Here is a 49,325-nt window from a genome sequence, read left to right on the forward strand (position 1 = left end):
GTGCGGCATGATGATCAATCGCGCTTTGGCGGCAGCACAGTGTTCAGCGCGGGCGCGGTCTATACACCGAACGAAGGCCGCACCGTGCTGCGCGCCAGCTATGACGAAGGGTTCAAGGCCCCTTCACTCTATCAGCTTTTCAGCATCTATGGCTCGACCGTATTGCAGCCTGAAAAGGCCAAGGGCTGGTCGGTGGGAGCTGAGCAGGCGCTGGGCGAGATGTTCCACGTTTCTGCGACATGGTTCGAGCGCGATACCGAAAATCTGATCGATTTCGCATTTTGCCCGACCAGCGGCACGCTTCCCGCAGCCTGCTTCATCCCCGGCACCACCACGAGCCGCTTTGGCTATTACGCCAACGTGCGCAAGGCCCACGCCAAAGGACTGGAACTGGCCGCGCGGGCGCAAGTCGGCGTGTTGTTCGCATCGGGCAACTATAGCTGGATCGCGGCCGAAGATCGTTCTCCCGGCAGCGCCGATCTGGGACGACAGCTAGCCCGCGTACCGCGCCATCTTGCCAATATCGAAGGCGGGATCGATCTTCCGCAAGGCCTGCGTGCCAGTGCCGCTGCACGTTATGCCGGGCGGACCTTCGACCGAGCGGGCAGCGCCACGGTTCTACCCGACTACTGGTTGGTAGACCTTCGCGCGCAATGGCGCGTTGCCGAAGAGCTGACGTTCAACGCCCGCGTGGAAAACGTTGCCGACAAGCAATACGAAACCGCAGGCGGATACGGAGCGCTGGGCCGGACGGTCTATCTCGGCATCAGGAGCCGGTTCTGATGCTGCGGCAGGTGGAACCAGGACCGGCGGTGGTGGTCTGTTCCACCTGCCGCCTGTCCGCAGAACAGCGTGAAGACGATCAGGGTCGGCGCGGTGGCGCATTGCTGGCCGATACACTTCGCTCGGTTCAACAAGCCGAACCGGCTCTGGCAGGCGTAGAGGTGCAGGAAATGGCCTGCCTCTTTGCGTGCCAGCGCCATTGCGCGGTACACGTCCGGGCACCGGGCAAGATTGGCTATGTCCTTGGCGGGTTCACCCCTGCCGAGGATCAGGCGCGCGCAATCCTTGAATATGCCGCACGCCATGCACAGAGTGCCCAAGGCGTGGTGCCTTATGGAGAATGGCCGCAACAGGTGAAAGGCCACTTCATCACCCGCACGCCGCCAGAAGGGTTCGTCGTCACATGATCCGGTTCGACGATGAACGCGCTTTTGCGCAGGCACTGGACGCTTTGCCACAGCCCGACGATGTAGCAGTTGCCGCAGCGGCGGCTCGGCAGACGGAACTGACAAAACCCGCCGGATCGCTGGGACGGCTGGAGGAGATCGCGCTGTTCATGGCAGGCTGGCAGGGCAGCGCCCGCCCTGCCCTGCATAAGGCGAACATCGCGGTCTTTGCCGGAAACCACGGCGTTGCCGCGCGCGGGGTCAGTGCTTTCCCAGTGGAAGTGACCGAACAGATGGTTGGGAACTTTCGCGTCGGCGGTGCCGCGATCAACCAGCTTGCCACTGCCTGCGGTGCAGAATTGACGGTGGTGCCGCTCGACCTTGACCGACCGACAGGCGATATCGCGCGCGAACCTGCGATGACAGCAGACGAATGCCTTGCCGCGCTGAACGCAGGCGCCGCAGTGGTCACGCCCGACACCGATCTGTTGCTAGTGGGCGAGATGGGGATTGGCAACACGACCCCTGCAGCCGCGCTGTGCTTACAGGCCTATGGCGGCAGCGCCGAGGACTGGTGCGGGCTCGGCAGTGGCGTGGACGCAGGCGGCGTGGCGCGGAAAATCGCGGCGGTGGAAAGCGCCATTGCGGTGCATGGGCCGCACTGCATCAACCCGTTTGAAACCTTGCGCCGCCTTGGCGGGCGAGAGATTGCAGCAATGGCAGGCGCTATCATGGCCGCGCGGATGCTGCGTGTGCCGGTCCTGCTCGATGGCTTCATTTGCTGCGCAGCAATCGCGCCACTGGTTGCGGCACAACCAGGTTTTTCCGCGCATTGCCTTGCCGGACATTGCTCTGCCGAACAGGCGCACGCACAGCTGCTGGACCAGTTTGGTATGGAACCTTTGCTGCGTCTGGGAATGCGGCTGGGCGAAGGATCAGGCGCGGCAGTGGCCGTTCCGCTGGTTCGGGCGGCGCTGGCCACGCACAATGGCATGGCGACCTTTGTCGAAGCTGCCGTGGCGGCGGGACTGTGAAGGCGAAGATTATCCATCTGCTGCGGCATGGCCCGCCGCGCCGCATGGGCCTGATGTTGGGCCATACGGACGAGCCGCCGTGCGATCCGGCAGGCGGGTTGCGCGGCGCGGTGCCGGACGGGCTTACCATCAGTCAGGTCGTGAGTTCAGACCTGCTGCGCGCGCTGGCCGGGGCTGAAATACAGGCAGCGATGCGCGGGCTTCATCTCGCCGTTGATCCACGATGGCGAGAGCTTGATTTCGGGGCTTGGGACGGATTGCCCACCGAGGCGATCGCACGCGATGATCTGGCGCGTTTCTGGAATGATCCCGATGCTTTCCCGCCACCTCATGGAGAGCGCTGGTTTGACCTTTGCGAGCGTGTGAGGCCAGCACTGGCTGACCTTGGCGACGCGGCGCTTGTGGTGACGCACGCCGGTGCGATGCGGGCTGCTGTTTCCGTGCTGACGGGGCTTGATCACCGTGCCGTATGGTCTTTCGACCTGCCTTATGGGGCGCTGTTATCGCTGCATATCTGGCCGGACAATGCGGCTTCGGGACAGATCGTGGGCCTGCGCGCGGGATTGCCGGGATGAAACCGTTGGTCGTCGCGCTGCAGTTCATGACGCGCCTGCCTCTGCCGGAGGTTGCGGCAGGAGAAAAGGATTTCGGCAGGGCGATACGATGGTTTCCGGTGGCAGGGGCTGTCGTCGGCGCGGTGGTTTGGGCAGCAGCGATGGCAGGAGCCACGCGCGATCCTGCGCTGGGCGCATTGCTGGCACTGGTGGCGTGGGTCGGGTTCACCGGGGCGCTGCACCTTGATGGGTTGGGTGACATGGCCGATGTGGCGGGTGCGACTCATGCGGACCACGCGCGCGTTTCAGCAGTGCTGGCCGATCCGCATATCGGCAGCTTTGGCGTGGTGGCCATCGCCCTGCAACTGCTGGCAAAATTCGTTTTGCTGCAATGCCTGCTCGAAAATGGGAGTGCGCACTGGCTTCTGCTGATCCCGGTGCTTGCACGCACTGGTCCGCTCGCGTGGACGCTGCTGCTGCCGCCGCTGCATGACGGCCTTGGCACCATGTTTCAGCAGGGCGCGCGTTGGTCGGTGCTGGTGTTATGGCTGGTCACATGGAGCGGCGCGGCCGCAATGATGTGTCCACCGCTGATCCTTGCCTTGGTTGCGCTGCCACTGTGGGCGCTGTGGCTGCGCAAGCGTATCGGCGGAATATCGGGCGATGGGCATGGTGCAGGTATCGAACTTGTCGAGACGACTGGTTTGCTCGTGCTGGTACTGGCGCGATGAACGCCGGGTTCCGCTATCACGGTGGCCGTCTGACCGAGGCCTGTGCACGCTATGGCGGTGAGGCTGCAGACTGGATGGATCTTTCGACCGGCATCAACCCCAACGCTTGGAACGCGCCCGCCGGGCTGGCGGTGGATTGGCGTGCGCTGCCTAATCCGCTGGCGCTACACGCGCTGGAGCTGACTGCGGCGCAGTACTTCGGCTGCGCCCTGCCGCTATGCGCAGCCGTGCCCGGTAGTGAGACGGGCATTCGCCAGATCGCGAGGGTGCTGAACCTGCCAGGCCTCTACCAGCCGCTGTCCTACGGCACCTATAGCCGAGCCTTTGCGCAGGCAGATGCAATTGCGGACCTCTCCACCCTGCCCCGGCGCCCGACCGCTCTGGTGATTGGCAATCCCAACAATCCCGATGGCCGCGTGCTGCCACGAGCCAGACTGCTTGAACTGCTCGACCATCAGGAACAGCATGGTGGCTGGCTGATCGTGGACGAGGCTTTTGCTGATTGCGCGCCCGACTGGAGCATTTCCAGTGAAGTGACAGAAGAGCGGCGGCTGATCGTGATGCGATCTTTCGGAAAGTTCTTCGGGCTTGCTGGCCTGCGCCTTGGTTTTGCCATCGCGCCTCAGCGAGTGCTTGGGGCGTTGCGCGAAGCGTTCGGCGACTGGCCGGTTCATGCAGCGGCAATTGCTTATGGCGCGGCGGCCTATGCCGATGCGGGCTGGATCGCGGAAACAAGGCGGAGGCTTGTGACACAGGCGGCGGCGGTTGATGCCGTGGTGCGGCGGCATGGCCTTGACGTTTCCGGCGACTGTCCGTTGTTCCGGCTGGTGGTCGTATCGGATGCCGCAGGGTTGTTCGAAAGGCTAGCGCAGCAGCACATCCTGACGCGCCCGTTCGAGGATCGCTCCGACCTTCTGCGCATCGGCCTGCCACCTGATAACGCGGGGCTACAGCGGCTGGATGCGGCGTTAGGCGATGGCTGAGCCAGTAGCGCTTATGGCGCTGGCGCTGGATGCAGCGCTAGGTTGGCCTGCGCGGATTCATTCGCTGGTGGGCCATCCGGTGGGAGCCTTCGCCCGGCTGATCGCATGGTGCGATCGGGGCTGGAACAGACCTGACCGCAGCCGTCGTGCGCGCAGGATGGGCGGTGTGGCGACAGTGCTGATCCTGATCGCGGTTACAGGGGTTGGCGGGCTGGCTCTGGCTTGGGGTGCCAGCAAGCTGGGCAGCGCCGGATGGTTGGCGGCGGCGCTGCTGGCATGGCCTGCACTGGCGCAGCGCAGTCTGGATCAGCATGTCGTCCCGGTGATCAAAGCGCTGAGGGCGGACGATATCGTAGCGGCACGGGCAGCGGTCGGGATGATCGTGGGCCGCGATACGGCAGGGATGGATAGGGCGGACGTGGCGCGGGCGGGTATCGAAAGCCTTGCGGAAAGCTTCTGCGATGGCGTGATCGCCCCGCTGTTCTGGCTGCTTGTCGGAGGCCTGCCGGGCATATGGGTGTTGAAAGCGGTCAACACGGCAGACAGCCTGATCGGCCACAAGGAGGAACCCTATCGGGACTTTGGCTGGGCGGCGGCGCGATTGGACGATGCGATGAATTTTATCCCCGCCCGGCTTTCGGCGCTGCTGATATGCGTTGCCGGATCTGGCGGATGGGCAATCGGCTGGCGCTATCGCCGCGCCCACGCTTCGCCCAACGCGGGCTGGCCGGAAGCGGCGATGGCGGGCGTGCTCAAAGTAAGGCTGGCTGGCCCCGCCAGCTACGATGGAGAAGTCATGGACAAGCCGTGGATCGGTGAAGGAAACGAAGCCGGATTGCCAGACCTGATTCGGGCACGGCACGTCTATCATCGAGCCTGCGCACTGTGCTGGGTCGTTGCAGGGGGGATTGCATGGCTGGCCTGATGTTGCAGGGTACCGGATCGGATGTCGGCAAATCTGTTCTGGTCGCAGGCTTGTGTCGCGCGCTTTCCAACCGGGGGTTGCGCGTGCTGCCATTCAAGCCGCAAAACATGTCGAACAATGCCGCCGTGACCATCGATGGCGGCGAGATTGGCCGTGCCCAAGCGCTTCAGGCCCTTGCCGCGCGGGCCGAACCGCATACCGACATGAACCCGGTGCTGCTCAAGCCTCAGGCCGATCACACATCGCAACTGGTCGTGCACGGCCGGGTGCGCGGCACGCTGGGCGCAGCCAACTTCCGCGAGGGCAGACGCACCCTGCTGCCTGAAGTGCTGGAAAGCTGGCACCGGCTGGAGAGTCAGTGCGATATCGTTGTGGTCGAAGGCGCAGGCTCTCCTGCCGAAATAAACCTGCGCGCGGGCGATATCGCCAACATGGGTTTTGCGCGCGCGGCAAATGTGCCCGTGGTGCTGGTGGGCGATATCGACCGGGGCGGCGTCATTGCATCCCTCGTCGGCACCCGCACTGTCATCGATTCCGCCGATGCAGCGATGATCCACGGCTTCATCGTCAACAAGTTTCGCGGCGATCCGACGCTGTTCGAAGATGGTTATGGCGCGATCGAGCGCCTTTCGGGCTGGCGCGGCTTTGGTCTTGTGCCCTGGCTGCCTTGCATCACCGCATTGCCGAGCGAAGATGCGGTCATGCTGGAGCGCCCTGCCCGGCGCACCGGCAGACGCAAGCTGGTGGCCTGCCCCATGCTGCCCCGCATCGCCAACTTCGACGATCTTGATCCGCTGCGACAGGAACCGGACATCGAACTGGCGATGATCCCGCCGGGTTCTGTAATCCCGGCAGAGGCCGATCTCATTGTGCTGCCCGGAACGAAAGCCACCATCGCCGATCTGGCGTTTATGCGCGAGCAGGGCTGGGACATCGACATTCTTGCGCATCACCGGAAAGGTGGGATGATCCTGGGGCTTTGCGGCGGCTATCAGATGCTTGGCCGCACAATTGCCGATCCCCTTGGCATCGAAGGCCCAGCGGGGAAGATCGATGGCCTCGGCCTGCTTGACGTGACGACCGAACTAAAGCCGCGCAAGGCGCTGAGGCGCGTTTCCGGCCATGCGCTAGGTGCTGCCTTCGACGGTTTCGAAATGCACATGGGCGAAACGGCCGGGCCGGATGATGTTCGGCCCTTCGCCATGTTTCAGGGCGAAAGGCGGGACGGTGCGATCAGTGCCGACGGGCGCGTCATGGGCACCTACTGCCACGGATTGCTGGAACGCCCCGCCTTGCGGAAGGCAATGCTGGCCCGCATCGGCGTGGAAAGTTCCGGGCAAGATCATGGGGTGCTGGTCGATGCCGCGCTGAATAATCTGGCCAGCGCGCTGGAACAGCATCTGGATATCGATGGCCTGCTGGCGCTGGCACAAGGTACGGCTCGATGAACCGGTTGCTGGTTCTGGGCGGCGCACGTTCGGGCAAAAGTCGCTATGCACAGAGGCGCATGGAAACGCGCGAAGGCCGCCTTGCCTATATCGCCACCGCAGAAGCAGGCGATGCGGAAATGGTCGACCGCATTGCACGACACCGGCAGGACCGAGGCCCGCGCTGGCACACGGTGGAGGCTCCCATCACCCTACCCTCCGCCATCGATGAGGCCTCTACACACGCGGAAGCGATCCTTGTGGACTGCCTTACGCTATGGCTATCGAACCTGATGCTGGGCGATCACGATGTGATCGAGGCTGGCAACGCGCTGGTACGTTCGGTTCGGCAGTGCAGCGTTCCGATTGCGCTGATCGCCAACGAAGTGGGCTTGAGCATAGTGCCCGAAAACGCTTTGGCGCGCCGCTTCCGCGACGAGGCCGGTTGGCTGAACCAGAAGATCGCCGAAGCAGCGGACGAAGTTGTGTTCGTCGCAGCCGGTTTGCCGCTGCGGCTGAAATGACGGTAGCGCGATCACGGGGGCAGCAGTTACTCCCATGATCGCGACCGTTTCGTTGCTTCAGCCGAACAACGCATCCTGAGCCAGCTTCTGCGCAGCCATTGCATCCTGCCGGTCTTGCGCTTCCTGCATTTCGGCAAAGTCGAGCCGGTCCAGCGCGCGATCGATGCGCTTCAGGAAGTCAATGGCCATGTTCGCAGCTTCCACGCAATCTTCGCGGAAGGGGAACTGGTCGAGCTGCCACACGCCTTCCCAGTTGTTCTTGCGCAGGGTGTAGAAGAATTCGAACAGTTCGATGGGGTGAACGGTGCCGGCCACCAGATCGTCATCCCATGACCGCATGTTGTCGTTCACGTCCATGCCGAACAGGCGGCCATGATCGATGGCAAGCTGCGCCGAATCCGCAGGCGACTCCCCGCCGTAAAGCGCGTGACCGAAATCGAGCAGCACGCCGACATTGGACACGCCCATCTTTTCGATCCCCAACAGCGTGCGCGCCATCGAACAATAGCTCATGTGCACGCGCGGTTCGCGCGGCTTGTATTCTATCACGAACTTCAGATCGGGGTTCTGGCTGGCAAGTTCGGCAATGCCTTCAACCGACATCTGCCACAGCTTGCGATGGTCAACCTGGAACGGATAATCCCATCCATCCTGCCCCGGCCACAGCTTGACATAGCTGGCACCGAAACGGCGGACCAGATCGGCCGCCTGATTGCACACTTCATTGGCACGGCGGCGCACGCCCGCATCGGTATTGGTGAAGGCGCCCTTGGAAAATTCGCGGTTATAGATTTCGGGCGTGATGCCAATGACCGACAGGTTGTTGCGGGCGAGCGCCGCTTCAACCTGTTCAACAGAAATGTCGGCACTCCACGGAAAGTTGATATCGACCACGGACAAGTCGCGCACCTGCCCGGCCAGATCGATCATTTCAATCAACGACTTGGGAGCACCATAACCGTCAGTGGCGTAACGATCCACATATGTCGCAAAGTGCCAGATGCCTGCGCCGAAGGTGAGCTTGCTCATCGGAATACCTCGTTCGTGTTCAATAGGTTATATCAGCGCGCTGCACTTTGCAGGGCGAAATTGTTAAGACGCGGCGCTTCCTGCCGGGTGATCAGGATGCAATCCATAAGCTGCTTTTCGCTCTGCCCGGTCTTGCCGTTTTTCAGCAGGCGATCCGCCAGTTCCACCGCGTATTGCGCCTGCCGGAATGCCGGTTGCAGCACCGTGGCATGCATCGCCCCTGCGGCAATCGCATCGCGCGCGTCGTTCGATCCGTCAAAGCCCACCACGACCACATCGCTGCGCCCTGCACCTTTCAGTGCCGCGACCGCGCCCATGGCCATGGTGTCGTTCCCGGCGATGATCCCGCGCACTTCGGGGTGGGCCTGAAGGATCGACTGGACTTTGGTGAAAGCCTCGCTCTGGCTCCAGTTCGCGCTTTGGCGGGCGATCATCTTAAGGTCGGGATACTGGTCCAGAACCTCGTGATAGCCCTTGGACCGGATGGCCGCGTTGGTATCGGATTCCTTGCCGACCAGTTCGGCGTAGGCACCGGCCTCGCCCATCGCCTTGGCAAAGGACTGCGCACCCAGCATCGCACCTTGATAGTTGTTCGACACGATCTGCGCCGCTGCAATGCCGCGCGCGGAAATCTCACGGTCGATCAGAAACACGGGAATACCGGCGGTCTTTGCCTTCTGCACCGAAGCCACGCTGGCCTCTGCCCCGGCATTGTCGAGGATGATGGCAGCGGCATTGCGGGCAATCGCGGTGTCGATCAGCTCGCTCTGCTTGTAGGCATCATCGCCGTGCGAGAATTTGAGCGTTTCATAGCCCAGTTCACGCGCCCGCGCTTCCGCGCCCAAGGCCTCCTGCCCGAAGAACGGATTGTCCAGCGACGGGGTGATGATGACGATCAAGTTGGATTGTCCGCGCGTTGCCTGCCCCGCCAGGCCGAAGCCGATCAGCGCCACGATGGCAGCCAGCGCCAGCCAGACCTTGCCCGAAATGTTGTGAAGTTTCGTCATGTTCATGCCACCTCAGCGCGCCTGCCCGAACCGTTCCTGAAGCCGGTCCAGAACCACGGCGGCGACAATGACCGAACCCTTGATGACCATCTGCCAGAACTCGCTGACGCCAACCATGACCATGCCATCGCCCAGAACGCTGATCACGCAGGCCCCGATGATCGTGCCGCCAATCGTGCCGCGCCCGCCCGAAAGCGAGGCCCCGCCCAGCACCACCGCCGCAATCGCGCTCAGTTCAAACGTCTCGCCCGATGCGGGATGCGCGGCGACCAGATCGGACGCGACCAGCGTGCCCACCAGTGCGGCGGCACAGCCCGAAATGGCATAGACCGCGCACTTGATCCGGTCTGTCCGCACGCCTGACAGCAGGGCCGCGCGTTCATTACCGCCCACCGCATAGACGCGGCGGCCAAACGTGGTCGATCCTGCGGCAAAGGCCGCGGCGGCGGCGATCAGCACCAGCAGCCACACCGGCACCGGAATGCCTAGCACCAGCCCGGCCCCCAACCAGCCAAAGCCTTCGTTGCCATAGTCCGGGCTGCCCACCAGATTGCCGAACGTCGCGCCATCCGACATCAGCAGTGCCGCGCCGCGCGCGACATAAAGCATACCCAGCGTGGCGATGAACGGCGTCACGCCAAGGCGGGTGACCAGCAGCCCGTTGACCAGCCCCAGAGCCGCGCCCAGCACAAGGACGATGCCAATCGTCGCGGCAACCGATGGGTAGATCACCACGCCCAGCGGTGCGAGGACGATGCCGTTCAGCAGCAACGCACCTGCCACCATGCCGCCCAGCCCGGCGATGGAGCCGACCGAAAGGTCGATCCCGCCGGTCAGGATCACAAAGGTCATGCCAATGGCCAGAATCGCCACAATGGCGATGTGCTTGAACATGATCAGGAAGTTGGCGACCGACAGGAAGTTGGGCGCAACCGCCGCAAAGAACAGCGTCACCACCAGCAGCGCCAGCACCGTGCGGAAGCGCAACAGCAGCGCGATCACCGGTGATGCACCACCATCTGCGGGCGTAAATTCAGAAGTCTGGGTCATGGTTGTCATACCTTGGCCACCGCCGCTTGCGACGATGCATTTGCGGCAGCGATAAGCATTTGTTCGCTGGCGTCGCGCGCCAGCACGTTAAGCGTTACGCGCCCGCCGGACATGACGATGATCCTGTCGGCAATCGCCAGCGCTTCCAGCACATCGGATGATGTGAAGATCACCGCCAGCCCGTCTGCCGCCAAAGCGCGGATGGTGCGAAACACCTCGGCGCGCGCGCCAACGTCAATGCCCCGGCTGGGTTCATCCAGCAGCAGCGCGGCGGGGCCGGGCATCAAGGCGCGTCCAATCAGCACCTTCTGCTGGTTGCCACCCGAAAGCGAACCGATGGAAGCCTCTGCCGAAGCGGTTTTGACGCCAAGGCGCGAAATCATGCCCGCAATCGCACCGCGTTCACGCACAGGGGACAGCACGCCGCGCGCGGCAAAGCGCGCCAGATCGCTCAGCCCCATGTTCGCGCCGACCGAGAAATTGGCGAAAATGCCCTGCGCCTTGCGGTCTTCCGAAACGAACAGTAGCCCGCGCTTCACCCGCTGCGCAATCGACAGCGCAGTGATGTCCTCGCCCTTCAGGCGCACCGCACCGGACCCAGGCTGGCGCGCACCAAAGGCCACTTCCATCGCTTCGGTCCGGCCCGATCCCAGCAGGCCATAGATGGCAACCACCGCGCCCGCGCCAAATTCCATATCCACGCCGCACAGCGCCGCGCCGCCCGATGAGCGCGGCAGGGTCACGCCTTCAACCGACAGCACGGCGGGGCCTTCGGTGAAGTCGAAGTCCGCCCGCTCCAGCTTGCCCGCGCTGCCCAGCATCTGCTCAACAATCCACGCCACGCTGGCCCCGTCGGCATCGGCCCGCGCCACCACTTCGCCATCGCGCAGGATGGTGATGGTGTCGCCCACCCGCAGCAGTTCTTCCAGCTTGTGCGAGATATAGACGATGCCCACGCCCGACCGTTTCAGGTCACCAATCACGCGGAACAGCACTTCGACTTCGGCATCGCTCAACGCTGAAGTCGGCTCATCAAAGATCAGTACGCGGCAATCTTCGGCCAGCGCCTTGGCAATCTCGACGATCTGCTGTTCACCCACGCTCAGCAGGCCCACGGTGCGCGCTGGGTCGATGTCCTGCCCCAGACGTTGCAGCAATTTCGCCGCCGCGGCCTGTTCGGCGGCACGGTCCAGCAGCACATCGCCGCCGCCCGGCCCGCGCAGCAGAAAGATGTTTTCAGCAACCGACAGATTGGGGCACAGGTTCAGTTCCTGATGCACCATGCCGATGCCATGTCGCGCCGCTTCGCGCACCGATGGCAATTGCACCGGCGCACCATCGATCAGCAATTCGCCCCGCGTCGGCTGCTCCACCCCCGCAAGAATGCGCATTAGCGTGGATTTACCCGCGCCGTTCTCACCAATCAGGACGTTGACCTTGCCCACCTCGACCGCGAAATCGACGCCTTTCAGCGCCTTGGTCGCGCCATAGGTCTTGACGATGGATCGGGCCTGCATCAGCACCGTCATGTCAGCCACCCTGCGCCGCCGCGCCCAGCGCCACGGGCACGATCACGGCGGCCTGCCCCGGCTCGCCCATGTGCATCACGCCCACGAACGACACTTCGGCACCTTCCCGCAAAAGCGCGCGATTACGGGTTGCCGATTCAAGCGCCTTTGCATTCAAGGCCTTGTTAACGGCGGCAAAAGCCATCTGATCTGGAAAATCATCGAAACGAAGCGAAGGAATTGCATCGCGGACTGCGGTTGAAACCAGTACCGGCCCAGTCTGGATTGCCACGTCGCCCACGCCCGGCACGGCCAGCCTGACCGCGCCCGAACGCGACGTATCATCCACCGAAACCACGCGCCCCTGCCCCTTCACCACGAAAGTCCAGTTCGCCCCTTCGGATGCCTGACGGCCATGCGCCGCCCCCGCCGCCGCTGGATCGCGAGCGATGGCAGGCCAGATTTCGGCAAGATTCACCGCGCTTTTCGTAAGTTCAGGCAACAAACGCCCCTGCCAGTCCCGCGCCACCACGGCACCGGCATCGATCTTGCCACTACGTCGTTCACGCATGGCGCGATCTTCATCGATAGAGACGATCTTGCAGGCGCTCGTCAGCACCAGCAATGTAGCCGCCACCGCGAATCGCGCCTTTCCGGCAATGCCGAAACTCATAGTGCATCCTCTTGGTAGGCGACGCTGTTTTCGCGTCGCCCGATGCACTGATCGCTAGGGCAAGGAGGCTGGCGTTTCAAGCGGATTGATGAAGGTCGAAGGTTAAAACGAAAATTTTCGTAAGTTCATAGCTTGCGCTTTCGCATTCCGTCGCTTAGTTCCCGGCCAACGATACGAGAGGCCCGAAAGATGCCAGTTGCGTCCAAGACCACCATTTCCACACTGGAAGACCGCGCCGCCCATGTGCGCGAAATGGCGCGTCAGGTGCGCATACGTAGCCTTCGGATGGTGTTCGAGGCTCGTCAGGGCCATCCCGGCGGCGACATGTCGATTACCGATGTTCTGGCCGCGCTCTATTTCGATGCCATGCGCTATAACCCGGCAAATCCTGTCGACCCGGCGCGCGACCGCTTCATTCTGAGCAAAGGCCACTGCACTGGCGCGCTGTATAGCACGCTGGCCAAGGCGGGCTTCTTTCCTGAGGAAGAACTGTCGACCTACATGCAGCCGCTGTCACGGTTGAACGGCCATCCCAATCGCAACAAGACGCCGGGTGTCGAAACCAACACCGGTCCGCTGGGCCACGGGTTGCCGGTGGCGGTGGGCATCGCCATTGCCGGGCAGATCGACAAGGCCGACTATCGCGTGTTCGTGGCCACTGGCGACGGTGAATTGCAGGAAGGCAGCAACTGGGAAGCGGCGATGACCGCAGGCCACCGCAAGCTTTCCAACCTGACCCTGATCGTCGACCGAAACCGCCTGCAACAGGGCGCGCGCACCGAAGATACCGTGGGGCTTGAACCGCTGGGCGACAAATGGCGCGCCTTTGGCTGGGACGTGGCCGAAGTGGACGGGCACGATCACGCCGCGCTGCTGCCGCTGCTGGACGGATCGCAAACGCGCGAAAAGCCACTGTGCATCATTGCCAACACGATCAAGGGCAAGGGCGTTTCGTTCATGGAAGATCAGGCAAGCTGGCACCACGGTGTGCCCAATGCCGAACAATTTGCCCAGGCCATGAAGGAGCTGGAAGCGTGAGCGCCCCTGTTGCCGCCAATTCGAAGCTTTTTGATTGCCGCGACGCCTATGTCGCCACGCTGGAAAGCCTTGCCGCCGAAGACAACCGCATTGTCGCGGTGGTCAACGATTCCGTCGGTTCCAGCAAACTTGGCGGATTCCGCACCAAGTTCCCCGAACGCCTGATCAACGTCGGCATTGCCGAACAGAACATGGTGGGCGTCGGCGCGGGCCTTGCCAATGGCGGCAAAGTGGCGTTCGTTGCGGGCGCGGCCTGCTTCCTTACCGCGCGGTCGCTGGAACAGGTAAAGGCGGATGTTGCCTATTCCAACACCAACGTAAAGCTGTGCGGTATTTCCAGCGGCGTTGCTTATGGCGAACTCGGCCCGACGCACCATTCCATTGAAGACGTGGCATGGCTGCGCACGATGGGCGACATCACGGTTATCGTCCCCGCAGACCCGTGGGAAACCGAACAGGCCATCCGCGCCGCAGCCGCTCACGAAGGCCCGATGTTCATCCGCATCAGCCGCATGGGCGTGCCCGCGCTGGACCGCCCCGAAGGCGCAACCTTCACCATCGGCAAGGCCGAAACGCTTCATGCGGGTGACGATGCCGCAATCATCGCCAGCGGCACCATGGTTTGCCGCGCGGTTGAAGCGGCGCAGGCGCTGGCCGCGCAGGGCATTGCCGCCCGCGTGATCAACATGTCGTCCATCTCTCCGCTGGACGAAGCGGCAATTCTGTCCGCTGCGGCAACCGGCGCCATCGTGACAGTGGAAGAAGGCTGCGTGCGCGGCGGCCTTGGCGGTGCGGTGGCCGAAGTGGTTGCCACACACGCGCCTTGCCGCATCAAGATTTTGGGCTTCCCCGGCTTCCTGCCCACCGGGTCCGCCGAATTCCTGATGGAACACTTCGGCCTGACTGCCGACAACATCGCCGCCTCTGTGCGCGAACTGCTGGGCCGCTGACCTGAACCATGCCTACACCCGCCATCCTTGCCATCGATCAGGGCACGACCAACACCAAGGCGTTGCTGATCACCTTGGATGGCCAGTTGGCAGCCGCGGGATCGGTGCCAACGGGTGTGCAATATCCGCGCCCCGGCTGGGCAGAACAATCAGGCGAAGCGATCCGCGCCAGCACAGCGACAGCCATCGCCGCCGCGCTGGGCAACGCCCGCGACATCCAGATTGCCGCCATTGCGATTTCCAACCAGCGCGAAACGGTGCTGGCATGGGACGCGCAAACCAGCGATCCGGTTGGCCCGGCGGTGATCTGGCAGTGCCGCCGGTCAAGCGAACTTTGCACGACCTTGCGTGAAGCGGGGCATGAAGACCTGATCCACCGGACAAGCGGTTTGGGTCTGGACCCGCTGTTTTCCGCCGGAAAGCTGCGCTGGCTGCTCGATAATGCCCCCGGCGCGCGGGATTTGCATCGCGCCGGCAATTTGCGCATGGGCACAGTCGATTCCTGGCTGCTGTGGAACCTGACCGGCGGCGCCGTCCATGCCACAGACGCCAGCAACGCATCGCGCACGCAATTGCTGGCACTGGATGGCGCGGCATGGTCGCCCGAATTGCTGGCGCTGTTCGGCGTTCCGGCTGATGTTCTGCCGCAGGTTCTGCCTTCGGACAGCCGCTTTGGCGAAACGCGCGGTGGATTTGCCGGATTGCCTGACGGCATCCCCATTCACGCGATGATGGGGGATTCCCACGCGTCCATGTTCGGCCACGGCATCAGCGCGCCGGGCATGGTCAAAGTGACGCTGGGTACCGGATCATCGCTGATGTGCCCCACCGGCACGCGCCGCACATCAACGCACGGCCTTTCGGAAACCATTGCATGGGCCACCGGCGCAGGCGGCGTGGTTCATGCGCTGGAAGGCAACATCACCGTGTCGGGCCATGCCGCCGCCTTCGCCAGCGAAATGCTGGGCCTTGCCGGACCACAGGCACTGACCGAACTTGCCATGTCGGTCGATGATAGCGACGGCGTGGTGTTCCTGCCCGCGATGGCCGGACTTGGCGCGCCGCATTGGAACGAGAAAGCGCGCGGGTTGGTCTGCGGCCTGTCACTATCGAGCAAACCGGCGCACATCGCCCGCGCCGCGCTGGAAGGTATTGCGCACCAGATTTGCGACGTTGTGGCCGCATTTGAGGCCGACCTTGGCGCGCCGCTCACCTCCATTTCGGTCGATGGCAGCGCTGCTCGCAGCGACTTTCTGGTGCAGTTGATTGCCGATCTTTCAGGCCGCAAAGTGGAGCGCCCGTCGCAGACCGAACTCAGCGCCATCGGCACGGCGATGATGGCGGCCAATGCATTAGGCCGCCCGATTGTGCCATCGATCATCAGCAGCGATCGCATTTTCATGCCTGCGCTGAACGATGACCGCCGCGATGCCATGCGCGGGCAATGGCGCACGGCCATCGCAAGGGCCAAGCTTAGCTGATCTGGGCCTAATCAGGCAACGATAACGACAATCCCCAAATCCTCAAACGCGCGGCGGTCTTCATCCGAAATGCCGTCGTCGGTGATCAATGTGTGTACCTGGTCGATCGCCCCCAGCGATGAGAACGACGTTTTGCCGATCTTGCTGGAATCCGCCACGAGATAGACTTGCGCGGCAGATTCAATCATCGCGCGCTTCACCGCAATGTCGCCAATGGCCGGATAAGTAAGCCCCGCGTCGAACGACACGGCGGCCGTTGCCAGAAACAGCTTCTGCGCGAAAAGGCCCTTGAAGTAATCCGCTGATCGTTCACCCGAAAGCGAAAGCGTGGGCGGTTTGAACTGACCGCCGGGCATGTGGATGGTGCAAGTCGGCATCGCACCCAGCATCAAGGTGATGTTCAGCGCATTGGTGATGACCGTCAGGTGCTCCTTGGCGGCAAGGTTCGCCGCAATTTCCGTGGTAGTCGACCCGGAATCGAGAATGATGGTTTCGCCATCGTTGACCAGCGCCGCCGCCGCCGCGCCAATGCGGCGCTTGGCATCGATGTTGATCATGTGGTGCAACGCCAGATCGCGCACCTGTTGCGGCACCGATTTCAGATAGGCCCCGCCATGTTCGCGCACGATATGGCCTTCGGCTTCAAGCCGTTCCAGATCCTGCCGCACGGTCACTTCCGAAACGCCGAACACTTCAGCCAGATCGCGCACCCGCGCGCTGCCTTCTTCCTGCAACCAGTCCAGAATCTTCAGGCGGCGCGCTTTGCCCAGCAGCGACGCTCCCTGCCGCGCGGCTGAAGGCTTGGCACGCCGGGCCGCTTTCGGTTCGACATCGGCAAGCGTTTCGATTTCCGATTTTCTTGTGCTGCGCCGACCCGCCATCTGTTCACTCATGCTGTGCCGCGCCTTGCGGCTGTCATTCATCGACTAACACGATCAACGCCCTTGGGGCAGTCCTTTTGATCGATTTCCGCCCGATAACGCTCAACAATTCGTCACAGCAGGCCTTACGCTGAAATCATTTGAAAATACTGCGCCATAAAACACAAAAATTCGAAGATATCATACTTGTTATACCATAAAATCCGCATTAGCCTGCGAGGCATAATGAGACACGGGCCAGCCTTCACCACCCCCACGGAAGGCTGCCTTATCGCTGATTAGAAATGGGAACCGGCTTCAACCGGCATAGCCATCGATGCGTATGGCCCCTGCAAGTTCCGATAAGAAAATCGAAAGAGGATGTTCGCGATATGAATGAACTGCACTTGTCCAGACCGTGGATAATGGGCCTTGCCGGTGCCGCCGCCCTGCTGACCAGCGGATGCGCCGCCAGCACCCCGCCCGCAAGCGCAGCAGCCAGCACCGAACTTCCGCGATACGCCCTGACCCCGCCGTGGCAGAAGCCACGCGTGGTCATCACCGCCGACCCGGAACTGGATGATTCAAATTCGCTGGTGCGCTATCTGCTTTATAGCCCGGATTACCGCACCGAAGGTCTGGTTTACGCCAGCAGCCAGTTCCACTGGAAGGGCGATGGCAAGGGCACCACGCTTTCCGTGCCGGGCCGTGAATATAATCGCTTTGGCCAGAACCTGTGCCCCTGCACATCATGGCGCTGGGCACCGGATGAACGCTTTATCGACGATGCCGTGGACGCCTATGAAAAGGCCTGGCCCAACTTGCGCGTGCACGATGCCGGATACCCTTCACCACAGGAACTGCGGTCGAAAATCCGCTGGGGCAATGTCGAATTTGACGGCGAGATGGAGCGCGACACCGACGGGTCCAACCTGATCAAATCGCTGCTGCTGGATGCAGAAGAAACCCCGATCTATCTGCACGCATGGGGCGGACAAAGCACCATCGCCCGCGCGCTGAAATCGATCGAAGAACAGTACAAAGGTACCGCCGATTGGAACCGCATCCGCGCCAAGGTTGTGCGCAAGGCCGTCATCCATCCTTCGGGCGATCAGGACGATACTTACGAGAAATACATCAAGCCCAACTGGCCCGACATCCGCTACCGCGAACAGGAAGGCTCGGCCCCGTTCAGCTACAATGTCGAATATACCACATCACTGGCGGATTCCCAGTATTTCACCAAGGAATGGACACAGGCCAACGTGTCGTCGCGCGGCCCACTTGGCGCATTCTATCGCGTGTGGGGCGATGGGCGGCAGATGGTAAAGGGCGACAAGTTCGACTACTTCTGGATCGCTGGAAAAACCGCAGCCCAGCTTCGCGCCGAAGGCTATGTGGTGTGGACGCCCGTGCACGAAAAGGGATCGTTCCTTGGCGAAGGCGACACCGGCACATTCGTCAACCTGATCGACAACGGGCTGGACGGCTATCGCGATGACAGCTTTGGCGGATGGGGCGGCTATTTCCGCCGTGGCCCGCGTATGACCGGCGCAACCATGTTCGCCATTCCCGCCGATGCGCTGAAGGCCGTGGACAATCCGCCCCGCAATACGACCAAGGAAGATCACCCCTTCCTTGCCGCTGCGCAACGTGACTTCGCTGCGCGCTTCGTATGGGCAACCACGCCGGATCGCGCCAAGGCGAACCACCCACCGGTACTGCGGGCACAGGGCGCAAAGCTGATTTCGGCCAAGGCGGGTGAGACTATCCGGCTTGCGGTCAGCGCCAGCGACCCCGACGACAACACTGTGGCAATGCGCTGGTGGCATTGGGCAAAGGCAGGGACGTTCGAGGGAACGATCGGGCTTTCACAAGAATCGGGCAACAACACCAGCTTGGTGATTCCTGCATCGGCCCGCCCCGGCGAGACGATCCAGATCGTGGCCGAAGGCACCGACAACGGAACACCCGCGCTGACGCGCTACGCCAAGTTCGTGATTACAGTGGCAAATTGACCTTGCGACGGCGGGGTGTTGCACTGCACCCCGCGGAAAACACTACAATGTGATCCCGCTTGACTGCCGGCACATCAATGTGCAACAAAATGTCTCATGGCACAGGACATTGTAGCGCGTGCGCGCAAGCTCATCGAAGATCGGGTCATTTCACGGGCAGCCCTTGCCCGCGCGGCCGGATTGCATCCCAACACCTTGCGCGATGCGCTGTTGCCCGATTGGAATCCCACGGTCGACACCCTGACCAAGCTGGAACGGGCGATGGACGATAGCGAAGACGATGATTTCGCTCTAGCATCGGTCGAAGAGATCATCGCAGAAGTGCGCAATGGCCGCATGGTCATTCTGGTGGACGATGAAGATCGCGAAAACGAAGGTGACCTGCTGATCCCGGCGCAGATGGCCACTCCTGAAGCCATCAACTTCATGGCCACTCACGGTCGCGGGCTGATCTGCCTTTGCCTGACCGCTGACCGCTGCAACCAGCTTGGCCTTGAACTGATGAGCCGCAACAACGGCACCCGCCACGGCACGGCCTTCACAGTATCCATCGAAGCACGCGAAGGCGTGGACACCGGCATTTCCGCTGCTGATCGGGCGCGCACCGTCGCCGTTGCAGTCGATGCCACAAAGACCCGCGACGATATCGTCACCCCCGGCCATGTCTTCCCGCTGATCGCACGTGATGGCGGCGTGCTGGTGCGCGCGGGCCATACCGAAGCCGCCATCGACCTTCCCCGCCTTGCCGGCCTGAACCCTTCGGGCGTCATCTGCGAAGTGATGAACGACGATGGCACGATGGCGCGCCTTGACGATCTGATCCCCTTCGCGCGCAAGCATGGGTTGAAGATCGGGACGATCCGTGACCTGATCGAATATCGCCGCCGTAACGATCATCTCGTTGAATGTGTCAATCAGGCGCCGTTTCACACCGATTATGGTGGCGAATGGACGCTCAAGACCTATCGCAACAAGATCGATGGGTCGGCCCACCTCGTCTTGCAAAAGGGTGCGATTGTTAAGGGCGAGCCGACCTTAGTGCGTATGCACTCGATCTCCGTCCTGTCCGACGTGCTGGGCCAACCCGGCCCGCGCAAGCGCATCCTGCAACGCGCGATGGGCGAGATGGGTGAGGCTGGCGCGGGGGTGATCGTGCTGCTGATGCCGACCGATCCCGAACAGCTTATCCGTGAGGTCGGCGGCACCTCCGGTCACGACATGGAACTGCGTAGCTATGGTATTGGCGCACAGATCCTCGCCGATCTTGGCGTGCATGACATGGTGCTGCTGACCAATTCGCACCACAATCTTGTGGCGCTGGAAGGCTATGGCCTGAACATCACTGGCGAACGGGCGATCCCCGCCGCCTGACAGGTCCGGTCTGAATTATCGAAGCGCGGGTCGGCATCAAACCGGCCCGCGCTTTTGCTTCATGCAGCCGGTTTTACCCGCACGATGACCCGGCGATAGGATGTCAGTGCGGGCGCGCCATCGTCTTTCACCTCAAGGATCAGGTGCAGCGTCCGTTCGGCTTTGACGGATGGCAGTGTAACCGTGCAGTCAGCGCTTTCGGCATCGGCAATCTTCAGTTTGGGCGAAGGATCGCCCGGCACATCGCTCGGCTCGGCATACTGCCACCAGCGATAGGACAGCGCATTGCCATCCGGGTCGGTGGTGCCCTTGGCCGAAATCTTCAGCGCCGCGCCCGCCACGCCCTCAACCGTCACCGGCGCCAGTCCGGCAACCCCATTGACGATAGCGCGCGGGTTGTGATTGGCCTTCTTGCGATCCGGCGTCAGCGTCCAGTTGATACGCGCGGCAAAATCGTTCTGGAACGCCTCGCGCCAGCGAAAGATCGTGGCCTGATTGGTGCGCCATGTACGCCCGGTTGGGTCGGTAAAGGCATCCGGCGCATCGCCATAATGCGCCGCGCCTTCGTAAACCGGGGTATAGCGCCCGCCCCATCCGCCCCAATCCGGCCGGTCGGGGAAGTTCAGACCGTTGGGAATTGTGCCCAGAAACGCGGGCGTATCGCCTTCCATGATGAACATGTGCGGCGGATACATCTCCCCCAGCGGTCCCTTGCGAATGTTCTCTTTCAGCCAGGCATTGGTGACCATTTCACCGGCAGGCCATTTATCCTTGCCGAACAGATCACCCGAAATGCCGGTCCATGCCGCCTGTCCATACTGGCCCCAGCCATGCACACTGGCCACCCATTGCAGATCGGGGAAGTTGCGGCGCGCCCACGGCCCTGCATCGTCCTGATCCGAAATCGAATAGACCCGCAGGCGCGCTGTGAACGCCGCCACCTGCTCCGGCGTGCGGGTCTTGCGCACAGTCCACAACGCCTGCGCCAGATCGATGGCCCCGCCCCAGACCGACAGATAGATCGGGCGCTTGTCGTCCTTGTCCACCGCCGCAATAATCCGGCGCGATCCGTCGGTATCGCGGCCATCGCCCACGCAGGCCATGCCATAGCACGACGCCCCCACGCTAATCGCGTTCAGCAGCGTAGCGGGTTCGGGATAGCCATCGGCGTGCTTGCGCAGATTAGGCAGCACTTTGGCATAGGCCGCCACCCGTTCGCGCAGCAGATCGGGCTGGTTCTTGGTACGCTGCCAGGTGCTGGTAGTGGCAACAATGCCTTCGATATCGAACGTGTTGGAATAGAGCAGGAACCGCACGAACGATTCGGAATCGTCAGGTTCGTTGCCGATATCGGTCAGCACCAGCACGCGCCGCCGCGCCTCGGCATCGCCACCATCCGCGGCAACGGCAGGACTGGCGACCAGCGCCGCCATCGAACATGCAAGCAACGCAATACGACGGAATTTCATCGAAAACCTCGTGTCAATACAGAAGCCGGAAATGCGACAGGCCCCGCGAGCAATCAAGTCGCGAGGCCTGTCGTTACAGTTCACAAGAGCGGAACGATCAGAGCTTGGTGCGCAGACCCAGCGCCACCATGCGGCCCAGCGTGGAGCCATTGGCAAAACCGTTGCCGGTGTTGCGGAACGGCGGGTCCTTATCGGCCACGTTATCGATGTTCAGCGTCAGCGAAGTTTCCTTGAACATGCCGATCTTGCCCAGATCATAGGCGAAGTAGAGATCGACCGTGTCATAACCCTTCACGCGGGTCTGAACCGGATCACCGATGATCGGAAAGCTGCCGCGATGGGTCAGCGTCGCACGGGCAGTGACCGCACCGATATCAGCACCCAGCGTAGCCACGTAGTTCAGGCGGTTGAAGCCGTTCTTCAGACGATCAACAAAGGCCGCCGTCGGCGTTTCACGCGTGTTGCGGTTAAGCACGTAAGTGCCTGCAAAGCTGGCGTTGATCGAACCGAAGCCGGTCTTCTGGTTGACGCTGACCGTGAAGTCGAGGCCATCCTGCTTCAACTGACCACGGTTATAACGACGAAGGTCATAGATCGCGGTCGGGCTGTTGCTGGCAAAGAACGAAGCCAGCGACGAGAAGTTGTCGGCCCGCGCCCCGTTCGAGAACGCCACCGCCTGTGCCAGCGTGGGGTTCAGGATATAGAACGGCGCGTTGGTGGGATCGGCATAATAGGCCGCGCCCTGCAGGAAGTTGCCAGCGTTCACCGAAATGACATTGGTGAAGTCAACGTTATAATAGGTCAGGCTGATGTTCAGCGCGTCCCATACCGGCGGCTTGATATCCATGCCCAGTGACCAGGTTTTGGCCTTTTCCGGCTGCAGCGTTGGGCTGCCGCCCGAAATGAACAGGATCGGGCGGAAGAAGTCCGCAGGCGAAGAACCGGGCGCAAGGTTGGTCGAAACCGGGATCGAAGTGACGCGCGCATCGACCGCACCAGTGGTGTCGGCAAGGCTGGGCGCGTGGAACGACGTGCCGTAGTTACCACGGAAGGTCATCCATTCGACCGGGCGATAGTTGAAGCCAACCTTGGGGTTGGTGGTGCCGCCCACATCGTCATAGCTGTCGTAACGCACCGAACCGGTCAGATCGAGGCCTGCCAGCCCCGGCTGCGCATTGTCCGCACCAAACACCGGCACGAACAGTTCGCCATAGACCGACTTCACCCGGCGCGATGCCACGGCACGATTGCGCTTGGGCGTTGCGGTGGGACCGAATGCGATGCTCGCATCCATCTTTTCCCAGTGATATTCGGCGCCAATGGCCACCCGCGCATCGCCACCCGGCAGGCTGGCGAACGGACCGTCCAGCACGATACGGGCCTCACCCAGATCCTGCTTGGACTGCGAATAGTTCTGATAATCGGCAATCCCTGCCAACACAGCCGGATTGGTCTGCGACAGGTTATAGGGGTTCAGCGCGGTGGCAGTGGTGGTTCCTGCCAGCGCCGCGTTGGCGGCATCGGCGTTGATCGCACGTTCGGTGGTGGCGTTGAAGCTGTGGCCATAGTTGCCCATCAGCAGCACATTCCAGCCACTGCCGATATCGATGTTGAACGTGGGCGTAATGCCCATCGAATCAAAGCGTGCCGGGTTCGTCACACCATCGTTGCCGAAGACCGACGTGTAATCGAACAGCACGCCCTGCGACGTTTCGCTGCCAATGGGCTGGAAGAACGGATTGGTTGAACGGATCGTGCTGTTGGTGGCCAGCGGCGCGGTGCGGGTCAGCGTGTCACGCCGCGAATAATACGCCTGCATGTTGAAGTTGACCGTGTCGCTCATGTCGTTGTCGAGCACGGCATAGACCGAATGGCGGCGTTCGCGCGGATAGATATCGGCGTAATCGGTGCTGTCGCACTTGTTCTGCGTGCCCGCAACGCGGCCCGGCATGGCATAGCTTACGCCCGCAACCGTGATGTTGGTCAGCGCGCAAGTGGCCACACGGCGATCGGTGCCACCCTGTGCGCGGCTGTCCTGCGTCACATAATCGCGCTCAAGCCCTTGGATATTGTTGTGCCAGGCATAGTTATAGCCGACCATGAGCGAGCCGGTGCCCCAGTCCTTGCCCACCAGCAGGTTGGCATCGACCGTGCGATAGCCGTCGGCGAAACCGACACGGCCGCTGGCTTCAACGCCCGACGCGCGCTTGCGCGTGATGAAGTTGATAACGCCACCGATGGCATCCGAACCATAGATCGAAGAACCGCCATCGGGGATCACTTCGACGCGCTCGATCATACCCGGCGGAATGATGGTGGGGTCAGCATAAGTCTGCAGAATGCCCGAACCGACCAGACGGTGGCCGTTCACCAGAAGCAGCGTGGTGGTGCCGCCCGAAGCGCCAAGGCCGCGCAGGTTGGTGGCCGCAATCGGCTGGCCGAAACCGGCGGTGCCCGAAACGAACTGGTTGAAGTTGCTGATCTGCGGAATGGTCGACATCAGATCGTTGGTCGATGCGGCCCCTGTTGCCACCACATCTTCGGTGGTCACGGCAACAACATTGGTGCCAACTGGCGCGATCCCACGGATCAGCGTGCCGGTGACGATGATTTCCTTGTCGCTGGGGGGGGGGGTCGAATCCTCCCTCGATTCGTCCTGACCCGCTTCCTGCGCCATAACTGGCTTTGCGAGCGCGGCCAGCAGCGCAACCGCGCTGGCGTAATAAAACGCGACTCGACGGATTTCAGGCATTTTCACAACCGTTCCCCTTCCCCGTGTATGGCTTGGCATCGCGTCCAACCTCCTGTCGGACACATTGCAAGCTCTCTCTGGGGCTGCGGTCTATGGTATGAGATTGCGAATTGCAATTGACGTTTTACGCTTTTTTTCTATTTTTTGAATCGAAGCTGCATTTGCTTTCGAATTGAATGAATCGCAGGCAGCCGATCTTTATGGGAGAGACGATCTTGCTGAAATCCCCGGAAATCTCGCGTCGGCAACTGCTGGCATCATCGGCGGCGGCCAGCCTTCTGGCCACGCCGGTCCTTGCCGCCACAACCAAAAAGACGCGCACACCGGTTGTTTCGACCACCAATGGCCCGGTGCGGGGCTTGGTCGAAGACGGCGGCATCCATGTATTCCGTGGACTTCGCTATGCCGCACCGCCGGTCGGCAAGCTGCGCTTCCGTGCGCCGCAGCCTGCCGCCAAGTGGACGAAAATTTTCGAAGCACAATCGTTTGCAAACGCAGCCGTGCAAGACCCTGTTCAGGGCGATATGCCCAAGGATGAGACGCATGGCGAGGACTGCCTGTTCCTGAACGTCTGGGCACCTGCCCCTGCCAAGGCGAAGAAGCCAGTCATGGTCTGGCTGCACGGCGGCGGCTTTTCCAGCGGCGCGTCCAGCCGCCCGACCTATTGGGGCGATCATTTCGCCCGCGATGGCGTGGTAATGGTGGGCGTCAATCACCGCCTCAACGTGTTCGGCTTCACCCAGTTGCCCGATAGCTGGGGGCCTGATTATGCCTCGTCCGGTGTGGCCGGGCTGCTCGATATCGTCGCCGCGCTGCGCTGGGTGCGCGACAACATCGCCAAATTCGGCGGCGATCCTGAAAACGTCACCATCTTTGGCGAAAGCGGCGGCGGGGCAAAGGTTTCGTTGCTGCTGTCGATGCCGTCGGCCAAGGGCCTGTTCAAGAAGGCGGTCATCCAGTCCGGTGCCGCGCTTCAGGCCACCCCGCGCACTTATGCCACCGGCCTTGGCCAGAGCCTAGCCGAAGTGCTCGGTGTTGCCCCCGGCGATGTTGCCGCGCTTGCCGCCGTCGACACCCAACGCATTTTCGATGCGCAGAAGGCTGCAGTCGAAAAGGTAAAGTCGACCGAAACCAAGGGCTTCCTGATCACCGGCTTCGGCCCCAGCATCGATGGCAAGGAGCTGCCGGACAACCCGTTCTCGCCGCAGGCATCCCCGCTTGCCGCCGATATCCCGCTGATCATCGGGTCCAACAAGGACGAGGCGACGATGTTCATGATGGACCCCGCCCTGCCCAAGACCACCGATGAGGCCTTCGAACAACACGTTGCCGCGGCCTATCCCAACGACGCGGCTGAAATGGCCAGCGCCCTGCGCGAAGCCTTCCCCGGATATTCGCCGGGCGACCTGATCGTCGCGCTGGGCGGCTTGCAGATGTTCTGGATCAATTCAGTGATCCTGGCCGAACGCAAAGTGCAGCAGAACGCGCCCGTGTGGATGTATCGCATGGATCACGAACTGCCGACCTTTGGCGGCAGGCTGAAAGCGGGCCACGCCACCGAACTTTCATATGTCTTCGGCACTTACGAAAATATCCGCCACTTCGTCGGCCCCGGCGATCCGCCCGCGCGCATGACCATGCAGATGCACCCGGCGTGGGTCGCATTTGCCAAAACGGGCAATCCGCAAACCCGGTTCATTCCTGAATGGCCCAAGTATGATGCCACTTCACGCACCACGATGATCTTCAATCTGACCAGCACGGTCCAAAACGACCCGCTTGCGAAAATTCGCAAGATCATGTCGCGTTACGTCACCGCCTGACCGCACTCAGCGCGGCGACGAAGCTCCCCCGCCGCTTCTCCCTCAGGCGGGGGAGCCATTCGTCAGCGAAATCCAACGATAAATATAATTCAAGAGGATAACCATGACGCAGCGCATCTCTTTCCAGACCTTCGCTCTTGCCGCAACAGCGGCGCTGTTGCCATCAACGGCACGGGCGCAAGCACGGCCCAGCACCCCCATAGCCATCGATCGGGGCGTCCAACCCGCTGCCGTCATCTCGCCCGAAGTGCTGTCAGACCGCCGCGTCACGTTCCGCATCGGCGCGCCCGATGCCAAGGCTGTGACCATTGATGGCGAATTTTACCGGCAAGCCAACGCCGTCGAAGTTCCTGCCACAGACATGACCGAAGGCCCGCGCCCGGTGGTGAAGATGGTCAAGGGAGAAGACGGCGTGTGGACCGGCACCACGACCACTCCGATCCGTCCGGGTGCCTATCGTTATTACTTTGTCGTTGATGGCACAGTAACGCTTGATCCGCGCAACACCGTGATGTCACCTCAGCGCGCCAGCCAGAACAGCTTGCTGGTAGTGCCGGGCGACTTTTCGGAACATCGGGCCGTTCCACACGGCTCCGTTCTGGAACAGCATTTCATCTCCAGCACACTGGGCGGGATCGATCGAAGGCTGATCATCTATACCCCGCCGGGGTATGAAAAGGGCACTGATAAGTATCCTGTGCTTTATCTGATGCATGGCGGCGGTGATTCCGAAACGTCATGGACCACGGCAGGCCGCGCCAATGAAATCCTCGATAACCTGATTGCGGCAGGCAAGGCCAAACCGATGATCGTGGTCATGCCCGACGGTTCCCCCCCAATGCCGGACAAGTGATGACGTCCGATCCCACCAAGGAACCGTTCGTGAAGGAAATGATGGCTGACATCATCCCCTTCGTCGAACGCAACTTCCGCGTGATCGCCACGCCTGATCAGCGCGCGATGGCAGGCCTGTCGATGGGCGGCATTCAAACGCTGAACACCAGCCTGTCAAACCTTGGCACCTTCCATTATGTCGGCGTATTCGGATCGGGCTGGTTCCGTCAGGAAGACCGCCAGTGGTTTTATGACAACAAGCAGGACGCCGTTGCCCGACTGAACCACGAGTTGAAACTGTTCTGGTGGGGATGGGGCTACACTGATTTTGCACGTCCGGGAGCGATGGAGATCACCGACCACCTGAGATCGAAGGGTGTAAAGGTATTCACCCGCGAAACGCCCGGCGGCCATGACTGGCGCAATTGGCGCGACAATCTGCACGAATTCGTGCCGCTGCTGTTTCAATAATATCGGGTGAAACACTCCCGCTCTATATTGTTCGAGTCGCAAGCACCGTATCGGTCAGGACGATTTCTTCAGCAGCGATAGTCTTCCAACACGTCGTCCAGCGCTGCCTTCAACGGGTCCAACCATTGCTCGAACGGCTTCCAGGCCTCCAGCCCCTTGGTGTTGATGGGCTGGCGGACCTGTTCGGAACTGGCCGTGCGCACCACGCGCTTGGTCTTATGAAAGGCAAGGCACGCATCTTCGAACGGCAGGCCAAGATATTCGAGAATACGGTGAACCTGCGCTTCGGTATCGGCAACGACGTCTTCATACTGCACATGCAGAATCTGCCCCGGCAGCACGTCATGCCAATGGCGCATCAGGTGGACGTAATCGTGATAGTAACGCCCCACCTGTTCCAGCCCATAAGTAAACTCCTGCCCCTCGGCGAAAAGCTGTTTGAACCCGGAGAAACAGCAATCCATCGGCGCGCGGCGCGCATCGATGATCTTCGCGTTGGGCAGCATCAGCTTGATCAGGCCGATGTGCCTGAAATTGTTTGGCATCTTATCGATAAAAAACGGCGCGCCCTGCCGGAACATCGCAGTGTCTTCGATATACTTTGCGCCAAAGCTTTCAAGTTGCTCGGCGGTCAGATCATGGAGGACGGCAGGATAGGCAGATTCATCGTCATCGCGGTGCTGGCGCCGCAACCGATGGGCCAGCGAAAGCACGTTGGGCAGTTCCAATGTGCCATCGACCTGGCTGTGGCTGGCAATGATCTGCTCCAACAGTGTTGAGCCAGCACGCGGCAGGCCCAGGATGAAGATCGGATCGGGCGCTTTGTGCCCCATGCCCACCTTCTTCTTGAATAGATCAGCGGTGCAGACCCGATGCTGTGCGGCCAGTTCTTCGGTCATCTGGTCAGCATCATAGCGTGACAGCACACGCTTGAGCGTATTGCCCTTTTCGTAGAAGCGGAAAGCCTCGGCATAGTCCCCGCTGTCCTCAAACGCCTTGCCCAGCGAGAAGCAGACCTGCACCCGCGCGTTGTAGCTCAACCGATCCGATGCTTCCTCACGCAGCATTATCTGCTGCTCTTCGTCAGTGAAGCGATAGGTCTTGAGATTGGCAAGGCCGAACCACGCATCGCCGAAACCAGCTTCAGTGCGATAGGCCCCGCGGTAGGATTCAACTGCGTCTTCATGCCTGCCGAAAGTTTTGAGGGCATGACCGCGCGAGGTCAGCGTGGCAGGATCACCAGGCAGCTTTTCCAGCACCTGATCGAACAGGGCAAAGGCCTGTTCAAAATCGTTATTGTGCATGGATTCGATTGCAAGATGCGACTGGAATGCCGGATTCAGCGGGTCTTGCTGGTAAAGCATTTTCGCTTGTTCCAGCGCGGCTTCGTATCGCTGCTGACGCCGTAACACTTGAATATAATCAAACCGCGCGCGGACATGGTTCGGCTCGAAAGCGACCGCACTGTCGAGCAGGAAGGCGGCTTCATCCAGCACATTCATTCGCGCGCCGATGTCCGCCAGCAAGCGCATGCCTTCGACATTGGTCGGGTTCTGCTGAAGAAACGCGCGGCAAAGTTGCTCCCCCTTGAACAACCGCCCCTCGTGGATATGGTTCATCGCTGCCACCAGTTCGCGCGGCAACGTCATCAACCACTGTGCCTGCATGGCAACCTGCCGCGCCTCATCTTCATTACCGGTGTGGGCGAGGATTTCCGCCTGTCTCTGCCAGCTTGCGGCAAGCGACGGATTGAACTGACAAGCGCGACGATAGGCGGCGAGCGCTCTCCCCGGATCGCCCTGCGCCAGTCGGACGTGCCCTTCCTCCTGATAGGCGCGGCCATATTCCGGCTCTACCGACCGTAGTTTATCCAGCCATGATAGCGCATCGGCAAAGTCGCGTAGATACCGCGCGCAAACGGCCTTCATGTAGAGCGCTTCGCCCAGCCTTGGCGCATCGGTCAGGATCGGATCAAGCGCGGAACTGGCGCTTTTGAAATCGCCTTCGCGGATCAGCGCTCGAACGGCGTCCAGCGCTTCTTCGGGCTGGGTAATCGAAGTGTCCAACGCTGCGCTCCATCAAAAAAACGTCCCGCCGGGAGAATGGCGGGACGTTTTCCTATTGCCCAAGACGTGCGTGAAATACCACAATGCGCACGCTTAAGCCGTCATCACTGCTTGAAGTTGAACCGCAGGCCAATGGTACGTGGCCGCAACGGAACCTGACGGATCGGACCATAGAGCGCGTTGGCCGAAAGCGGGCCGTGCGTGCCATTGAGGTTTTCCACAAACAGATCCACACCCCAGTTATCGCCCATGACACCGGTTGTGAAGTCCACTTTATCCCAGCTCGAAACCTTCGTGGCCGTGAACTCCAGAATATCGCTGCGCGAGGCTCCGGCATGGGTAAATTGCGGCATGACATAGGCCTTCAGCCCGTCAGACACCGCAAATTCGTACCGGGCGCGAATATTGCCTTGGAACTTCGGTGCGAATGCCAACGGCTTTCCGGCCAGAACGTCATTGGTTGGAATAAGTACTCTGGTGATCTTGCTGTTGAGGAACGAGGCAGCACCAGCGATCGTCAACCCCGGAATGGATCGGGGTGCGATGATTAGGTCCGTTTCAAGACCATAGACCCGAGCATCTGCAGCATTGGCAGAGAAAAACAGGTTGGTGATATTGGGATCGTAAATCGTGGTCTGCAGGTTCGAAATCGTATCGTAGAAAATGCTCCCATTAAACTGGAACTGGTTGTCGGCAAGATTGGTCTTCCAACCAAATTCGTAGTTCTTCAGTTCGTCGGTATCGACCACGAAAGGCACCGTGAAAGAACCCGTAGCATTCGTGCGGCCACCCGGACGATTGAGCACACCCGGACGGAAACCTTCCGAATATGTCATGTAGAACAGCAGGTCGCTATTGGGCTTGTAGCTGAGGTTCGCCTTAATGATGCCGCCCTTGGTGCGGGCTTTGTCTGGCGCGCGCAGTCCGTTGAAAACCGCAACGGCCCGGCGGCGATTACCCGTGATTGCTTCGATCTGTGCCAGCGTTTGGTCCACCGTAAAGATCGTGCCAAGCGCTGCACCGCACGTCTGGTTGTAGCGCAGTTTGCCGTCACCATCGAAAATGTCGTTCAGATTTGCACCGAACGCATCCTTGTCAGTGCCTGACGAGTTGCAGAACGAAGCGTTGGCACTTCCCTCCAGATCGCCGCGAACATTGTAATAACGACCGCCGAGAGTAAGCGTCAGTTTGTCCCGAATTATATCGAAGCTGGCTTCACCGAAAATACCAAACTGCTTGTCGGTGCGGCGAACGTCGTTACGAAACACTTCATCGGCCGGATAGGCGGCGCCGTCGGAGAAGTAGCCCTGCGGCGTGGTGTTGACTGTAGAGGAGCGGTTCGCGGGGAAACCGATATAACCAAAATGGTTTGCCTTGCTGCTGCCGTTATAGATGAATTGGTTACGCTCATCGAGGCGCAAATCCGAAGTATACACACCTGCGGTCAACCGGATGCGTTCTTCCTTCGGGGTGTTGATGCGAAATTCGTTGCTGAAAACTCGCGTCTTCGAATTCGAAAGCACCGTATCGTTCGGAGCCTGACACGTGCCAAACGGAACGCCGGCGGTGCCGCCGTACGAAGCATTGTACCCCGGATAGCTTACAGTTGAATCGCAAATATAATACGGGAAGTACTGCGCGGTGAACAAGTATTCCGAATAATCGATCTTCTGAACCGATTTACGCTGTGTGAATGCGCCAGTGTAGACCAGTTCCAGCGCGCCCAGACGACCACTGACAGTCCAGTTCACGTTGTCAAAATCGTCGTCAAGACGATCCTTGTCGTACTTGCCGATTTTGTAGTCACCCAATGCCGGATCATCGTAGAACACGCCGTCAGCGTTGATCCACTGCTTCATGTACCCAACGGTGACATCCCAGTCCGGCCCGATCTCGACCTTGCCCATCGCGCGGAAGCCAGTGTAGCTGGAATCGTTGAAATTGTTTTCAACGAAATCCTTGTTGTCCGCCGCAATCAGCGTAACGCCCGGGAACTTGGTCAGATCGAGACCAGGCTGCAGACCTTGATGCAGTTCATCGACGACCGTTCCGTTCGGGCGACGGCTGCCAGCCTTCACGAAGCGGGCTGACTGGGCCGCTGTCTGGGTCACGCGAACGTTATCGATGAAACCGCCGCGTGAATCATGGAAACCGATGACGCGCAAAGCAGCGCGATCACCAACCGGGAGATTGAAGCCACCCTCAATCTTGTAGCTTGCCTTGCCCCCATCGGTGGTCGACACACCACCGTTCACAAACAGTTCGGTCTTGCCGATCTTCGGCTTGTTGGTGATCAGGCGGACTGTACCGGCCTGCGAACTGGCGCCGAACAGGGTCCCCTGCGGCCCTGCGAGAACTTCGATACGTTCAAGGTCAGTGGCATAAACGTCGAGGTTACGGCCCGGTTGTGACAGAGCCTGTTCGTCAAGATAGAGTGCGACGTTCGGTGCAAGTCCAGCAACGCCCGCAGTCACCAGGTTTGGCGTGGTAGATGCGACGCCGCGAATATAGATCGTTGATTGGCCGGGCCCCCCACCGCCCGATGTTACACTGGGCATCTGCGTCAGATAATCCGTGAACTGTTCAACGCGCAACTGCTTGAGCTGCTCGGACCCCATCGCCTGCACAGTAACAGGAATGTCCTGTGCGTTTTCAGTACGTTTCGTGGCGGTGACCACGATTTCTGCGACCTGTGCGTGGGCAACACCTTGCGCCCCGATCGCAATTGCCGCTGCCGAAACCCCCGTTAGCAACTTCCGCATGACTACCTCCCGATTGATTATTTGCCCCCTGCCGGGCGCTCCCGAGACAAACGCTAACCCACGTCTCGTCGCGGTCAAAGGCACTCCGACGGCATTAGTAATATTTATTGTCTACATGACACAGGGACCGGAATCCTGCGTGGTTCCGCGTATTTTCCGGCCCCTCGCGCGCTCAGATGTCCTTCACCAGACGCAGCGCATCAAAGATGGCGGCATGGGTGTTCCGCGCTGAAACAGCATCACCGATGCGGAACAGTTGGAAAGTCCCCTCTACGTTGCGACTCACAACCTGCGGCTTTCCGCCAACAAGATCGTTGTAAGACACCTCGCCAAGGTTGGAGGACGAAGGCCGCAGTTCGAAGTAAACGTCGTCAAGCGGCAGGGTGCCGTGATTGACCACGATCTGATCGAAGCCTCGCTGCTGCGAGACGCCACCATAATCGCTGCCGATGGTAGCGAGCAGTTCGTTGCCCTGTCGCTCAACCGCTTCCAGCCGGTAGGTGACCGTGAAAGTGGTGTTCAATTTCTGTAGCGAACGCATGTAGGGCACTAGGTTCATCGCCATCACTTCAGGCGCAAAGCTGCGGTCGGGCGTCATGATTTCAACCGCCGCGCCGGTGCGGGCGATGATCTCTGCCGCCTGAAGCCCGGCATGATCACCCGCATCATCATAGACCAGCACGTTGGCGCCCGGCCGCACATCGCCCGACAGGATATCCCAGGCCGGTACGACCAGTTCGTTACCCGCATTCAACACGGCCGTATCCGGCAGGCCGCCAGTGGCGACAATTACCACGTCGGGCTGCTCCTCCAGCACCGTCTCGGCATCGGCCCAGCAGTTGTAGCGGATGCGCACGCCCAGCCGCTCGCACTGGTCAAGCCTCCAGTCGATGATCGAAATCATCTCGCGCCGCCGCTCGCTCTGCGCGGTCAGGCGAATTTGCCCGCCTGCACGCTCGGCTGCTTCCAGCACCACCACATCATGCCCACGCTCGCCCGCGACACGCGCCGCTTCAAGGCCTGCTGGTCCTGCGCCGATGATGACCACCTTCTTGCGCACTTCCGCCTTGGGGATATCGTGCGGCATCGTCTCTTCGCGCCCGCTTGCGGCGTTGTGAATGCAGAAGGCCAGCCCACCCTGATAGATGCGATCAAGGCAGTAGTTGGCTCCGACGCAGGGGCGGATCTCATCCTCGCGTCCGGCCATGATCTTGCGCACGATATGGGGGTCGGTCATGTGCGCGCGGGTCATGCCCACCATGTCGAGCAGGCCCGATGCGATGGCGTGGCGCGCGGTGGCGACGTCGGGTATCTTGGCAGCGTGGAAGGTGGGAATGCCGGTTGCCTTGCGGATTTCACCCGCGAAATCCAGATGCGGCGAATTGGCCATACCTTGAATGGGGATCACGTCGGTAAGCCCGGCGTCGGTGTCGATATGGCCGCGCACCACGTTGAGGAAATCGACCATGCCGCTTTCCTTGAGGCGGCGGGAAATCTCAAGGCCATCGTCGGCACTAAGGCCACCGTCGATCACTTCATCGCCGGTGTAGCGCACGCCGACAATGAAGTCCGGCCCCACGCGCTTGCGCACTTCGGTCAGGATATCGAAAGTGAAGCGCAGCCGGTTTTCAAGGCTGCCGCCGTAAGGGCCATCCAGTTCGTTGGTAAGCGGCGACCAGAACTGGTCCATCAGGTGGCCATAGGCCATCAGTTCCACGCCATCCATGCCGCCCGCCTTCATGCGCTCGGCCGCATCGGCATAGTCATTGATGATGCGGGCGATGTCCCAGTCTTCCATCTTCTTGGGAAACGCCCGGTGCGCGGCTTCACGCTTATGCGACGGTGAAACAACCGGCAGCCAGTCAGCCTTGTCCCACCGGGTGCGGCGACCAAGATGGGTTAGCTGGATCATGATCGCGGAGCCTTGCTCATGCACCGCGTCGGTCAGTTCCTTGGTCCATTTCACCACCTCGTCCTTCCAGACGAGGATGTTGTTGAACACCGGCGGGCTGTCGCGCGACACCGCCGAAGACCCGGCGGTCATCGTCAGCGCAACCCCGCCCTTGGCGCGCTCAACATGATAGGCCCGATAGCGCCCCTTGGGCATCCCGTCTTCGGGATAGGCCGGCTCGTGCGACGTAAGGATGATCCGGTTGCGCAGCGTCAGATGCTTGAGCTGGTAGGGCTGCAGAAGGGGATCGAACGAGGACATGCACAGGCTCCAGAAAATCTTCCCGGAGAAGCTGCCTTAAAATGTTCACATGTGTCAAGTATAAGTTCATCAGTGAACATTAGGTTGACAGGGGTGGCGAGAAATCTAGAATTTCGAGCATGACAGACAGCGCAAACCAAGGCTGGCGGGGTTCGGCCGAACTATGGCTGGAGGCAGCACAGCAAGCGCTGCTCGATTCGGGGGTGGAGGCGGTGAAGATCCAGCCGCTCGCCCAACAACTCAATTTGTCGCGCACCAGCTTCTACTGGTTCTTCAAGAACCGTGAGGAACTGCTTGATGCCCTGCTGACGCGGTGGCGTGAAAAGAACACTGGCAATCTCGTGCAGCGAGCCGGCGCCTATGCCGAGACAGTGGCCGAGGCGATGCTCAACGTGATGGATTGCTGGCTCGATCCAGCGCTGTTTGACCCGCGCTTTGAACTGGCCGTGCGTAGCTGGGCGATGCAGTCAGCCGATGTTCTGGCCGAAGTACACAAGGCGGACGCCGAACGCCTCGCTGCGCTGACCGACATGCAGACCCGATTTGGCGAAGGCGGCCTTCATGCCGATGTGCGCGCCCGCACGATCTATCTCACCCAGATGGGCTATATCACCATGCAGACACAGGAAGACCTGCACACGCGTCTGGAGCGCATCGCCGTGTATGTCGAGGTGTTCACCGGCCACTACCCCGAACCGCGCGAACTGGCCCGCTTCCATGCCCGCCACGGATACACGCCAGCATGAACCAGACGCTTGGCATTGTCGGCGGCGGTGGCTGGCTCGGCGGCGCGATTGCTCGCGCCGCGCTCAACCGTGGTGTGTTGAGACCTGAAGCGCTAACACTGTCATGGCGCAGCACCCCGCCCCGAAACATGCCCGGCGTGCGGCTGACGCAGGACAACCGCGCACTGTGCGACGGTGCGGATATCGTGATGCTGTCGGTCCGTCCGGAAGACTGGCCCGCCGTCGCACATCCGGTGCCCGGCAAGCTGGTAATTTCAGTCATGGCGGGCGTTAGTCTGGAAACGATGGCGCGCGCGCACCAAACCACCCGCGTCATCCGGGCTTTGCCCAATGCCGCGGCAGAAGTGGGTGCTTCCTATACCCCCCTCGTTGCCTGGTTCGGTGCAACCAAAGCCGACCGCGATTTCGCGCGACGCCTGTTCGAAGCCTGCGGTGCGGTCGATGAAATAGAGGACGAAGCTCACCTCGATTACCTCTCAGGCCTCACCGGCACCGGCCCCGCCTACCCTTCGCTGATGGCAGCGGCGATGGTCGAGGACGCAGTGGCACGAGGCCTGCCTGAAGCCATCGCCCGACGCGCAGTGAACATGATGTTCGTGGGCACAGGTCGCCTGATAGAAACGGGCAACCCCGATCCCGCAAGCACGGTCGAAACCTTCATGGCCTATCGCGGTGTTACCGCCGCAGGACTTGATGCCATGACACAGGCCGGGCTGCCACAAGCCGTGCGCGCAGGCCTTTCCGCCGCACTCGCCCGGACGATGCAGATGAACGACGCCGCCAACTCCTGACCGGGACAACCTTGATGACAGCCCAGTTCCCGCGCCTTCTGTCGCCCGTGCAGTTGCGCGGCCACACCCTGCGCAACCGCATCGTGTTTGGCGCCCACACGGCCAACATGGCCGAAGGTGGCCTCCCCACAGAGCAGCACGTCGCCTATTATGCCGAGCGCGCCATTGGCGGGGCAGGCATGATCGTGGTCGAACCGATGCCGGTTCACGCCGCCACGGTGCTGACGCGCGGTAACTTCCGCCACGGCGACAACAGCGTGATCCCGCATTTCCGCAAAGTGACCGAAGCGATCCGCGCAAACGGCGCGGTGGCGATCCAGCAGCTTTACCACGTCGGTTCGCACGGCGATTCCGACCTGTCGTTCCACCCGCACTGGTCACCTTCAGGCGCGCCAAGCTATCACGATAGCGACGGCAGCCACGCGATGACCGAGGACGAAATTCTCGAAACCATCGATGCTTTCGTCGCGGCAGCAAAGCGTTGTCATGAAGCCGGATTTCAGGGTGTCGAGGTGTGGGCCGCCTATCTTGGTCTGGTCGATCAGTTCTGGACGCCCTGGACAAACCGGCGCGACGATCGATGGGGCGGCACGCTTGAAAACCGCACGCGCTTCTCACGCGAAATCCTGTCGCGCATCCGCGACGTTTGCGGGCCAGACTTCATCGTTGGCCTTGCCATCAGCGACCAGCCGGGTGCGCAAGTGGCGCTGTCGGCGGACGAACACGTTGAAATCGTGGGGCTGCACGATGATCTGGGCCTGATCGATTACGTCACCTGCGGCTCCGGCGGATATATCGACTATCCCAGCCTGATGCCCACTTTCCTGTTTCCCGAAAAGCTCGGCTCGGATCTTGCCGCCCGGCTCAAAAGCCGCGTGCGCAACGCCCTCGTCACAGCGGAAAGCCACATTCGCACGCCGGAAAATGGCGAAACAGTGCTGGGCGAAGGCGCTGCCGATCTTGTCTCGATCGTGCGCGGGCAGATTGCCGATCCGCATCTGGCGCGCAAGGCCAGCGAAGGCCGCCCCGAAACGATCCGCCCATGCCTTTCGTGCAACCAGATGTGCTGGGGCCGCCGGTCGCGCGATTATTGGATCAGTTGCGTGGTCAACCCTTCGGCGGGACGCGAATGGCAATGGGGCGGTGACCGTCCCCCCCCCTCGCCCACCCCGCAATCTGTGCTGGTCGTCGGCGCAGGGCCTGCCGGGCTTGAGGCTGCGCGCGTCGCGGCGGAAAGAGGGCACACGGTCACACTGGCCGAAGCGTCGGACCGCCTTGGCGGTGCCTTCCGCCTCGCCGGACTGCAACCGCGCCGCGCCCAGATTCTCGACCTGCTTGACTGGTATGAACGCGAACTGGGCCGCCTTGGCGTGGACCTGCGCCTGAACGCGCCGCTTGATGCTGACGATATTGCCGCCATCGGCGCTACCCGCGTGGTTCTCGCCACCGGTTCGCTGCCGCCCGGCACCGGCTTCCAGAAAGCATTGCCTGCGCTGGACACACTGCCCGGCATCGAAAACGGTAATGTCTTCAGCGTAGAGGAGGTCATGGCCCGCGAGGCGCGACCCGGCCACCGTGTTTTGTTGCTGGATGAGGCAGGCGGCTGGCGCGGCTGCGGCACAGCATGGAAACTGGCCGAGGATGGCCATGCCGTCACCATTCTCACGCCCGATGCTTTCGTCGGCAAGGAACTGGCCCGCACAACAGCCGATGCCCCCTTGCGCGCCCGGCTACGCCGACTGGGCGGCAATTGGCGGACCGAGGTCAGCGTGCGCCAATGGCACGGAGACGGCGCGACCATCGTAGATCACACGACGGGCGAGGAAAGCCGGATCGACGCGGACAGCCTGGTATTGGCCACGACCAACATCGCGGCGGACTGGCTTGCTGCGGACCTTCGCGCACGCAATATCGCCTTTACGGCAGTGGGCGACTGCGCCGCGCCGCGCCTTGCCCCCTTCGCCTTTCACGATGGCCGCCGCGTGGGGCTGGCGCTATGACACTGCCGCTCCCCGTTGATGAAATCCGCGCGCTGGCCATGGCAGCATGGCGCGCCTGCGGTGGCAGCGAACCGATGGGCAGATCGCTGGTCGAAGCCAGCCTTGCCGCCAACGGCAGCGGTCGTCCGGCAGTCGGCCTTGCCCATTTCGTGGACTATCTTGACGCCTTGGTCGGCGGGCGGATCGATGGGCAGGCCGAACCCGTGATCGAACAGCCCCTGCCAGCCGCGATCTGTTGCGATGCACGCGGCGGCACGGCGCAATATGGCTTCGAACTGGCGCTGGACCGATTGGTCACAGCGGCACAAACCTGCGGCATCGCGGTGTTCACGTTGAAAAACAGCTATACCGCAGGCGAGATGGCGCACTTCGTGCGCCTGCTGGCAGTGCGGGGACTGATCGGGTTCGTCTGCTCCAACGCGCACGCAATGATGGCGGCGGCTCCCGGCGGTGCGCGTGTCTATGGCACCAATCCGCTGGCATTTGCCGTGCCGCGCCCTGCGCCAAATCCGCCGCTGGTGTTCGATCAGGCGACCAGCGCAACCGCATTCCTCAACATTGCGCGTGCAGCGCAGGATGGCAGCGCAATACCCGCAGGCTGGGCCACCGGCCCAGACGGTGCAATCACGACCGACCCGATGCAGGCCATCCACGGTGCGCTGCTGCCCTTTGGCGGGGCCAAGGGCGCGAACATCGCCCTGATGGTCGAAGTGCTTTCGGCGGGCCTGTCAGGTGGCCGATGGTCGATGGACGCGGGCCACTTCCGCGAAGGCAGCGATGCGCCGGATATCGGCATGACGGTCATTGCCCTGTCCCCCGTCATTGCCGACCCGGATATGCTTGCACGGGTGGATGCCCAGCTTGACCGACTGGCCGAAGCAGGAGTCCATATCCCCGGTGCAAAAGCTACGCCGGACCTGCCAGAAGCCATCACCATCGAACCTGCCGTCCTCGCCGCGATCCGGGCATATGCTGCACGGGCCTAGCGCAGCATGATCGTAAAAAATCAGCGCGGAATAATGTCTGCTTACAAACGCTATTATTGATTCCGATGCAGGAACATGGCCGTTCCCAAGCCGTGATCTGATCGCCTAACAACCGCACATCTTGCTGGGGAGGCAACGGGCCGAACACGCAACAGAACCGTGACGGCAAAGGGGATCGTTGGACATGGCGATGATCAAGGCGGATTTCGTACTTCTCGTATCGTGCGTGGACCGTAAGGGTCTGGTCGCCGCAATCGCTAACTGCATTGCCAGCCAGGACTGCAACATCGTCCAGAATTCGCAATACGGCGATGCCACAACCGGACGCTTCTTCATGCGCCTGTCGTTCGCAGCCCCACAGGGCATGACCGTCGAACGCTTCGAAGCCGCGTTCAAACCGGTGGCGGCGGGTTGGGACATCGACTGGAAGGTCCATGACCTCAACGTCAAGCAGCGCGTGTTGATCATGGTCAGTCAGGGCGGTCACTGCCTCAACGATCTGCTTTATCGCACGTCGACCGGCTATCTGCCGATGGACGTGACCAGCGTGGTGTCCAACCACCGCACCTGGGAACGGCGGTGCGAACATGAAGGCATTCCTTTCCACCACCTGCCGGTGACGCCGGACAACAAGGCGGAACAGGAAGCCGCGCTGCTGGCGCTGATCGAGGAACAGCAGGTCGATCTTATCGTTCTTGCCCGATACATGCAGGTGCTGTCAGACGAGATTTGCACCCGGCTGGAAGGTCGCGTGATCAACATTCACCACAGCTTCCTGCCCGGCTTCAAAGGTGCCAAACCCTATCACCGCGCTTACGAACGCGGGGTGAAGATGGTGGGTGCGACGGCGCACTATGTTACGGCAGACCTCGACGAAGGACCGATCATCGCGCAGGACGCTTCCAACGTGGACCATGCCGATACGGTTGAAGACCTGATCGCGCAGGGTCAGGAAAACGAAAGCCGCGTGCTGACCCGCGCGGTAAAGGCGCATTGCGAACATCGCGTGATGCTCAACAACCTGAGGACCGTCGTATTCAAATGAGCGGGAACGCCCTTCTTTCCGATTTCGACGCGCTTGGCATCGCATGGCAGCAACATGAACACCCCGCCGTCTTCACGGTGGAGGAAAGCGCGGAACTGCATGAAGCAATTGCCGGACTGCACACCAAGAACCTGTTCCTCAAGGACGGGGGCGGCCAGTTCTGGCTGGTGACGGTGCGGCACAATTTGCGTGTCGATCTCAAAGCGCTGGCAAGCGTCATCGGATCGAAGAAGCTTTCCTTCGGCAAGGCCGACGACATGGAAGCCCGCCTTGGCGTAACGCCCGGTGCGGTAACACCGCTTGCCGCCATCAACGACACCGATGGCGCGGTCCGCGTGGTTATCGACCGCGCTTTGGCCGACGCACCCTGCGTCAACGTCCACCCCTTGCGCAACACTGCAACGCTGGGCCTGTCCGGTCCTGACCTGCAAGTTGCGCTCAGGCACTGGGGCCACGAGCCTGTGCTTGCAGAAATACCGGAACGAACGTGACTGTCAGCCTTCTGGATCTGTTCAAGGTCGGCATCGGGCCGTCCAGTTCACACACTGTCGGCCCGATGGTCGCCGGTCGGCGCTTTGGCCTGCGGCTTGAAGAGCAAGGCCTGTTGGCCCGCACCGCCGCGCTCACGGTTGATCTCTACGGCTCGCTTGCGCTTACCGGCAAGGGCCACGCCACCGACACGGCGGTCATCCTCGGCCTTGCGGGGGAGGAACCGGCAACCGTCGATGTCGATGCCGTGCCCGGCATTATCGCCGCCGTTACCGAAAGCCGCCGCCTCGCCTTGCTGGGCCGGCACGAGGTGACTTTCGACCCGCAAGCCGATCTCCATTTCCGCCAGCGCGAACGTCAGCCCTTCCATAGCAACGCCATGGCGATTTCGGCCTTCGATGCGGCGGGCGAACTGCTCGACCGACGGTTCTACTATTCTGTCGGTGGCGGCTTCATCCTCGACGAGGATGAGGCTGCTCGCAACGCCCCCGATGACGACGCAACGGAAATCCCCTACCCCTTCGCATCGGGCGGCGAACTACTCGCAATCGGTGAACGCACCGGGCTGACCATTGCCGACATCATGCTGGCCAATGAAGTCGCCCTTCGTCCGCTGGAAGAGGTCAACGCCGCGATTGACCGGGTGGCCGAAACGATGAGCGCTGCGATCGACCGGGGGTGCCGCCAGACCGGCATCCTGCCGGGCCGCATGGGCGTGAAGCGCCGTGCTGCGCGGCTGGCCAAGGAACTGGCTGAACGCCAGCAGATGGCTCTGGCCGAACCGCTGGCCGCGCTCGACTGGATCAATCTTTGGGCGATGGCCGTGAACGAGGAAAATGCGTCGGGTGGTCGCGTTGTCACTGCGCCCACCAATGGCGCTGCGGGCATTATCCCCGCCGTCATGCGCTATCACGAACGCTGCTATCGCGGGGGCAAGGATGCGCATCGCGTATTCCTGCTGACCGCCGCCGCCATCGGCGTCCTGTACAAACGCAACGCTTCGATTTCGGGCGCAGAAGTGGGCTGTCAGGGTGAAGTGGGCGTTGCCTGCTCAATGGCGGCTGCTGGCCTCACCGCCGTCTTGGGCGGAACCAATGCGCAGATCGAAAACGCCGCCGAAATCGGCATGGAACACAACCTTGGACTGACCTGCGATCCGGTTGGCGGTCTGGTGCAGGTGCCCTGTATCGAACGCAACGCGATGGGCGCGGTCAAAGCCATCGACGCCTCACGCCTTGCCATGCTGGGCGATGGCTCGCACGTCGTCAGTCTCGACAAGGTGATCGAGACAATGCGCCAGACCGGCCTCGACATGCGGGACAAGTACAAGGAAACCTCGCAAGGCGGGCTTGCGGTCAACGTGGTCGAATGCTGATCGGCTGACCTTTCCCCGGTTGCACAATTCCAAGCACTAACCCCAAACAAAAACGCCCGCGTGTTCCGAAGAATACGCGGGCGCCCGCATTTGCGGTTTAGGGTGGAACGCGTCAGCCGTGCGCAGCCTCGCAAAGCGCCTGCCACAGCCACGGCGCAAAGCTGCGCCAGACTTCTACGTGGAACCGCGTCTCGCTTTCGCGGCGCAGCACGATTTCAACCGTCTCGAACAAAGTGCGCGTGGCCCTACCCACTGCGAAGTGATCCATATCCAGCGGGCAACCCGCCATGATCGTCTCCGCCGCGCGCGGACCTTCAACCACAATGCCAACCGCGCGCGAACTCACATCCACCACGCTGGCCATCTGCCCTTCGCCCAGCGGCAGGCTCTCCCCCTCGCCCAGCACGGCATAGTATTCGTCCGGTCCCAGTTGGATCACACCGCCCAGTTCCTGCCCGATCCGTTCAGGCAATGCCCGCCCGATCAGCCCAGACAACACCACTGCATCGCGTGCCCGTAGTGAATAACGGCGCAGCGCTGCTGCGGGCGAAATGGTCACACCTTCATAACGCGCCGCTTCTGCGGGAAGCGGCGAGCCGGATACAATCAGGTCAGCCATCGAGGCGTTCCCCTTTCGAATCGAAGAACACGGTTCCGCTCACCTTCGCGGTAAGCGTGGTGTCGGGCATTGGAATGTAAAGTGTCTGGCCCATCATATCGTGCCCCCCGGCAACCAGCGCCAAAGCGATCGACCGGCCCAGCGTGGCGCTCCAGTACGAAGACGTCACATGGCCCAGCATCTTCATCGGCACCGGCTGGTTGGGATCGGCCACAATCTGTGCGCCTTCTTCCAACACCACATTGGGATCATCGGTCAGCAGCCCGACAAGCTGCTTGCGCCCCGGCGCCACGATGTCAGGCCGCTGCAACGATCGCCTGCCCACGAAGTCAGGCTTCTTCTTGCCCACGGCCCATTCGATGCCCGCATCCTTGGGCGTCACCGTGCCGTCAGTGTCCTGGCCTATGATGATATAGCCCTTCTCCGCGCGCAGAACGTGCATGGTTTCAGTGCCATAGGGCGTAATGCCGTGTGCCTGTCCCGCCGCAAAGATCGCTTCCCACACCGTCCGGCCATATTCCGCCGGCACGTTGATTTCAAAGCCCAGCTCGCCGGTAAAGCTCACCCGGAACAGCCGCGTCGGCACGCCACATATCTTGCCAAAGCGCAATGCCATATGCGGGAACGCTTCGGCTGAAAGGTCGATGCCTTCCACCAGCGGCGCAATCACCTCGCGTGCCTTCGGCCCCTGCAATGCAATGACCGCCCACTCTTCGGTCGTGCTGGTCAGCCACACGTTCAGGTCCGGCCATTCGGTCTGGAGATAGTCCTCCATCATCGCCAGCACGCGCGCGGCCCCGCCGGTCGTGGTGGTGATGTGGAACCTGTCGTCGGCAATCCGCCCGGCCACACCGTCATCGGTGATGAAGCCGTCTTCCTTCAGCAGCAGGCCATAGCGGCACCGGCCGGGTTCCAGCTGCTTCCACGGGTTGGTGTACATGCGGTTCAGGAACTCAGCCGCATCCGGCCCCACCACCTCGATCTTGCCGAGCGTGGAGGCATCGAAGATGCCCACCGCATTGCGCACGGCCAGACATTCACGGTTTACTGCCGCGTGCATGTCTTCCCCGTTCTTGGGGAAATACCACGCACGCCGCCACTGCGCGACTGGCTCGAACGCCGCACCATTCGCTTCGGCCCATGCGTCGATAGGCGTCTTGCGCGTCGGCTGGAACAGCGCGTCCTTGTGATGGCCTGCCAGCGCGCCAAAGGTCTGCGGCGTGTAGGGTGGACGGAACGTGGTGAGGCCGATCTGCGTCACCGGACGGTTCATCGCCGCCGAAGCGAGCTGCAACCCGTTGAGGTTCGACGTCTTGCCCTGGTCGGTCGCCATGCCGTTGGTGGTATAGCGCTTGACGTGCTCGATGGACTTGAAGCCCTCCCGCACGGCAAGGCCTATGTCCTTGGCGGTCACATCGTTCTGAAAATCGACGAAAGCCTTGATCCGCGCGGGATCTTTCGGCGTCGGCAGGTGGGGCACGGTCACGCCGGAACCGAAGTTCCATTTGCCCGAACACGCACCCACACAGCGCACGTTTTCATTGGGTTTGTCGGGCACAAAGGCGCCCAGCGTTTCATCCCATGCAATCGTGCCTTTGCTGTGCGACCACAGGTGGATCGTCGGCGTCCATCCGCCCGCCATCATTACCGCATCGGTGGCAATGCGCTTGCGACGGGTGCCGTCATTGCGCGCAATCTCGATGCCCGAAACGCCGTGGCGGCCCGCAACGCCGATCACGCTCGATCCCAGATAGACCGGGATGCCCAGCGCAATCGCCTCGGCCAACAGCGCCGCATCCACCTCGTCGCGCACGTCCACAAGGGCAGAGAACCCGGCACCGGCTTTCGCCATGGCCAGCGCATCCTTCCACCCGCTGTCATGCGCAGCCATAACCGCAATCTTGCGGCCCACCGCCACACCATAGCGGAACAGCCAGGTCCGCGCCGCCGATGCCAGCATCACGCCGGGAACGTCGTTACCTTCAAACACCAGCGGACGCTCGATAGCGCCCTGCGCCAGAACAACTTCGCCCGCACGAATGCGCCACAGCTTTTCACGCGCAGACTTGCCGGGCACGGCCTGATCGTCAGGAAGGTGCTCGGTCAGTCGCTCTACAGCACCAATGAAATTGTCGTGATAATACCCGAAGGCAGTGCAGCGGGTCAGGATGCGCACATTGGGCGCGGCCTGCAGATCCTTTACGCTGCGTTCCAGCCATGCGCTCAGCGTGGGATCAGACAGCGCACCGCCGCCCAGTTCATCCTGTTCGTCAATCAGGACCACACGCTTGCTGGTTCCGGTCGCCTGCAACGCGGCATCAATACCCGCCGGGCCAGCGCCGATGATCAGCAGGTCGCAATGGGCATATGTTGCACCATAAACGTCAGGATCGATCTCGGTCGGGCTGTCGCCCAGCCCCGCCATGCGGCGGATAACCGGTTCGTAAACCTTGTCCCAGAACGAACGCGGCCACATGAACGTCTTGTTGTAGAACCCGGCCGGGAAGAACATGCCCAGCCGGTCGTTGATCGACGTGACGTCGTTCTTCAGCGACGGCCAGCGGTTCTGGCTGACGCACTCCAACCCTTCATAGATTTCCACCGACGTCGCGCGCAGGTTCGGCGTGAACCGGCCCGGCCCACGCGTCACGGAAATCAGCGCATTGGCTTCTTCCACGCCCGCGCCCATCACCCCACGTGGACGGTGATACTTGAACGAACGACCAAACAGCGTGACGCCCTGCGCCAGCAAAGCCGACGCCACCGTGTCACCCGGATGGCCTTCATAAGCCTGCCCGTCAAAACGGAAGCGGACCTTGCGTGAACGGTCAGGCCGCCCCAATCCCTCGATGCGATAGCCGCTCATTTCCGTGGCTCGCCTGCTTTATAGGTGGTTTCAAACTTGTCGGTCACGGTGTCGCGCACCGCGTTGAAGAAGCGACCGCAGCCATGCACATGCCGCCAGCGTTCGTGGTGCCGCCCCTTGGTATTGCTGCGGATGAACAGATAGCCTTCCCACTGCTGGTCATTCAGGTCCGCAGGTTGCACTGGCCGCGCGATATGGGCTTCCCCGCCATAAGCGAACTCCAGTTCGGGACGGCGCTCGTCGCAATAGGGGCAATGGATCAGAATCATCGGTATTCCCCCTTGCTCAGTGTGCCACGGCGGCGGCTGCCGCTTCGTCGATCAACCGGCCCGTGCGGAACCGTTCGAGCGTGTAGGGCGCGTTGATCCAGTGCGGCTCGTCCTTGGCGATGGTATAGGCCAGCAGGTCCGCCGCCCCCGGCGTAGCCTTGAAGCCACCCGTGCCCCAACCGCAGTTGACGTAAAGCCCCGGCACTGGCGTCTTGCCCAGAATGGGCGAACGGTCCGGCGTCACGTCCACAATGCCGCCCCAACTGCGCAACATGCGCATCCGGCGGAAGATCGGGAAAATCTCGCAGATCGCGGCCAGCGTATGCTCAACGATATGCAGCGCGCCGCGCTGGGAATAGCTGACGTACTGGTCGGTGCCTGCACCGATCACCAGTTCGCCCTTGTCGGACTGGCTCATATAGGCGTGAACGGTGTTCGACATGACCACGCAGGGGAAGATCGGCTTGATCGGTTCCGACACCAGCGCCTGCAACGGATAGCTTTCCAGCGGAAAGTCCAGCCCCGCCATCTGCATGATGACAGACGTGTTGCCGGCTGCCGAAACGCCCACCTTCTTTGCGGCTATAAAGCCCTTTTCGGTATCAACCCCCTGAATTGCGCCATCCGGGCCACGGCGAACCCCGGTTACGGCACAGTTCTGGATGATATCCACGCCCAGTGCGGCGGCGGCGCGGGCATAGCCCCATGCCACCGTATCATGCCGCGCGGTGCCGCCCCGGCGCTGCAACGCCGCGCCCAGAACGGGATGGCGTGCATTGGGATCGATGCTCAGCGGCGGGCAATATTCCTTGGCTTCCTCAGGGGTCAGCCATTCGTTGTCCACGCCGTTCAGGCGGTTGGCATGGATATGCCGCTTGAAGCTCTGCACATCATGGATGTTGTGCGCCAGCATCATTACGCCACGCTTGGAATACATGGTGTTGTAGTTCAGCTCCTGGCTCAACCCGTCCCACAGCTTCACCGCATGATCGTACAGATGCGCGGATTCATCGTAGAGGTAGTTGGACCGGATGATCGTGGTGTTGCGGCCGGTATTCCCGCCGCCGATCCAGCCCTTTTCGATCACCGCGACATTGGTGATGCCGTACTTCTTGGCCAGATAATACGCTGCCCCAAGGCCGTGACCACCCCCACCGACGATGATCGCGTCATACTGCGCCTTGGGTGCGGCATCGGGCCACTGCTCAGGCCAGGACTTGTGCCCGCCAAGCGCCTTGGCGAACAGGTTGATTGCGCTGAAACGGGTCATGCCACGCGCTCCACTGCGTTGCTGGATGAAGCGTAAACCACCAGCACCGTCGCGCCTTCACGGGTTCCTGCGATGTGCAGCGTCCCCGCCGGACGGACAAGGTAGTCCCCGACTCCGTAATGAGTATCGTCGTCGTAGAATTCACCTTCGAGCACGAAAATCTGCTCCACCTGATCGTGACTGTGCGTGGGCGAATAGGCACCGGGTTCCATCTTCATCAGCATGGTCCGCAGCCCGTTTTGCCGATCATCAAGCAACGGGATTTCCAGAAACCCCGGCACGCTCTGCCGCCATTCACCGCCAGCCCGGACGCGGGCAGTTCCCGATTCCGGCAAGGGCATCATGCCGCGGGTGTTGCTTGCGAAAGGATCGCTCATGCCATGCGTTCCAGTAATGTCGGGGCCGGATGAATATCGGGCGAAACGGTTGCAGATGACATCGTGAGCTCCTGTCCGCCTTGCGTTTGGCAGGCAAAAATCCCCCTCTGCAACCGCTTCTCCCATCATTAGAAATACTGATTGTAGTCAGCAGAGGCGGCTATCGCCCTTGCCACCTCAAACGCCGTAGGAAAGCCCGTCATAGATCGGGAAATGCGCGCACAAGGCTTCGGCCTGCGCCCGCACCGCCTGCTCCACTTGCGCGTCGCCCTGCTCGCCATTCTTGCGCAAGCCATCAACCACTTGCGCGATCAGACGGCCCACCGCACGAAACTCGGCCTCACCGAATCCGCGCGTGGTGCCTGCTGGCGTGCCCAGCCGGATGCCAGACGTGACAAAGGGCTTTTCAGGGTCGCCGGGGATACCGTTCTTGTTGCAGATGATCCCTGCCCGGCCCAGCGCGTGTTCGGCGTGCTTGCCCTTGGCGCCATAGGGACGCAGGTCCACCAGCATCAGGTGATTGTCAGTGCCACCCGAAACAATGCCAAGCCCCTGCTCGATCAGGCTCTCAGCCAATGCGCGGGCATTGGCCTGCACCGCTGCGGCATAGGCCTTGAACTCCGGGGTCATCGCCTCGGCAAAGGCCACTGCCTTGGCCGCCACGATATGCATCAGCGGGCCTCCCTGAAGGCCGGGGAACACCGCACTGTTGATCTTCTTGGCAATCGCCTCGTCATTGGTCAGGATCAGCCCCGAACGCGGCCCACGCAACGATTTGTGGGTGGTCGTGGTGGTGACATGGGCATGGGGCACCGGCGATGGATGCACCCCGCCTGCGACAAGGCCGGAAAAGTGCGACATGTCCGCCAGCAGATAAGCGCCAACCTCATCAGCAATTTCGCGGAAGCGGGCAAAATCCCAGAACCGCGAATAGGCGGTGCCGCCGCAAATGATCAGCTTCGGCTGGCATTCACGCGCAATCCGCGCCACCTCGTCCATATCAATGCGCTGGTCATCTTCGCGCACACCATAGGGCACGGGCTTGAACCACTTGCCGCTCATATTAACCGGCGAACCGTGCGTCAGATGCCCGCCGGAATTAAGGTCCAGTCCCATGAAAGTATCGCCCGGCTGCAACAGCGCGAGGAACACCGCCTGATTCATCTGGCTGCCCGAATTGGGCTGCACATTGGCGAACTGCGCACCAAACAACATCTTGGCCCGATCAATCGCCAGCGCCTCAATCTCGTCGACATATTCGCACCCGCCATAATACCGCTTGCCCGGATAACCTTCAGCGTACTTGTTGGTCAGGATCGATCCGGCCGCGTCCATCACCGCTTTCGAGCAGATGTTCTCGCTGGCAATCAGTTCGATACCGTCGCGCTGACGACACAGTTCCTTGTCGATCCACGCGGCGATAACAGGGTCGCGTTCCCCCAGACTGGCGGTGAAGAAACCTTGCGGGCGGGTCGGACGGTCGAGCATGGTAGCCATCGATTTTCTCCGGGTATGAGGTAGCATTCCGGGAAGCGTCGCGCGCTCCCGGTGGTGTTCAGGACGGGTTAGGTTGCTTTAAGGTCGGCTTAGATTTTGCCTGCCAATTCCGGCACCACGGCGAAGAGATCACCGACGAGTCCGATGTCAGCGACCTGGAAGATGGGGGCGTCTTCGTCCTTGTTGATAGCGATGATGGTCTTGCTGTCCTTCATGCCCGCAAGGTGCTGGATCGCGCCGGAGATGCCGACCGCGATGTAGACTTCGGGGGCGA

General features: G+C 61.6%; 42 protein-coding genes. 24 read left to right on the plus strand and 18 right to left on the minus strand.

Annotation, left to right across the window (positions count from 1 at the left end):
- From ACOVQ0_RS08265 to cobU, 9 genes are all read left to right on the plus strand, one after another.
- Nucleotides 1-783: TonB-dependent receptor domain-containing protein (locus ACOVQ0_RS08265; protein WP_421882726.1), on the plus strand; the 783-nt coding region annotated here is incomplete at its 5' end.
- The gene (locus tag ACOVQ0_RS08270; protein ID WP_421882729.1) at nucleotides 783-1,190 is read left to right on the plus strand and encodes a DUF1636 domain-containing protein; all 408 of its coding nucleotides are present in this window, start codon (nucleotides 783-785) and stop codon (nucleotides 1,188-1,190) included. The genes ACOVQ0_RS08265 and ACOVQ0_RS08270, both read left to right, overlap by 1 nt.
- Nucleotides 1,187-2,203, plus strand: coding sequence for a nicotinate-nucleotide--dimethylbenzimidazole phosphoribosyltransferase (cobT, locus tag ACOVQ0_RS08275; protein ID WP_421882732.1), 1,017 nt, complete (start codon nucleotides 1,187-1,189; stop codon nucleotides 2,201-2,203). The genes ACOVQ0_RS08270 and cobT overlap by 4 nt, the downstream gene beginning before the upstream one ends.
- Nucleotides 2,200-2,778: a histidine phosphatase family protein gene (locus ACOVQ0_RS08280; RefSeq protein ID WP_421882735.1), complete on the plus strand. Its 579-nt coding sequence runs from the start codon at nucleotides 2,200-2,202 to the stop codon at nucleotides 2,776-2,778. The genes cobT and ACOVQ0_RS08280 overlap by 4 nt, the downstream gene beginning before the upstream one ends.
- On the plus strand, nucleotides 2,775-3,488 hold the full coding sequence (cobS, locus tag ACOVQ0_RS08285; RefSeq protein WP_421882738.1) for an adenosylcobinamide-GDP ribazoletransferase: 714 nt from the start codon (nucleotides 2,775-2,777) through the stop codon (nucleotides 3,486-3,488). The genes ACOVQ0_RS08280 and cobS overlap by 4 nt, the downstream gene beginning before the upstream one ends.
- On the plus strand, nucleotides 3,485-4,471 hold the full coding sequence (locus tag ACOVQ0_RS08290) for a threonine-phosphate decarboxylase (protein ID WP_421882742.1): 987 nt from the start codon (nucleotides 3,485-3,487) through the stop codon (nucleotides 4,469-4,471). Before cobS ends, ACOVQ0_RS08290 begins: the two co-directional genes overlap by 4 nt.
- Nucleotides 4,464-5,396, plus strand: a complete 933-nt coding sequence (cbiB, locus tag ACOVQ0_RS08295) for an adenosylcobinamide-phosphate synthase CbiB (protein ID WP_421882746.1) — start codon at nucleotides 4,464-4,466, stop codon at nucleotides 5,394-5,396. The genes ACOVQ0_RS08290 and cbiB overlap by 8 nt, the downstream gene beginning before the upstream one ends.
- Complete coding sequence (locus ACOVQ0_RS08300; RefSeq protein WP_421882749.1) at nucleotides 5,384-6,844, plus strand: cobyric acid synthase; 1,461 nt, start codon at nucleotides 5,384-5,386, stop codon at nucleotides 6,842-6,844. The genes cbiB and ACOVQ0_RS08300 overlap by 13 nt, the downstream gene beginning before the upstream one ends.
- Complete coding sequence (gene cobU / locus ACOVQ0_RS08305) at nucleotides 6,841-7,347, plus strand: bifunctional adenosylcobinamide kinase/adenosylcobinamide-phosphate guanylyltransferase (RefSeq protein ID WP_421882751.1); 507 nt, start codon at nucleotides 6,841-6,843, stop codon at nucleotides 7,345-7,347. The genes ACOVQ0_RS08300 and cobU overlap by 4 nt, the downstream gene beginning before the upstream one ends.
- A gap of 57 nt (nucleotides 7,348-7,404) precedes the next feature.
- Here the strand turns inward: cobU and ACOVQ0_RS08310 are convergent, their stop codons facing one another.
- The 5 genes from ACOVQ0_RS08310 to ACOVQ0_RS08330 are packed head-to-tail and all read right to left on the minus strand — an operon-like array spanning nucleotide 7,405 to nucleotide 12,614.
- On the minus strand, nucleotides 7,405-8,376 hold the full coding sequence (locus tag ACOVQ0_RS08310) for a sugar phosphate isomerase/epimerase family protein (RefSeq protein WP_421882753.1): 972 nt from the start codon (nucleotides 8,374-8,376) through the stop codon (nucleotides 7,405-7,407).
- A 32-nt stretch (nucleotides 8,377-8,408) separates the two neighbouring features.
- Nucleotides 8,409-9,383 carry a D-ribose ABC transporter substrate-binding protein gene (locus ACOVQ0_RS08315; RefSeq protein ID WP_421882756.1) on the minus strand — a complete coding sequence of 325 codons (975 nt, stop codon included), beginning with the start codon at nucleotides 9,381-9,383 and terminating at the stop codon, nucleotides 8,409-8,411.
- A 12-nt stretch (nucleotides 9,384-9,395) separates the two neighbouring features.
- Nucleotides 9,396-10,433: an ABC transporter permease gene (locus tag ACOVQ0_RS08320; protein WP_421882760.1), complete on the minus strand. Its 1,038-nt coding sequence runs from the start codon at nucleotides 10,431-10,433 to the stop codon at nucleotides 9,396-9,398.
- Between the two features lie 5 nt (nucleotides 10,434-10,438).
- The gene (locus ACOVQ0_RS08325) at nucleotides 10,439-11,962 is read right to left on the minus strand and encodes a sugar ABC transporter ATP-binding protein (RefSeq protein ID WP_421882851.1); all 1,524 of its coding nucleotides are present in this window, start codon (nucleotides 11,960-11,962) and stop codon (nucleotides 10,439-10,441) included.
- A gap of 1 nt (nucleotide 11,963) precedes the next feature.
- Nucleotides 11,964-12,614, minus strand: coding sequence for a DUF2291 family protein (locus tag ACOVQ0_RS08330; RefSeq protein ID WP_421882763.1), 651 nt, complete (start codon nucleotides 12,612-12,614; stop codon nucleotides 11,964-11,966).
- A gap of 189 nt (nucleotides 12,615-12,803) precedes the next feature.
- On the opposite strand from ACOVQ0_RS08330, the gene ACOVQ0_RS08335 reads away from it, so the two are divergent.
- From ACOVQ0_RS08335 to ACOVQ0_RS08345, 3 genes are read left to right on the plus strand one after another with little or no spacing between them, the layout of a single operon-like run.
- The gene (locus tag ACOVQ0_RS08335; protein WP_421882766.1) at nucleotides 12,804-13,652 is read left to right on the plus strand and encodes a transketolase; all 849 of its coding nucleotides are present in this window, start codon (nucleotides 12,804-12,806) and stop codon (nucleotides 13,650-13,652) included.
- Complete coding sequence (locus ACOVQ0_RS08340) at nucleotides 13,649-14,602, plus strand: transketolase family protein (protein ID WP_421882770.1); 954 nt, start codon at nucleotides 13,649-13,651, stop codon at nucleotides 14,600-14,602. Before ACOVQ0_RS08335 ends, ACOVQ0_RS08340 begins: the two co-directional genes overlap by 4 nt.
- An 8-nt stretch (nucleotides 14,603-14,610) precedes the next feature.
- Nucleotides 14,611-16,083 carry an FGGY family carbohydrate kinase gene (locus ACOVQ0_RS08345; protein ID WP_421882773.1) on the plus strand — a complete coding sequence of 491 codons (1,473 nt, stop codon included), beginning with the start codon at nucleotides 14,611-14,613 and terminating at the stop codon, nucleotides 16,081-16,083.
- A gap of 11 nt (nucleotides 16,084-16,094) precedes the next feature.
- Here the strand turns inward: ACOVQ0_RS08345 and ACOVQ0_RS08350 are convergent, their stop codons facing one another.
- Complete coding sequence (locus ACOVQ0_RS08350; RefSeq protein WP_421882776.1) at nucleotides 16,095-16,976, minus strand: DeoR/GlpR family DNA-binding transcription regulator; 882 nt, start codon at nucleotides 16,974-16,976, stop codon at nucleotides 16,095-16,097.
- Nucleotides 16,977-17,335: 359 nt separating this feature from the next.
- Here ACOVQ0_RS08350 and ACOVQ0_RS08355 point away from each other — a divergent pair, with 359 nt between their 5' ends.
- The gene (locus tag ACOVQ0_RS08355) at nucleotides 17,336-18,961 is read left to right on the plus strand and encodes a DUF1593 domain-containing protein (protein WP_421882778.1); all 1,626 of its coding nucleotides are present in this window, start codon (nucleotides 17,336-17,338) and stop codon (nucleotides 18,959-18,961) included.
- A gap of 96 nt (nucleotides 18,962-19,057) precedes the next feature.
- Nucleotides 19,058-20,332, plus strand: coding sequence for a 3,4-dihydroxy-2-butanone-4-phosphate synthase (gene ribB, locus ACOVQ0_RS08360; RefSeq protein WP_421882781.1), 1,275 nt, complete (start codon nucleotides 19,058-19,060; stop codon nucleotides 20,330-20,332).
- Nucleotides 20,333-20,391: 59 nt separating this feature from the next.
- Here the strand turns inward: ribB and ACOVQ0_RS08365 are convergent, their stop codons facing one another.
- Nucleotides 20,392-21,801: a nucleoside hydrolase-like domain-containing protein gene (locus tag ACOVQ0_RS08365; protein ID WP_421882784.1), complete on the minus strand. Its 1,410-nt coding sequence runs from the start codon at nucleotides 21,799-21,801 to the stop codon at nucleotides 20,392-20,394.
- A 97-nt stretch (nucleotides 21,802-21,898) separates the two neighbouring features.
- Nucleotides 21,899-24,553 carry a TonB-dependent receptor domain-containing protein gene (locus tag ACOVQ0_RS08370; RefSeq protein ID WP_421882787.1) on the minus strand — a complete coding sequence of 885 codons (2,655 nt, stop codon included), beginning with the start codon at nucleotides 24,551-24,553 and terminating at the stop codon, nucleotides 21,899-21,901.
- A 200-nt stretch (nucleotides 24,554-24,753) separates the two neighbouring features.
- On the opposite strand from ACOVQ0_RS08370, the gene ACOVQ0_RS08375 reads away from it, so the two are divergent.
- From ACOVQ0_RS08375 to ACOVQ0_RS08385, 3 genes are all read left to right on the plus strand, one after another.
- Nucleotides 24,754-26,376, plus strand: a complete 1,623-nt coding sequence (locus tag ACOVQ0_RS08375; protein WP_421882791.1) for a carboxylesterase/lipase family protein — start codon at nucleotides 24,754-24,756, stop codon at nucleotides 26,374-26,376.
- A 103-nt stretch (nucleotides 26,377-26,479) separates the two neighbouring features.
- On the plus strand, nucleotides 26,480-27,229 hold the full coding sequence (locus ACOVQ0_RS08380) for an esterase (protein WP_421882795.1): 750 nt from the start codon (nucleotides 26,480-26,482) through the stop codon (nucleotides 27,227-27,229).
- Nucleotides 27,229-27,681, plus strand: a complete 453-nt coding sequence (locus ACOVQ0_RS08385) for an alpha/beta hydrolase (protein ID WP_421882798.1) — start codon at nucleotides 27,229-27,231, stop codon at nucleotides 27,679-27,681. Before ACOVQ0_RS08380 ends, ACOVQ0_RS08385 begins: the two co-directional genes overlap by 1 nt.
- A gap of 68 nt (nucleotides 27,682-27,749) precedes the next feature.
- On the opposite strand, the gene ACOVQ0_RS08390 is transcribed toward ACOVQ0_RS08385, so the two are convergent.
- The 3 genes from ACOVQ0_RS08390 to ACOVQ0_RS08400 all read right to left on the minus strand — a co-directional run bounded on the left by ACOVQ0_RS08390 (nucleotide 27,750) and on the right by ACOVQ0_RS08400 (nucleotide 34,721).
- Entirely contained in the window at nucleotides 27,750-29,747 is a 1,998-nt protein-coding gene (locus ACOVQ0_RS08390; protein ID WP_421882801.1) for a tetratricopeptide repeat-containing sulfotransferase family protein, read from the minus strand.
- A 104-nt stretch (nucleotides 29,748-29,851) separates the two neighbouring features.
- Nucleotides 29,852-32,509 (minus strand): TonB-dependent receptor, encoded by a 2,658-nt coding sequence (locus tag ACOVQ0_RS08395; RefSeq protein WP_421882804.1) that lies wholly within the window; start codon nucleotides 32,507-32,509, stop codon nucleotides 29,852-29,854.
- A 172-nt stretch (nucleotides 32,510-32,681) separates the two neighbouring features.
- Nucleotides 32,682-34,721 (minus strand): FAD-dependent oxidoreductase, encoded by a 2,040-nt coding sequence (locus ACOVQ0_RS08400; RefSeq protein WP_421882806.1) that lies wholly within the window; start codon nucleotides 34,719-34,721, stop codon nucleotides 32,682-32,684.
- A gap of 119 nt (nucleotides 34,722-34,840) precedes the next feature.
- Between ACOVQ0_RS08400 and ACOVQ0_RS08405 the strand changes: the two genes are divergently transcribed.
- From ACOVQ0_RS08405 to ACOVQ0_RS08435, 7 genes are all read left to right on the plus strand, one after another.
- A complete protein-coding gene (locus ACOVQ0_RS08405; protein WP_421882809.1) occupies nucleotides 34,841-35,467 on the plus strand; it encodes a TetR/AcrR family transcriptional regulator in 627 nt (208 codons plus the stop codon).
- Nucleotides 35,464-36,258: a pyrroline-5-carboxylate reductase family protein gene (locus ACOVQ0_RS08410; protein ID WP_421882813.1), complete on the plus strand. Its 795-nt coding sequence runs from the start codon at nucleotides 35,464-35,466 to the stop codon at nucleotides 36,256-36,258. Before ACOVQ0_RS08405 ends, ACOVQ0_RS08410 begins: the two co-directional genes overlap by 4 nt.
- A gap of 14 nt (nucleotides 36,259-36,272) precedes the next feature.
- The gene (locus ACOVQ0_RS08415; RefSeq protein ID WP_421882816.1) at nucleotides 36,273-38,258 is read left to right on the plus strand and encodes an FAD-dependent oxidoreductase; all 1,986 of its coding nucleotides are present in this window, start codon (nucleotides 36,273-36,275) and stop codon (nucleotides 38,256-38,258) included.
- Nucleotides 38,255-39,244 (plus strand): Ldh family oxidoreductase, encoded by a 990-nt coding sequence (locus ACOVQ0_RS08420; RefSeq protein WP_421882819.1) that lies wholly within the window; start codon nucleotides 38,255-38,257, stop codon nucleotides 39,242-39,244. Before ACOVQ0_RS08415 ends, ACOVQ0_RS08420 begins: the two co-directional genes overlap by 4 nt.
- A gap of 190 nt (nucleotides 39,245-39,434) precedes the next feature.
- A complete protein-coding gene (gene purU / locus ACOVQ0_RS08425; protein ID WP_421882854.1) occupies nucleotides 39,435-40,289 on the plus strand; it encodes a formyltetrahydrofolate deformylase in 855 nt (284 codons plus the stop codon).
- Entirely contained in the window at nucleotides 40,286-40,780 is a 495-nt protein-coding gene (locus ACOVQ0_RS08430; RefSeq protein ID WP_421882822.1) for a prolyl-tRNA synthetase associated domain-containing protein, read from the plus strand. The genes purU and ACOVQ0_RS08430 overlap by 4 nt, the downstream gene beginning before the upstream one ends.
- A complete protein-coding gene (locus tag ACOVQ0_RS08435; RefSeq protein WP_421882826.1) occupies nucleotides 40,777-42,153 on the plus strand; it encodes an L-serine ammonia-lyase in 1,377 nt (458 codons plus the stop codon). The genes ACOVQ0_RS08430 and ACOVQ0_RS08435 overlap by 4 nt, the downstream gene beginning before the upstream one ends.
- 112 nt (nucleotides 42,154-42,265) lie before the next feature.
- Here the strand turns inward: ACOVQ0_RS08435 and ACOVQ0_RS08440 are convergent, their stop codons facing one another.
- From ACOVQ0_RS08440 to ACOVQ0_RS08470, 7 genes are all read right to left on the minus strand, one after another.
- Nucleotides 42,266-42,772, minus strand: coding sequence for a sarcosine oxidase subunit gamma (locus ACOVQ0_RS08440; protein WP_421882830.1), 507 nt, complete (start codon nucleotides 42,770-42,772; stop codon nucleotides 42,266-42,268).
- Nucleotides 42,765-45,638, minus strand: coding sequence for a 2Fe-2S iron-sulfur cluster-binding protein (locus tag ACOVQ0_RS08445; RefSeq protein WP_421882833.1), 2,874 nt, complete (start codon nucleotides 45,636-45,638; stop codon nucleotides 42,765-42,767). The genes ACOVQ0_RS08440 and ACOVQ0_RS08445 overlap by 8 nt, the downstream gene beginning before the upstream one ends.
- The gene (locus tag ACOVQ0_RS08450) at nucleotides 45,635-45,907 is read right to left on the minus strand and encodes a sarcosine oxidase subunit delta (protein WP_421882836.1); all 273 of its coding nucleotides are present in this window, start codon (nucleotides 45,905-45,907) and stop codon (nucleotides 45,635-45,637) included. Before ACOVQ0_RS08450 ends, ACOVQ0_RS08445 begins: the two co-directional genes overlap by 4 nt.
- Before the next feature lie 16 nt (nucleotides 45,908-45,923).
- A complete protein-coding gene (locus ACOVQ0_RS08455) occupies nucleotides 45,924-47,177 on the minus strand; it encodes a sarcosine oxidase subunit beta family protein (RefSeq protein WP_421882840.1) in 1,254 nt (417 codons plus the stop codon).
- A complete protein-coding gene (locus ACOVQ0_RS08460; RefSeq protein WP_421882843.1) occupies nucleotides 47,174-47,554 on the minus strand; it encodes a cupin domain-containing protein in 381 nt (126 codons plus the stop codon). The genes ACOVQ0_RS08455 and ACOVQ0_RS08460 overlap by 4 nt, the downstream gene beginning before the upstream one ends.
- Before the next feature lie 177 nt (nucleotides 47,555-47,731).
- Nucleotides 47,732-49,051, minus strand: a complete 1,320-nt coding sequence (gene glyA / locus ACOVQ0_RS08465) for a serine hydroxymethyltransferase (protein WP_421882845.1) — start codon at nucleotides 49,049-49,051, stop codon at nucleotides 47,732-47,734.
- 89 nt (nucleotides 49,052-49,140) lie between these two features.
- A partial coding sequence (locus ACOVQ0_RS08470; RefSeq protein ID WP_421882848.1) for an FAD-binding protein occupies nucleotides 49,141-49,325 on the minus strand: 185 nt, incomplete at its 5' end.

The organism is Novosphingobium sp. (assembly GCF_049240505.1).
Lineage (GTDB): Bacteria > Pseudomonadota > Alphaproteobacteria > Sphingomonadales > Sphingomonadaceae > Novosphingobium.

What these genes read in the sequence shown, in the direction of transcription:
- ACOVQ0_RS08335 (WP_421882766.1), top strand. Translation starts at nt 12,804, where the DNA reads ATGCCAGTTGCGTCCAAGACCACCATTTCCACACTGGAAGACCGCGCC.
- cbiB (WP_421882746.1), top strand. Translation starts at nt 4,464, where the DNA reads ATGGCTGAGCCAGTAGCGCTTATGGCGCTGGCGCTGGATGCAGCGCTA.
- ACOVQ0_RS08355 (WP_421882778.1), top strand. Translation starts at nt 17,336, where the DNA reads ATGAATGAACTGCACTTGTCCAGACCGTGGATAATGGGCCTTGCCGGT.
- ACOVQ0_RS08430 (WP_421882822.1), top strand. Translation starts at nt 40,286, where the DNA reads ATGAGCGGGAACGCCCTTCTTTCCGATTTCGACGCGCTTGGCATCGCA.
- ACOVQ0_RS08385 (WP_421882798.1), top strand. Translation starts at nt 27,229, where the DNA reads ATGACGTCCGATCCCACCAAGGAACCGTTCGTGAAGGAAATGATGGCT.
- ACOVQ0_RS08450 (WP_421882836.1), bottom strand. Translation starts at nt 45,907, where the DNA reads ATGATTCTGATCCATTGCCCCTATTGCGACGAGCGCCGTCCCGAACTG.
- ACOVQ0_RS08365 (WP_421882784.1), bottom strand. Translation starts at nt 21,801, where the DNA reads ATGAAATTCCGTCGTATTGCGTTGCTTGCATGTTCGATGGCGGCGCTG.
- ACOVQ0_RS08380 (WP_421882795.1), top strand. Translation starts at nt 26,480, where the DNA reads ATGACGCAGCGCATCTCTTTCCAGACCTTCGCTCTTGCCGCAACAGCG.
- cobT (WP_421882732.1), top strand. Translation starts at nt 1,187, where the DNA reads ATGATCCGGTTCGACGATGAACGCGCTTTTGCGCAGGCACTGGACGCT.
- ACOVQ0_RS08415 (WP_421882816.1), top strand. Translation starts at nt 36,273, where the DNA reads ATGACAGCCCAGTTCCCGCGCCTTCTGTCGCCCGTGCAGTTGCGCGGC.
- ACOVQ0_RS08405 (WP_421882809.1), top strand. Translation starts at nt 34,841, where the DNA reads ATGACAGACAGCGCAAACCAAGGCTGGCGGGGTTCGGCCGAACTATGG.
- ACOVQ0_RS08320 (WP_421882760.1), bottom strand. Translation starts at nt 10,433, where the DNA reads ATGACCCAGACTTCTGAATTTACGCCCGCAGATGGTGGTGCATCACCG.
- ACOVQ0_RS08315 (WP_421882756.1), bottom strand. Translation starts at nt 9,383, where the DNA reads ATGACGAAACTTCACAACATTTCGGGCAAGGTCTGGCTGGCGCTGGCT.
- ACOVQ0_RS08300 (WP_421882749.1), top strand. Translation starts at nt 5,384, where the DNA reads ATGGCTGGCCTGATGTTGCAGGGTACCGGATCGGATGTCGGCAAATCT.
- ACOVQ0_RS08375 (WP_421882791.1), top strand. Translation starts at nt 24,754, where the DNA reads ATGGGAGAGACGATCTTGCTGAAATCCCCGGAAATCTCGCGTCGGCAA.
- cobS (WP_421882738.1), top strand. Translation starts at nt 2,775, where the DNA reads ATGAAACCGTTGGTCGTCGCGCTGCAGTTCATGACGCGCCTGCCTCTG.
- ACOVQ0_RS08460 (WP_421882843.1), bottom strand. Translation starts at nt 47,554, where the DNA reads ATGAGCGATCCTTTCGCAAGCAACACCCGCGGCATGATGCCCTTGCCG.
- ACOVQ0_RS08325 (WP_421882851.1), bottom strand. Translation starts at nt 11,962, where the DNA reads ATGACGGTGCTGATGCAGGCCCGATCCATCGTCAAGACCTATGGCGCG.
- ACOVQ0_RS08370 (WP_421882787.1), bottom strand. Translation starts at nt 24,553, where the DNA reads ATGCCTGAAATCCGTCGAGTCGCGTTTTATTACGCCAGCGCGGTTGCG.
- cobU (WP_421882751.1), top strand. Translation starts at nt 6,841, where the DNA reads ATGAACCGGTTGCTGGTTCTGGGCGGCGCACGTTCGGGCAAAAGTCGC.
- ACOVQ0_RS08395 (WP_421882804.1), bottom strand. Translation starts at nt 32,509, where the DNA reads ATGCGGAAGTTGCTAACGGGGGTTTCGGCAGCGGCAATTGCGATCGGG.
- ACOVQ0_RS08350 (WP_421882776.1), bottom strand. Translation starts at nt 16,976, where the DNA reads ATGAGTGAACAGATGGCGGGTCGGCGCAGCACAAGAAAATCGGAAATC.
- ACOVQ0_RS08455 (WP_421882840.1), bottom strand. Translation starts at nt 47,177, where the DNA reads ATGACCCGTTTCAGCGCAATCAACCTGTTCGCCAAGGCGCTTGGCGGG.
- ACOVQ0_RS08270 (WP_421882729.1), top strand. Translation starts at nt 783, where the DNA reads ATGCTGCGGCAGGTGGAACCAGGACCGGCGGTGGTGGTCTGTTCCACC.
- ACOVQ0_RS08400 (WP_421882806.1), bottom strand. Translation starts at nt 34,721, where the DNA reads ATGTCCTCGTTCGATCCCCTTCTGCAGCCCTACCAGCTCAAGCATCTG.
- ACOVQ0_RS08440 (WP_421882830.1), bottom strand. Translation starts at nt 42,772, where the DNA reads ATGGCTGACCTGATTGTATCCGGCTCGCCGCTTCCCGCAGAAGCGGCG.
- ACOVQ0_RS08445 (WP_421882833.1), bottom strand. Translation starts at nt 45,638, where the DNA reads ATGAGCGGCTATCGCATCGAGGGATTGGGGCGGCCTGACCGTTCACGC.
- ACOVQ0_RS08410 (WP_421882813.1), top strand. Translation starts at nt 35,464, where the DNA reads ATGAACCAGACGCTTGGCATTGTCGGCGGCGGTGGCTGGCTCGGCGGC.
- glyA (WP_421882845.1), bottom strand. Translation starts at nt 49,051, where the DNA reads ATGGCTACCATGCTCGACCGTCCGACCCGCCCGCAAGGTTTCTTCACC.
- ACOVQ0_RS08420 (WP_421882819.1), top strand. Translation starts at nt 38,255, where the DNA reads ATGACACTGCCGCTCCCCGTTGATGAAATCCGCGCGCTGGCCATGGCA.
- ACOVQ0_RS08290 (WP_421882742.1), top strand. Translation starts at nt 3,485, where the DNA reads ATGAACGCCGGGTTCCGCTATCACGGTGGCCGTCTGACCGAGGCCTGT.
- ACOVQ0_RS08330 (WP_421882763.1), bottom strand. Translation starts at nt 12,614, where the DNA reads ATGAGTTTCGGCATTGCCGGAAAGGCGCGATTCGCGGTGGCGGCTACA.
- ACOVQ0_RS08345 (WP_421882773.1), top strand. Translation starts at nt 14,611, where the DNA reads ATGCCTACACCCGCCATCCTTGCCATCGATCAGGGCACGACCAACACC.
- ACOVQ0_RS08310 (WP_421882753.1), bottom strand. Translation starts at nt 8,376, where the DNA reads ATGAGCAAGCTCACCTTCGGCGCAGGCATCTGGCACTTTGCGACATAT.
- ribB (WP_421882781.1), top strand. Translation starts at nt 19,058, where the DNA reads ATGGCACAGGACATTGTAGCGCGTGCGCGCAAGCTCATCGAAGATCGG.
- purU (WP_421882854.1), top strand. Translation starts at nt 39,435, where the DNA reads ATGATCAAGGCGGATTTCGTACTTCTCGTATCGTGCGTGGACCGTAAG.